The organism is Anabaena sp. FACHB-1391 (genome assembly GCF_014696755.1).
GTDB classification, from domain to species: Bacteria; Cyanobacteriota; Cyanobacteriia; order Cyanobacteriales; family Nostocaceae; genus Dolichospermum; species Dolichospermum planctonicum.
The window spans coordinates 1-57,671 of record NZ_JACJQS010000030.1 but is presented as its reverse complement, the minus strand read 5'-3'; the positions used below and the strand labels follow the sequence as shown (position 1 = coordinate 57,671).

At 37.8% G+C, this 57,671-nt stretch carries 55 protein-coding genes, 1 tRNA gene and 1 other RNA gene (1 of these 57 running past the window's edge); 35 read left to right on the top strand and 22 right to left on the bottom strand.

Features of this window, described 5'->3' with window-relative positions; genetic code table 11:
* The 3 genes from ispE to hpnI all read right to left on the bottom strand — a co-directional run.
* A protein-coding gene (ispE, locus tag H6F62_RS14695; RefSeq protein ID WP_190372349.1) for a 4-(cytidine 5'-diphospho)-2-C-methyl-D-erythritol kinase crosses the window boundary here: on the bottom strand, window positions 1-36 show its 5' portion. Its footprint begins 909 nt before the window's first position; only the first 36 of its 945 coding nucleotides appear in the window; its start codon is at window positions 34-36; the stop codon falls past the left edge of the window.
* A gap of 127 nt (window positions 37-163) precedes the next feature.
* Window positions 164-979 (bottom strand): 16S rRNA (adenine(1518)-N(6)/adenine(1519)-N(6))-dimethyltransferase RsmA, encoded by an 816-nt coding sequence (rsmA, locus tag H6F62_RS14690; protein ID WP_137908310.1) that lies wholly within the window; start codon window positions 977-979, stop codon window positions 164-166.
* Window positions 980-1,138: 159 nt separating this feature from the next.
* Window positions 1,139-2,260, bottom strand: coding sequence for a bacteriohopanetetrol glucosamine biosynthesis glycosyltransferase HpnI (hpnI, locus tag H6F62_RS14685; protein WP_190372348.1), 1,122 nt, complete (start codon window positions 2,258-2,260; stop codon window positions 1,139-1,141).
* A gap of 37 nt (window positions 2,261-2,297) precedes the next feature.
* Between hpnI and H6F62_RS14680 the strand changes: the two genes are divergently transcribed.
* The gene (locus tag H6F62_RS14680) at window positions 2,298-3,926 is read left to right on the top strand and encodes a cyclic peptide export ABC transporter (RefSeq protein WP_137908312.1); all 1,629 of its coding nucleotides are present in this window, start codon (window positions 2,298-2,300) and stop codon (window positions 3,924-3,926) included.
* Window positions 3,927-4,006: 80 nt separating this feature from the next.
* Window positions 4,007-4,390 carry a DUF2237 domain-containing protein gene (locus tag H6F62_RS14675; RefSeq protein ID WP_137908313.1) on the top strand — a complete coding sequence of 128 codons (384 nt, stop codon included), beginning with the start codon at window positions 4,007-4,009 and terminating at the stop codon, window positions 4,388-4,390.
* Window positions 4,391-4,540: 150 nt separating this feature from the next.
* Here the strand turns inward: H6F62_RS14675 and H6F62_RS14670 are convergent, their stop codons facing one another.
* From H6F62_RS14670 to H6F62_RS14655, 4 genes are all read right to left on the bottom strand, one after another.
* Window positions 4,541-5,575, bottom strand: a complete 1,035-nt coding sequence (locus H6F62_RS14670; RefSeq protein ID WP_190372347.1) for a J domain-containing protein — start codon at window positions 5,573-5,575, stop codon at window positions 4,541-4,543.
* A gap of 104 nt (window positions 5,576-5,679) precedes the next feature.
* Window positions 5,680-6,516 (bottom strand): hopanoid biosynthesis-associated protein HpnK, encoded by an 837-nt coding sequence (gene hpnK, locus H6F62_RS14665; protein WP_137908333.1) that lies wholly within the window; start codon window positions 6,514-6,516, stop codon window positions 5,680-5,682.
* 144 nt (window positions 6,517-6,660) lie between these two features.
* A complete protein-coding gene (hpnJ, locus tag H6F62_RS14660; protein WP_190372346.1) occupies window positions 6,661-8,094 on the bottom strand; it encodes a hopanoid biosynthesis associated radical SAM protein HpnJ in 1,434 nt (477 codons plus the stop codon).
* A 44-nt stretch (window positions 8,095-8,138) separates the two neighbouring features.
* A complete protein-coding gene (locus H6F62_RS14655) occupies window positions 8,139-8,969 on the bottom strand; it encodes a phytoene/squalene synthase family protein (protein WP_190372345.1) in 831 nt (276 codons plus the stop codon).
* Window positions 8,970-9,679: 710 nt separating this feature from the next.
* Here H6F62_RS14655 and H6F62_RS14650 point away from each other — a divergent pair.
* The 5 genes from H6F62_RS14650 (at window position 9,680) to H6F62_RS14630 (ending at window position 14,663) form a co-directional block, all read left to right on the top strand.
* Window positions 9,680-10,363 carry an NYN domain-containing protein gene (locus H6F62_RS14650; protein ID WP_137908317.1) on the top strand — a complete coding sequence of 228 codons (684 nt, stop codon included), beginning with the start codon at window positions 9,680-9,682 and terminating at the stop codon, window positions 10,361-10,363.
* 298 nt (window positions 10,364-10,661) lie between these two features.
* Complete coding sequence (locus H6F62_RS14645) at window positions 10,662-10,985, top strand: hypothetical protein (RefSeq protein WP_137908318.1); 324 nt, start codon at window positions 10,662-10,664, stop codon at window positions 10,983-10,985.
* Window positions 10,986-11,174: 189 nt separating this feature from the next.
* Window positions 11,175-11,690, top strand: a complete 516-nt coding sequence (locus H6F62_RS14640) for a fatty acid hydroxylase (RefSeq protein ID WP_137908319.1) — start codon at window positions 11,175-11,177, stop codon at window positions 11,688-11,690.
* A 101-nt stretch (window positions 11,691-11,791) separates the two neighbouring features.
* Entirely contained in the window at window positions 11,792-13,879 is a 2,088-nt protein-coding gene (locus H6F62_RS14635; protein WP_190372344.1) for an S-layer homology domain-containing protein, read from the top strand.
* Between the two features lie 127 nt (window positions 13,880-14,006).
* Window positions 14,007-14,663: a hypothetical protein gene (locus tag H6F62_RS14630; RefSeq protein WP_137908321.1), complete on the top strand. Its 657-nt coding sequence runs from the start codon at window positions 14,007-14,009 to the stop codon at window positions 14,661-14,663.
* Window positions 14,664-14,746: 83 nt separating this feature from the next.
* On the opposite strand, the gene H6F62_RS14625 is transcribed toward H6F62_RS14630, so the two are convergent.
* Entirely contained in the window at window positions 14,747-16,309 is a 1,563-nt protein-coding gene (locus H6F62_RS14625; RefSeq protein WP_190372343.1) for a DUF1565 domain-containing protein, read from the bottom strand.
* A 392-nt stretch (window positions 16,310-16,701) separates the two neighbouring features.
* Between H6F62_RS14625 and H6F62_RS14620 the strand changes: the two genes are divergently transcribed.
* On the top strand, window positions 16,702-17,751 hold the full coding sequence (locus H6F62_RS14620; RefSeq protein WP_190372352.1) for a thiamine phosphate synthase: 1,050 nt from the start codon (window positions 16,702-16,704) through the stop codon (window positions 17,749-17,751).
* 10 nt (window positions 17,752-17,761) lie between these two features.
* Window positions 17,762-17,974, top strand: a complete 213-nt coding sequence (thiS, locus tag H6F62_RS14615) for a sulfur carrier protein ThiS (RefSeq protein WP_137908324.1) — start codon at window positions 17,762-17,764, stop codon at window positions 17,972-17,974.
* On the opposite strand, the gene H6F62_RS14610 is transcribed toward thiS, so the two are convergent.
* Complete coding sequence (locus tag H6F62_RS14610; RefSeq protein WP_137908325.1) at window positions 17,971-19,206, bottom strand: glycosyltransferase family 4 protein; 1,236 nt, start codon at window positions 19,204-19,206, stop codon at window positions 17,971-17,973. The two genes, thiS and H6F62_RS14610, sit on opposite strands and share 4 nt — an antisense overlap.
* A 1,263-nt stretch (window positions 19,207-20,469) precedes the next feature.
* Here H6F62_RS14610 and H6F62_RS14605 point away from each other — a divergent pair.
* Genes H6F62_RS14605 through H6F62_RS14595 form a run of 3 tightly spaced genes read left to right on the top strand, consistent with a single transcriptional unit; the run spans window position 20,470 to window position 22,072 of the window.
* Window positions 20,470-21,432, top strand: a complete 963-nt coding sequence (locus H6F62_RS14605; RefSeq protein ID WP_190372342.1) for a DUF1517 domain-containing protein — start codon at window positions 20,470-20,472, stop codon at window positions 21,430-21,432.
* A gap of 39 nt (window positions 21,433-21,471) precedes the next feature.
* A complete protein-coding gene (locus tag H6F62_RS14600) occupies window positions 21,472-21,717 on the top strand; it encodes a hypothetical protein (protein WP_199306442.1) in 246 nt (81 codons plus the stop codon).
* Window positions 21,707-22,072 (top strand): hypothetical protein, encoded by a 366-nt coding sequence (locus tag H6F62_RS14595; RefSeq protein ID WP_190372341.1) that lies wholly within the window; start codon window positions 21,707-21,709, stop codon window positions 22,070-22,072. Before H6F62_RS14600 ends, H6F62_RS14595 begins: the two co-directional genes overlap by 11 nt.
* A gap of 33 nt (window positions 22,073-22,105) precedes the next feature.
* Here the strand turns inward: H6F62_RS14595 and panB are convergent, their stop codons facing one another.
* Window positions 22,106-22,879 carry a 3-methyl-2-oxobutanoate hydroxymethyltransferase gene (gene panB / locus H6F62_RS14590; RefSeq protein WP_137908327.1) on the bottom strand — a complete coding sequence of 258 codons (774 nt, stop codon included), beginning with the start codon at window positions 22,877-22,879 and terminating at the stop codon, window positions 22,106-22,108.
* Between the two features lie 937 nt (window positions 22,880-23,816).
* On the opposite strand from panB, the gene H6F62_RS14585 reads away from it, so the two are divergent.
* The 5 genes from H6F62_RS14585 (at window position 23,817) to H6F62_RS14565 (ending at window position 26,891) form a co-directional block, all read left to right on the top strand.
* A complete protein-coding gene (locus tag H6F62_RS14585) occupies window positions 23,817-25,247 on the top strand; it encodes a form I ribulose bisphosphate carboxylase large subunit (RefSeq protein ID WP_028090545.1) in 1,431 nt (476 codons plus the stop codon).
* Between the two features lie 70 nt (window positions 25,248-25,317).
* Entirely contained in the window at window positions 25,318-25,725 is a 408-nt protein-coding gene (locus H6F62_RS14580; protein ID WP_137908328.1) for a chaperonin family protein RbcX, read from the top strand.
* 45 nt (window positions 25,726-25,770) lie between these two features.
* Window positions 25,771-26,100 (top strand): ribulose bisphosphate carboxylase small subunit, encoded by a 330-nt coding sequence (locus tag H6F62_RS14575; protein ID WP_028082366.1) that lies wholly within the window; start codon window positions 25,771-25,773, stop codon window positions 26,098-26,100.
* 147 nt (window positions 26,101-26,247) lie between these two features.
* On the top strand, window positions 26,248-26,493 hold the full coding sequence (locus tag H6F62_RS14570; protein ID WP_190372340.1) for a type II toxin-antitoxin system Phd/YefM family antitoxin: 246 nt from the start codon (window positions 26,248-26,250) through the stop codon (window positions 26,491-26,493).
* On the top strand, window positions 26,490-26,891 hold the full coding sequence (locus tag H6F62_RS14565) for a PIN domain-containing protein (protein ID WP_190372339.1): 402 nt from the start codon (window positions 26,490-26,492) through the stop codon (window positions 26,889-26,891). The genes H6F62_RS14570 and H6F62_RS14565 overlap by 4 nt, the downstream gene beginning before the upstream one ends.
* 130 nt (window positions 26,892-27,021) lie before the next feature.
* On the opposite strand, the gene H6F62_RS21025 is transcribed toward H6F62_RS14565, so the two are convergent.
* Both H6F62_RS21025 and H6F62_RS14555 read right to left on the bottom strand, forming a co-directional pair.
* Window positions 27,022-30,702 (bottom strand): bluetail domain-containing putative surface protein, encoded by a 3,681-nt coding sequence (locus H6F62_RS21025; protein ID WP_190372338.1) that lies wholly within the window; start codon window positions 30,700-30,702, stop codon window positions 27,022-27,024.
* A gap of 578 nt (window positions 30,703-31,280) precedes the next feature.
* Window positions 31,281-31,796 (bottom strand): GNAT family N-acetyltransferase, encoded by a 516-nt coding sequence (locus H6F62_RS14555; RefSeq protein WP_137909117.1) that lies wholly within the window; start codon window positions 31,794-31,796, stop codon window positions 31,281-31,283.
* Window positions 31,797-31,936: 140 nt separating this feature from the next.
* Here H6F62_RS14555 and H6F62_RS14550 point away from each other — a divergent pair, with 140 nt between their 5' ends.
* Window positions 31,937-33,163 carry a ribulose bisphosphate carboxylase small subunit gene (locus H6F62_RS14550; protein ID WP_190372337.1) on the top strand — a complete coding sequence of 409 codons (1,227 nt, stop codon included), beginning with the start codon at window positions 31,937-31,939 and terminating at the stop codon, window positions 33,161-33,163.
* A gap of 75 nt (window positions 33,164-33,238) precedes the next feature.
* On the opposite strand, the gene H6F62_RS14545 is transcribed toward H6F62_RS14550, so the two are convergent.
* Window positions 33,239-34,009, bottom strand: coding sequence for a peptidoglycan-binding protein (locus H6F62_RS14545; protein WP_137909119.1), 771 nt, complete (start codon window positions 34,007-34,009; stop codon window positions 33,239-33,241).
* 252 nt (window positions 34,010-34,261) lie between these two features.
* Here H6F62_RS14545 and H6F62_RS14540 point away from each other — a divergent pair, with 252 nt between their 5' ends.
* The 5 genes from H6F62_RS14540 to queF all read left to right on the top strand — a co-directional run bounded on the left by H6F62_RS14540 (window position 34,262) and on the right by queF (window position 36,165).
* On the top strand, window positions 34,262-34,528 hold the full coding sequence (locus tag H6F62_RS14540; protein ID WP_137909120.1) for a YciI family protein: 267 nt from the start codon (window positions 34,262-34,264) through the stop codon (window positions 34,526-34,528).
* Window positions 34,529-34,576: 48 nt separating this feature from the next.
* Window positions 34,577-34,673: signal recognition particle sRNA small type (gene ffs, locus H6F62_RS14535), an RNA gene on the top strand.
* 25 nt (window positions 34,674-34,698) lie between these two features.
* Window positions 34,699-35,112: a phasin family protein gene (locus H6F62_RS14530; RefSeq protein WP_190372336.1), complete on the top strand. Its 414-nt coding sequence runs from the start codon at window positions 34,699-34,701 to the stop codon at window positions 35,110-35,112.
* Between the two features lie 163 nt (window positions 35,113-35,275).
* Window positions 35,276-35,707 (top strand): hypothetical protein, encoded by a 432-nt coding sequence (locus tag H6F62_RS14525; protein ID WP_137909122.1) that lies wholly within the window; start codon window positions 35,276-35,278, stop codon window positions 35,705-35,707.
* 41 nt (window positions 35,708-35,748) lie between these two features.
* Window positions 35,749-36,165 (top strand): preQ(1) synthase, encoded by a 417-nt coding sequence (queF, locus tag H6F62_RS14520; protein WP_190372335.1) that lies wholly within the window; start codon window positions 35,749-35,751, stop codon window positions 36,163-36,165.
* A 228-nt stretch (window positions 36,166-36,393) separates the two neighbouring features.
* Here the strand turns inward: queF and H6F62_RS14515 are convergent, their stop codons facing one another.
* Window positions 36,394-37,473: a glycosyltransferase family 4 protein gene (locus H6F62_RS14515; RefSeq protein ID WP_190372334.1), complete on the bottom strand. Its 1,080-nt coding sequence runs from the start codon at window positions 37,471-37,473 to the stop codon at window positions 36,394-36,396.
* 493 nt (window positions 37,474-37,966) lie between these two features.
* On the opposite strand from H6F62_RS14515, the gene H6F62_RS14510 reads away from it, so the two are divergent.
* Window positions 37,967-38,695, top strand: coding sequence for an ABC transporter permease (locus tag H6F62_RS14510; RefSeq protein ID WP_137909125.1), 729 nt, complete (start codon window positions 37,967-37,969; stop codon window positions 38,693-38,695).
* A 252-nt stretch (window positions 38,696-38,947) separates the two neighbouring features.
* Here H6F62_RS14510 and H6F62_RS14505 read toward each other — a convergent pair whose 3' ends face one another.
* The 3 genes from H6F62_RS14505 to H6F62_RS14495 form a co-directional block, all read right to left on the bottom strand.
* Window positions 38,948-39,583: a Uma2 family endonuclease gene (locus tag H6F62_RS14505; protein ID WP_137909126.1), complete on the bottom strand. Its 636-nt coding sequence runs from the start codon at window positions 39,581-39,583 to the stop codon at window positions 38,948-38,950.
* Between the two features lie 80 nt (window positions 39,584-39,663).
* Window positions 39,664-40,899, bottom strand: coding sequence for an LL-diaminopimelate aminotransferase (locus H6F62_RS14500; RefSeq protein ID WP_190372333.1), 1,236 nt, complete (start codon window positions 40,897-40,899; stop codon window positions 39,664-39,666).
* 395 nt (window positions 40,900-41,294) lie between these two features.
* Window positions 41,295-41,792 carry a LysM peptidoglycan-binding domain-containing protein gene (locus tag H6F62_RS14495; protein WP_137909128.1) on the bottom strand — a complete coding sequence of 166 codons (498 nt, stop codon included), beginning with the start codon at window positions 41,790-41,792 and terminating at the stop codon, window positions 41,295-41,297.
* Between the two features lie 750 nt (window positions 41,793-42,542).
* Here H6F62_RS14495 and psbB point away from each other — a divergent pair.
* On the top strand, window positions 42,543-44,066 hold the full coding sequence (gene psbB / locus H6F62_RS14490; protein ID WP_137909129.1) for a photosystem II chlorophyll-binding protein CP47: 1,524 nt from the start codon (window positions 42,543-42,545) through the stop codon (window positions 44,064-44,066).
* Window positions 44,067-44,164: 98 nt separating this feature from the next.
* A complete protein-coding gene (locus tag H6F62_RS14485; protein WP_071604841.1) occupies window positions 44,165-44,269 on the top strand; it encodes a photosystem II reaction center protein T in 105 nt (34 codons plus the stop codon).
* Window positions 44,270-44,396: 127 nt separating this feature from the next.
* Here the strand turns inward: H6F62_RS14485 and H6F62_RS14480 are convergent, their stop codons facing one another.
* Together H6F62_RS14480 and H6F62_RS14475 are read right to left on the bottom strand one after the other, a co-directional pair.
* On the bottom strand, window positions 44,397-45,188 hold the full coding sequence (locus H6F62_RS14480; RefSeq protein WP_306420248.1) for a hypothetical protein: 792 nt from the start codon (window positions 45,186-45,188) through the stop codon (window positions 44,397-44,399).
* 361 nt (window positions 45,189-45,549) lie between these two features.
* Window positions 45,550-46,686, bottom strand: a complete 1,137-nt coding sequence (locus H6F62_RS14475; RefSeq protein WP_190372332.1) for a GTPase — start codon at window positions 46,684-46,686, stop codon at window positions 45,550-45,552.
* Between the two features lie 406 nt (window positions 46,687-47,092).
* Here H6F62_RS14475 and H6F62_RS14470 point away from each other — a divergent pair, with 406 nt between their 5' ends.
* Together H6F62_RS14470 and H6F62_RS14465 are read left to right on the top strand one after the other, a co-directional pair.
* Window positions 47,093-48,118 (top strand): 30S ribosomal protein S1, encoded by a 1,026-nt coding sequence (locus tag H6F62_RS14470; protein ID WP_137909132.1) that lies wholly within the window; start codon window positions 47,093-47,095, stop codon window positions 48,116-48,118.
* 99 nt (window positions 48,119-48,217) lie between these two features.
* The gene (locus H6F62_RS14465) at window positions 48,218-48,952 is read left to right on the top strand and encodes an HAD family hydrolase (protein ID WP_190372331.1); all 735 of its coding nucleotides are present in this window, start codon (window positions 48,218-48,220) and stop codon (window positions 48,950-48,952) included.
* A gap of 85 nt (window positions 48,953-49,037) precedes the next feature.
* Here H6F62_RS14465 and H6F62_RS14460 read toward each other — a convergent pair whose 3' ends face one another.
* Window positions 49,038-49,235: a hypothetical protein gene (locus H6F62_RS14460; RefSeq protein WP_137909134.1), complete on the bottom strand. Its 198-nt coding sequence runs from the start codon at window positions 49,233-49,235 to the stop codon at window positions 49,038-49,040.
* Window positions 49,236-49,381: 146 nt separating this feature from the next.
* Between H6F62_RS14460 and H6F62_RS14455 the strand changes: the two genes are divergently transcribed.
* Genes H6F62_RS14455 through purU form a run of 6 tightly spaced genes read left to right on the top strand, consistent with a single transcriptional unit; the run spans window position 49,382 to window position 56,127 of the window.
* Entirely contained in the window at window positions 49,382-50,377 is a 996-nt protein-coding gene (locus H6F62_RS14455) for an ABC transporter ATP-binding protein (RefSeq protein WP_137909142.1), read from the top strand.
* Entirely contained in the window at window positions 50,378-51,190 is an 813-nt protein-coding gene (locus H6F62_RS14450; protein ID WP_137909135.1) for an ABC transporter permease, read from the top strand. It abuts the gene before it with no gap.
* A gap of 44 nt (window positions 51,191-51,234) precedes the next feature.
* Window positions 51,235-52,908 carry a Gldg family protein gene (locus H6F62_RS14445; RefSeq protein WP_190372330.1) on the top strand — a complete coding sequence of 558 codons (1,674 nt, stop codon included), beginning with the start codon at window positions 51,235-51,237 and terminating at the stop codon, window positions 52,906-52,908.
* A complete protein-coding gene (gene pabB / locus H6F62_RS14440; protein ID WP_137909137.1) occupies window positions 52,905-54,644 on the top strand; it encodes an aminodeoxychorismate synthase component I in 1,740 nt (579 codons plus the stop codon). The genes H6F62_RS14445 and pabB overlap by 4 nt, the downstream gene beginning before the upstream one ends.
* A gap of 29 nt (window positions 54,645-54,673) precedes the next feature.
* Complete coding sequence (locus H6F62_RS14435; RefSeq protein WP_137909138.1) at window positions 54,674-55,276, top strand: DUF4340 domain-containing protein; 603 nt, start codon at window positions 54,674-54,676, stop codon at window positions 55,274-55,276.
* On the top strand, window positions 55,273-56,127 hold the full coding sequence (gene purU, locus H6F62_RS14430; RefSeq protein ID WP_137909139.1) for a formyltetrahydrofolate deformylase: 855 nt from the start codon (window positions 55,273-55,275) through the stop codon (window positions 56,125-56,127). The genes H6F62_RS14435 and purU overlap by 4 nt, the downstream gene beginning before the upstream one ends.
* Window positions 56,128-56,281: 154 nt before the next feature.
* Here the strand turns inward: purU and H6F62_RS14425 are convergent, their stop codons facing one another.
* Window positions 56,282-56,533, bottom strand: coding sequence for a DUF1778 domain-containing protein (locus tag H6F62_RS14425; protein WP_137909140.1), 252 nt, complete (start codon window positions 56,531-56,533; stop codon window positions 56,282-56,284).
* 96 nt (window positions 56,534-56,629) lie between these two features.
* Complete coding sequence (gene moaC / locus H6F62_RS14420) at window positions 56,630-57,121, bottom strand: cyclic pyranopterin monophosphate synthase MoaC (RefSeq protein ID WP_137909141.1); 492 nt, start codon at window positions 57,119-57,121, stop codon at window positions 56,630-56,632.
* 53 nt (window positions 57,122-57,174) lie between these two features.
* On the opposite strand from moaC, the gene H6F62_RS14415 reads away from it, so the two are divergent.
* Window positions 57,175-57,248: transfer RNA gene (locus H6F62_RS14415), tRNA-Arg, on the top strand.
* The last annotated feature ends 423 nt before the right edge of the window (window positions 57,249-57,671 follow it).

The window sequence follows — 57,671 nt, the reverse complement described above, 5'->3', positions numbered from 1 at the left end:
GATTTTGGCCGGTGCAATTAAACTATAAGAACGCATAATGTTTATTGATGTCTATTTGAACATTCATCATATTTGTGAGGGCTGGTAATGGGTAATTGGTAATGGATAATTGGTAATTGGGAAAATTCCAGAGTTAAGACCAGTATTTTGATGATCTCTCCGGCTATTGATTCCCTATGGTATTTACCAGTGATACCCATTGTATAACGCTGAGGTCTTCAGCGCGAACTTGGGGATTTATTTCTAATTCTTCCAGAAATTGTGTCAAGCGATCGCGGTCAATGACTGATTGTAAATTATTTCTTAACATTTTCCGTTTTGATCCAAATCCCAATTTAACTAAATTTTCTAATTTTTGGGGGTCATGGGCTGGAATTGCTATTTTTTTAGGAGTCAAGCGCACTACAGCCGAATCTACCTTTGGTGGTGGTACAAATGCAGCAGCGGGAACTGTACAAATTAACTCACAATCTGCCAAATATTGCACCCGTACGGACAAGGCGCCAAAAGTTCGAGAACCCGGTTTAGCATATAATCTTTCTGCTACTTCTTTTTGCACTAATAAAACAATAGAATCAAAAGGTTTTGGGTTAGGATGAGAAATAGTTCCCAGTAACTTTTCAATAATTGGACCGGTGATATTATAGGGAATATTCGCAACAACTTTATTCTGGTTTTGGAAATTAGCAAATGCTGTTAATTGCGACGGTAAATCAAGAGTCAGAAAATCACCTTGCAAGAGTAAGAAATTTTCTTTTTCACCTATTTGTTTGACGAGTAATTTACACAAATCCCGATCAATTTCTACCGCGAGTAAAGATCTCACCAGTGGTAATAAACGACGGGTTAAAATTCCTGTACCGGGTCCAATTTCCAGAATTTTATCACTTTCTTGACAATTAGCGGCTTGGACAATTGCGTTAAGTGCTTTATCACTTTTTAACCAATGTTGAGCAAACTGTTTACGGGGTTGAATCATGTTGTTAAAAGGGAACAGGGAACAGGGAACAGGGAACAGGGAACAGGGAACACAGGAAGAAAGACAGAATTGATACCTACTGAGTCTTGTATGGCTACGCCACGCAAGCTATCAAAAATCAAATAGGAGTCCTATACTGTAATACTGTTAAAATATTCTCTAATAATCAATCATTTTTAATTTACCATCTTTAACTAATTTAAACTTTGTTCCTCGCCATTCAATAGTATTACCAAAAAAGCCACAACACCAAATTATAAACCTCACTATATCCGCAAAGGGAATTAACCAGAAAAACTTTTTAGTTACTGGGTCATTGAGAACTTTTACTCCTACCACCCAAGCCATAATTAATCGCATTACCAAAGTTATGGCTAAAACCAACCAAGAGAAAATAGCAGCACTACTTGTTACCAACAATAGTAAACTGGAAATTGTCCCAAAAGTAAATACTAATCCCCGATAACCCCAAGGACGAGAAACGCGAATACAACGGGCCCAGCGAATTTGACGATTAATAGAATCTAATAAACTACTATGTCCTAGTGCGTGTTCTACGATATAGTGAGATAATGCAATTTTATCACCTGCTTGGGTTGGTAAATAACCGAGTTGATAATCATCTGCTAAATAATCGGCCACTGCTGCAAAACCGCCAATTTTTGCTAATGTTGTTTTACGGATAACAATGGTTGATCCCAAAGCAAATTTTATCCCCTCTAATTGTTTGCTGACTAAAATACTGGGTTGAAAATCTGTAGCTGTACAAATAGCTTCTAAAATGGTAGCTATTCCCTGGGCTGTGGAACGATATAAACAGGTAACAACACCAATTTTTTCATCTTGTAATGGTTGAATGACTGTTTTTAAATATTCCGAACAGACACGAATATCACTATCAGCAATTAATAAAATATCATATTTAGCAATGGTGACAGCATTAGCTAAATTACTAATTTTCAAATTTGCGCCCAGAACATAATCATTTATGACTAAAGTAATATCTATTTCTGGAAATTGTTGTTTGAGTTTGTCAACTAATTCTATACTAGGATCTGTAGAACTGCGAACACAAAAAATAATTTGATATTGGGGGTAATCTTGTTGACAAAATGAGGCTAAGTTAGTGTAAGTCCCTTTATCAACACCACAAAGGGGTTTGAGAATGGTGACAGGGGGATGAAATTCCGGGTTTATGGGGGGAGATTTACGCAAAAAAGCGATCGCTGTATAAACCCCATAGATGTAAAATAAAATAGCAGATAAACAGAAGATCAACATAAGCAGGGGAAATTGTTTTCCTAATGACTAATAACCAATGAATCTAATTTACTTTCTTTTACGTTCTGCTTGGAAAATGGTAGCAATAGCCATTATTACAGGTTTTTTGAGTGGTGGTAGTAGTGCGGGATTAATTGCTTTAATTAGTAGTGCTGCGAGTCAAAGCAATACTTCACCCCTGACAACTATAGCCTGGGGTTTCGTTGCTTTAGTTCTCGTTGCTTTAATTACCGGCGTAATTTCCCAAATCATGTTAATTCGCTTATCTCAAAATGCTGTTTTGCAATTAAGAATGCGGTTAAGTCGGCAAATATTAGCATCGGAATTAAGTCATTTAGAACAACTAGGAAATCCGCGCTTATTAGCAACTTTAACAGAAGATGTTCAAGCGGTAGCCAATGCTGTCTATGTGATTCCCTTTTTATGTATTGATATGTCCATGGCTTTAGGATGTTTACTATATATAACTTGGCTATCTTGGTTAGTGTTTATCATGGTTTTGGTTTTAATGCTATTAGCTATTACTAGTTGTAAATGGTTATTAGATAGAGGAGAAAAATTATTAGCTTTAGCGCGGGAAGATCAAGACATTTTATTTAAAAATTTTAGCACGATTACGGCAGGAATCAAAGAACTCAAACTGCATTATCAACGGCGGCAATTTTTCTTAACTCATCGTCTAGAATCCACAGCTAGTAGATTTAGAAATCATAATGTACAAGGTTTAACTTTATTTGCCACAACTACCAGTTGGGGAAAATTAATATTTTTCTTTGCCATTGGTTTTGTCCTTTTCATTTTACCATATTTATTCGCCATTGATGCCGAAACTCTATCTGGTTACATTCTCACATTTACTTATTTAATGTTACCTATGGATAATATTTCCAATAATTTACCATTAATTAGTAAGGCCAGCGTAGCGTTACAAAAAATTGAATCTTTAGGTTTATCTTTAGCTAGTCGGGCTGAAGTTGCCACTACACCTCCTAATTCTCTCACAAATTGGCACAGTTTACAACTCAAAAATGTTACTCATGCTTACTACACAGATCAAGAAGATAATAGCTTTATTCTTGGTCCAATTAATCTTACTCTTTATCCCCAGGAGTTAGTTTTTATTGTTGGTGGAAATGGTAGCGGTAAATCATCTTTAGCTAAACTAATTACTGGGTTATATATTCCTGACAATGGGGAAATTATCTTAGATCAAAATCCGATTACCGAAGCCAACCGCGAATGGTATCGCCAACATTTTTCTGTAGTATTTTCGGATTTTTACTTATTTGAAGAACTGCTAGGATTAGCAAATCATAACTTAGATATTCAAGCCCAAAAATATTTACAGAAATTGCAACTGGATCATAAAGTCAAAATCGAAAATGGGCAACTTTCCACCACAGCCCTTTCCCAAGGACAACGAAAACGCCTCGCATTATTAACAGCATATTTAGAAAATCGCCCAATTTATCTATTTGATGAATGGGCTGCTGATCAAGATCCATTATTCAAAGATATATTCTATACTCAATTATTACCAGAATTAAAAGCACAGGGAAAAACCATCTTAGTAATTAGTCACGATGATCATTATTTTCATTTAGCTGATAGAATTATTAAATTAAACTATGGCAAAATTGAATTTGATAAACTCCCACAAACTTAGGAATCATAACCAAGAATACCTTAATGGTACAAGTGACCGTGAAATCAATCTAAAATCTAAAATCTAAAATCTAAAATCAAATGACAGAACCTAAAAACGTACTGGGAACAAAATTAGAAATTTGCTGTACTTCTCCCATGACTGGCTTTTACCGCGACGGATTTTGTACTACCGGTGGTCAAGATGTGGGAATGCACGTCGTTTGCGCTCAAGTGACAGAGGAATTTTTACAATATACTAAATCCCAGGGTAATGATTTGAGTACACCTGCACCTTATTTTAGCTTTCCTGGCTTAAAACCCGGTGATTGTTGGTGTTTATGCGCTGCCAGATGGCAAGAAGCCCTAGAAGCTGGTGTTGCACCGACCGTAGTTTTAGAAGCTACTCATGCTAGGGCGTTAGAAGTTTGTAATTTAGCAGATTTGCAAAAACATCGAGTAATTCGTAATGAGAAAAATGGTTAATTAATAATTATTAGCAAATACAGCAGTTCCCGATATTATGAAGTACAGATATTAATAATAAAACTTTTGTGGTGGGGGCATCTTGCCCGCACAAGGTGTACCTCACTCAAGCTGAACTTGCTGTATTTTAGCAAATCTGAAAATTATTTGCTAACTAAAATTCATCATCTCCCCAAATTCTTCCATCATTTTTTCCAGTAGGTCTTCCATCATATCCTCCCGATTAGAACGGAGACTTTCTGGACCTGCGAGAAATTCTTTAATGGTTATTTTCTGCTCTTTAAAGTCTTGAACAAAATCACGAATCCCCGCAACCAACTTAATTTGAGCTTGCATGGTTTCTAGCATTAATGCAATACAATCAACACCTTGTTTGGTTGCTTTTTTGTAATCAGCAACCATTGTTCCTTCTGGGGTATTTTTTGCTAACCGGAGTTCTTGCTTCAATTTATCGTACTGATTTTTGAGAATTTCATTTTGTTGTGCTATGGTTTTGCATTTACGATTTAAATCATTTTCGCTATTATTATCAATTATTTCTCCTACTTCATACTTTCTTTCAATTTCTAAAAGTCTCGCTAAATCCCCCTCTTGGTAAGCTTTATTAATTTCTTTCATAATTTCTGTGTGAGTCATTTGGGTTTCATTGTCTTTAACCTTATCAGGGTGAAATATCTCCGCTAACCGCAAAAATATCTGTCGTACCTTTCTAGATTCATCTGTTTTACCCACAGGGGATTCTGAATTTATTTCTGCTTCCCAATATTGACGACTTTGATGATTTTCTTGAAAGTTATCATTTTCAGATAATTCCTCTAATTCTTGATCTTCTTCAGTGGCTTTATAACTAATAATTCCTCCCATTTGTAGGTTTCTGTACAGTGATTCTATATTTTTATGGGTTTGTTTTCCCAGTTTTCTTGTAGTGAAAATTTCCGCAAATAAAGCATGAATTTCCTCATCTAATTCTGCCATTTTTTTCATATTAGGACTGGCTTTATGAAATACCTCTTTTGTTAAAGAACGCATTTTTTCAATAAAGTTATTTAATTCTGCACGCTTTCTTTTAATCTGCTTTAATAGAGATTGGTGTTCTTTTTCTAAACCCTCTAACTGAAGATGTAAGTCAGATAGTGCTAGGGGAGTTACTGTGGTTGAGGATGCTGTTTTTGTTTTGCGTGGCATGGCAGATACAATTAAGCTTAGGGTTGATAAACGAACACAAATAATATTATATTTATTATATTTTATATATTTATGTTTATACAAGGTTTATACAAGATTTTTAATTAAATTAACTGGTGATAATTACTCAACTCAAACCCCTTCACAGTCAGCAATTCCCGCACTTTATGACTTAACAAAGCTTTTAATTCTATTTCACCACAGTTATTTGTATCAGTATTCACCAAAGCAGGATGAGCATAAATCTCTACTAACTCGGCTTCAATTTGCGGTATCAAACTCAGTAAATATTCTTCACTTATGTTACCAGTTTGTAACAATCCATAAACCCTATCAGCAAAGTTAATATGATGGGCTTTTAATAAACCTTCTCCATAGTGTCGTAATTGTCCAAAGACAATAGACCAAATTATTTTAGTGAGTAAATTACGTCTATCAATTTTGAGATTTTTGGTCAATTCTTCTGAAGGTAAACGAATGAATTTAATCTTAAATTCTGCTGCAAATTCTGTTAAAATATTCAAAATTACAGGATGTACATGAAGGTGTAAATGTCCATCAACATGAGCCAGATTTAAACCAGAATCACGGAATTTTTCTAATTGAGCAGATATTTCTAACCGCAATTCTGCACGGGTAGCTTGATTAAATTGATAATTTAATCCGGCTTGGGTGGGGTTATGGGAAAAATTACCCTGAGAGTCTACTAAATGGGGAATTTGTGCTGGTGGTAAAACAGATTTACCGCAAACTAAAACCAGATGTAAACCAACCGCTAAATGAGGATGATTTTTTGCTAAAGCGATCGCCTCTTGTGCAGCATCACCAGTTACCATTAAACTAGTGCTAGTTAAAATACCTTCTTCGTGAGCTTGAATAATCGCTGCATTCACATCATGAGAAAATCCGAAATCATCAGCATTAATAATTAAATAAGACATTGGTATATACATAATTAGGATTAAAAATGTCAGAATCAGGATAACCAGGATTAAAGGATTAACAGGATTATTAAATCAAATCCTGAACATCCTTAAATCTTGTAAATCCTGATATGGCTACCTCACGCTACGCTATCAGACGATTTACCTAGCTAAAGCTTGAGTCCGACGTTCACTTAAATAAGCAAAGAACTCCTTACCTTCCCGCAAACGACGCACTAACATTTGTCTATCTCCCAGCATTTCCCGCACTATGGGAATAATCGCTTTGGGACGGAAGTAAAACTTACGATACATTCTTTCTACTGCGTCTTCAATTTCCCCACTAGAAAGGCTTGGATATTGCAAAGTTGAAGTTTGAATACCGGAAGTTGCTACTAAAGATTCATTCGCAAACCAACCATTTTCTCGCGCTTGGTCATACAATTCTGTACCTGGATAAGGTGCAGCAATAGAAACTTGAATTGTATGGGGACTCAATTCACAAGCAAAGCGAATTGTTTCTTCTACAGTTTCCTTTGTTTCTATTGGTAAGCCAATAATAAATGTCCCATGGACAGTAATACCCAATTTGTGGCAATTTTTCATAAATTCTCGCGCCACTTCCAACTTAATACCCTTCTTAATATTATTCAGAACTTGTTGATTACCAGATTCAAAACCTACTAATAACAACCTTAAACCATTATCTCGCAAGGTTTTGAGGGTATCATAATCTAAATTAGCACGGGCATTGCAACTCCAAGTTAAATTCAGTCGCTTCAGATGTTGACTAATTGCGATCGCTCGATGTTTATCAATGGTAAAAGTATCATCATCAAACATATACTCCCGCACGTTGTCCCCAAACAAAACCTTGGCTTCCTCCATTTCTCGTCCTACCGCATCCGGGCTTTTATGACGGTATAAATGTCCGCCAATGGTTTGTGGCCACAAACAAAAAGTACATTTTGCTGGACAACCCCGCCCAGTATAAAAAGATATGTAAGGATGTTGCAAATAACCAATGAAATATTTACTAATATCCAAATCACGGGCGTAAACTGGTAATACACTGGGCATAGCATCCCAATCATGAATTAAAGCACGTTCCTCCGTGTGGTGAATATTACCCAACTTATCCCGATAACTCAAACCCTTGATTTCATCCCAAGGTTTCCCCTCTGCTAATTCTTTGCAGGTATAATCAAATTCATTGCGACAAACAAAATCAATGACCGGATTTTCCTGTAAAGTTTCCCCTGGTAAAACAGCAACGTGCGCTCCTACAAAGCCAATTTGCACACTCGGATTTTGTGCTTTTATCGTCTCCGCACACTTAACATCATTCGCTAAGGACGGTGTACTAGTGTGCATAATTACCAGTTCATAATCCTTGGCAATTTTCAGCACATCATCCACCGTTTGCCCATGGGGAGGTGCATCAACTAACCTACTACCAGGCACTAAAGCCGCAGGTTGTGCTAACCAAGTCGGATACCAAAAGGAGGTAATTTCTCGTTTTGCTTGATACCGCGCTCCTGCACCACCATCAAAACCATCAAAAGACGGTGGACTCAAAAATAAAGTAGTTTTCATGAATATCTCTCACACGCAAATTTTTTACTTTGGTCAATTTTTACCTAACTAGCCTTAGCATTTACACTCATCAAGTTTTCAATCAGTGAAACAACATCACTACGACTGAGCTTTTCCTTGCCATTTGCTAAAGCATCAAGAGTACCATGAGCTAAAGCCAGAGGAATTTGGCAAAATTGCAAGGCCGGTCCTTTTGGCAAGGATTTGGTATAAGCATCTGCTAAGATCAAATTGCGACGAGCATATTTTTGGAGATTGTCCTTATTCCAACCCGCTGGGAAAAAATTTACCCCACGAGTTAAATCCTCAGAATTGTTACGGAGAATATTTACCGCTTGTAAACCCCTGCCAAATCCTATGGCTTGAGTCCGGTTGCTTTGGGTTCCATCATACCAGTTCCATAAATCTGAGAGTAACAACCCTACCGCACCCGCTACTCCAAATGTATAACGGTCTAATTCCGCTTCAGTTTCTATTTTCCAATTTCTATCTGCCCAATAAGCCATTCTATCGGCCATTGCGGCCGTTGCATCCCAAATCCGTGGAGCAATACTTTCCGGTGCTAATATTGACCATTCTCTAATGCGTAAACTGACTTCTTCCAAAGAATTTTCTTGTCCCTTAAACACCACAGAAAAGGCATCAAGCGGAAAACCATCTACTCCAGATTGTAATGTCAGGCTAATATTTTGCAACAAGCGTTTTTTGGTCTTATGATCCAGAATTGGATCATCTTCGATTTGGTCAATGGCTCGCATACACAGGTATGCCGATGCCACTGCTTCTTGCAATCCTGATGGTAAAATACTAATTGGGATATAAAAAGTTCGACTAGTCTCTTTGAGGATTTGCAACGCATCTCCACGTAAATCCATTTTGTTCACTCCTTGATTTTCACACCACACACAATTTTTGATTTTTCTTTGATTTTTCAATGATACTGGATTTAGTTTTTACTAAACCTTAAAAACCATAAATATCCTAGTATTTAATCTAGGAACTAATAGTTTATCGTGTCTTACTTAACACAAATCTGAAGTTTATCAAAGTTTAGTCTAGTATATAAGGTTTTGGTGACAAGAATTTTTGCTACAGGAGTAGATATCAACAAACCTAATTTCTGAGTATCACAGTAAACTCTTACTACTTAACACTAACTAATGTTAATTCACTGCTAATACCCTGGGAAAAAATTATCGGAAATATTGGGTAAGTTTACTACCATAAATTTATGTCTTTTTAAAGACTAAGTTTAATAACAATCCTACATAAATCCCATCTGATCTTAATTTTTTGTAATAACGGCCTGCATATCTACTTTCCTCTTGCAGCCTCGCTGATTCCCTGGTACATAATATATAAAATATTTAATAAATAGTAAATTAATAGTAAATTTTTCCCAAAAGCGTGCATTTTGTGTAAAATAAATGCAGGTAAATCGCAAAATATATATTTACTTGCAAAAAATTGCCTAAAATATACCTGATAACTGTTAATTTAACTAGGGCAGTGTCAATAAATTAGTCAAGATTGTACTACTTTCGATTTACTCCTAACATCCCTATAATAACATCTAGAGGTATCAATGCAGTTTAATCATCTTAGCAAAAAAAACAACGAATATAAAGAACTTAAAGAAAAACCTCAAAGGTATTGTCCAACTACTAAAGGCACTATTAAAGGGAAAGAATCTAATCCAGTCAATACAGTCAACAATACTGCATTAAATGATGATGAAAATCGTGGTCGCGTTGCAATTTTCATTGATGGATTAAATCTATTTCAGACCGCGTTGCAATTGGGAATTGAAATTGACTATGTAAAATTGCTTTGTAGTTTAACTAAAACCTCTCGTCTATTACGGGCATTCTTTTATACAGGATTGGATATTGGCAACGAAAGGCAACAGGGATTTCTATTATGGATGCGTCGAAATGGCTATCGTGTAGTTACTAAAGATATGAGTGTAGTTGTAGATAATTACAAAAAACCAAATCTGAATGTGGAAATTGCCGTTGATATGATTACTTTAGCACCTTATTATGATACGGCTATCTTGGTCAGTGGAGATGGAGATCTATCCTATGCTGTCAATGCAGTTAGCGGTATGGGAGCTAGGGTAGAGGTAATTGGTTTACAAACAACAACTAGTGACTATCTTATTGATGTAGCTGATGAATTTACTGATTTTGACAGTATTAAACAACATCTTAAAAAGGATTCTTGTATCAGCTGTAGTTATCGAAGTTCTTCTAATTACCAGTTTTAAATTCCCAATAATTTGTGAATTATCGTTTCTAAATAATTAGACATTTATTATACTAACTTTGAATTTTTAACTTGGAGGGTATCTAATTTTTCATTTTATTTGCCACTTTTTTAATATCTATGCTATACCAGTCTAGAAACGGCTAATTAACATTAATAAGCATAATCACCATACTCTAAAATGCAGCTTTAAATCAAGTATGATTGCTGATTAATGTGTTTTTAGCACTCAGTCAAAATGTATCTTAAATAGATATATTTATGAGAACTTAACTTATATTATTAAAGGAGTAAGTGCTGTGAATCAAATCCAGTTAACTTTATTTATTAGCTATTTGCTAATGACTGCATATTTTTTTACTAATTGGTTAACTTTTTCCCTCCGTTCCCCTACATCTTCTCCAGAGGATAAATTTTTATCATTTATGATGTTCATCATTACTACAATCTTCTGGCCTGTAGCTATTGTTATCTCTTGCTTAGAAGTAGTTAAAAAAGGCAAATTAGAATTTACTGTTCTATTTCCCGTACTTTTAGCAATATTCGCTGTTGGTATTTCCTACTATTTAAGTTCAGTACATGAAGATTGGCTGTGTTATCATGATTTATTTTGTCATATTTAAATTCTCAGCGGCAACAATCTAGGAATTTGAATTTTAAGACCTATTCCCTCAATAGATAATTTAACCTAAATTTATACTGATGTTAACTCAATCTTTGTTCTCTGGTTATGCCGTTAGTGATAAAATCACAAATATAAAATAAAAAAATATAGTATATCTATCAGCTTATAGATGTATACAGGATATCAAATGATTGAGGCTATTGCTGTCTCTTGGCTACTACTGATTTTGGGGGATTTCCTTTCCACCTTTTTCTATCATGTACCTGAACACGTTTTTGGTAGCCTCCACCTGACAACTCACCACTCCTCGAAAAAGAATTTCCGCCACTATGCCATTTTAACATTTAATCCCCACGTGGTTTTAGATGGGATTTTGGGAGCTTTACCTTATTTACTGATAGCATTCTGGTTATGGGGTTTATCTCCCATTGGCGTAATTTGTGGTTTATTGTTTGGTCAGTTCCATGTGTGGTGGAGACACGTAACTTCCTTAGGGAGGCAAACACCTCAAGCTGTAATTGTTTTGTGTAGGTTATTGTTTATTACTACACCAGAACAACATTGGTTACATCACCAAAAAACTAACTTGGGCTTTGGCGATATTTTCACGTTTTTTGACCAACCTGCGAGAATTTGGATGGGTTGGTTACGTCTATTAAGAATTAATTGGCGTTCTCACACAGAAACTCACATTTCTGGATAAACTAGATTTTGACTAAAATTATCAACTTGAAATTTTCAGTGTGTCAAAAGTATGGTTAATTTATGGATGTCACCATTTAAACCATACGAGTTTGACAACCAATGGTTAATTCTAGTCTTATTGCTACAATTTATGTGAATCCTGCTACAGGAAAGGATAGTAATACTGGTTCTCGTCTCAATCCCTTGAAAAGTATTACCTGCGCCCTAAAACAGGCAAAAACATCAACAATTATTCAGTTGGCCAATGGAACTTATGGAACAGCAAATGGAGAGGTATTTCCCCTCATCATTCCACAGGGGGTATTGGTAGTAGGTAATGAAGCCAATAAAGGCCAGGAAATTATCATTTCTGGCAGTGGGGAATATCAAAGCTCTAGTTTCGGGTTACAGAATATCACTTTACTATTACGAGGTGATGCCAGTCTCTTAGGTGTAACCGTGATTAATACCATAGCCAAAGGTACTGGTGTTTGGATTGAATCATCAGTTCCTACGGTAGCCAATAGTACATTTAAGAACTGTGCTAGAGAAGGAATCTTTACTACTGGCAATGCTAAACCGGGTATTATGGATAATTTATTTATTAATAATCAATTCAGTGGGTTAGTCATGGCTAGGAATAGCAAAGGGGAAGTGCTGCGGAATTTATTTCAAAACAACGCTTTAGGTATAGCCATTAGTGACTTTGCAGCCCCTTTAGTGGCAAATAATAAACTTTCAGCAAATGGGACAGCGATCGCCCTTGCTCGTGATGCTAGACCCGTATTACGACGAAATCTGATTGTCGGTAATACCCAAGGAGGTTTGTTAGTCAATGGTAATGCCGTTCCCGATTTAGGAAATCCCCAAGATCCTGCCGACAACATTTTTCGGGAACAGGGGAAATTCGATTTACAAAATGTTACAAATCAAAAAATCATCTCCGTTGGTAATCAGTTAAATCCTGCCCGGGTGATTGGATTAATAGACTTCATAACTGCTACTGTTGATACCCCCAGTCAAATAGGAGTTAGTAGCAGATTTGCCGATTTAGAAGGACATTGGTCCGTTGCTTTTGTGGAAGCCCTGGTTAGCAAAGGTTTTATTAGCGGTTTTCCCGACGGGACTTTTCAACCAGCCACACCGATTAACCGCGCTCAATATGCGGCTGTGATTACTAAGACATTCCAACTTCCTGAGAGTAAGCAACTAGATAGATTCAAAGATGTTAAATCGAACTTTTGGGCGGCCAAAGCCATAGCCAGTGCTGCTGAGAACGGCTTTTTGACAGGGTTTCCCGATGGGACATTTCGACCAGAAAATAATTTAACAAAAATTCAAGCTTTAGTCTCCATTGTCAACGGTTTAAAATTGAGTGGTGGTAATCCTAACATCTTAATGGTATACCGCGATCGCGCCCAAATTCCCAGTTATGCCACCAAGATCGCTACCGTAGCTACCCAAAAATTATTAGTGGTGAATTATCCCCAACCAGATCAATTAGAACCGCTGCGGGAAATTACCCGCGCCGAAGTAGCCGCCCTAATTTACCAGGCATTACTAGCCATAGGCAAAGAAAATCCCCTCCCTTGTTCCTATATTGTCAAACCAGAGACAGAGATTCCCTCCTTCTGTGATATTGTCGGACATTGGGCAGAACCATTTATTCGGGCATTAGTTAGTATGAACTTAAGTCAAGGTTTTGCTGATGGGACTTACCAACCAGATCAAGCCATGACCCGCGCCCAATACACGGCTTTAATTGCCACGGCCTTTAACCCCCCTGCTAAACGCCCTAGCCCCGAATTTACGGACATACCCAAGGATTTTTGGGCGGCTAACGCCATTGAAATAGCCGCTAGAGGCGGTTTTGTGGGCGGATTTAGCGATCGCACCTTTCGTCCCCACCAAAAGGTTCAAAGGTTACAAATCATCGTCTCCTTGGTCAACGGACTGGGACTCTCAGCAACTAATCAACAGACCTTAACCTACAAAGACCAGAATAAAATTCCTGAATATGCCCAAACAGCAGTTACTATCGCTACCCAACAAAAAATTATTGTTAATTATCCAGATCCCAATTTGCTTGCACCTACTAGGGAAGCCACTCGTGCTGAAGTGGCGGCCATGGTCTATCAAGCATTAGTAGCTACTCGACGGACAAAAATTATTAACTCACCTTATATTGTTTTGCAGATCAGCAATTGACAAGTAGAATAAAAAACATTGCCTATCAATTTTGCCGCTGGTGAAAAACCACTCATGTAGCTAAAAGTACGCTAGGCTAGATGCGATGGGTGAAATGTTTATGCCTATTGCCTGCAATTTATAGCCCATGTTAACAACATCCCCCGTTACTCAAACTTTTGCGGCTCCTGCCGAATTAGCAGCTAAATTATTAACTCACTATAGCTTTGATCTAAATGGATATAATGCTAGTGAGTTAATTGACCGCTGGCAAGTAGAATATCCCATTCATTGGTTACACCTGGCGGTAATCGAGGCTTTGTATCAAGGTCGTTATAAAGCTATATCTGTACAGCAAATCTTGACCTTTTGGCGGCGAAAGGGAGAGACAACGTATCATTTTAACATGGAATTTGAGCGCATGATTTGTAGCAAATTTCCTGAACGCCTCACGTCCCTCTCCTTACCAGTTTTACCACCTGCTAAACAGGAGATCAGGACTGAACAATATCAACATCCTCAATTTCCTCAAATATTACCAGCTAACGTTAGTTATAATTACCAAATAAATCATGATTTACCACCAGCAGCAGAAAACTGGGATACTGAGGCAGAAAATACAGAAGTAAGTCAACCAGCAATTATTGCGGACATTTCACCTCAACCAGCACAACAGTTGCCCCCACAACAAACTGCCAATAATCCCCCTATTGGACAGTTTACCCCCCAAAAGAGCGATCGCACTGAATCCTTGACATCCAAACTCAAAGCCCTCACTGGTGAAAACTTGGAGTTGGCATTTTAGTCTGTTCTCTGTTCTCTGTTCTCTGTTCTCTGTTCTCTGTATTTCTGCTTTTACAAATCATCAATCAACCACTACCCATTACTTTACTTCTCAGAGTCAATAACTGCTTTTAAACCTTTGCTATTGAAGATGTTAACCACTTCAGAAGCACTTTCTTGACTACTAAATACTCCCACTTGCATTACCCTTCGTCCTTGCCAAACTTTATAAAAAGCACCAGTAGTCAAAGAAGTGACTAAATCCTCTTGCTGCTGATTTGCAACAAATACAAGCACCCGATAACTGACATTTTTCTCAGTAGCTGTATAACTTTGCGAGACTGAATTACGAATATTTCCCCCCCTTACGGCTTGAGGAGCAACAAATTCAATAGCACCTGAGTCAAGTCTCACAGAATTAAATTGGGGTGAATTAGAGTTATTTGGTGATTCTGGCAATTTATTGGAATTAGGGGCAGTTGTCACCCTTAAAGGTGTTATATTTCTCTGATGAGGAGAATTGGAAACAGTGGGCGCGGAAAAAGTGATTGGTGTCTCCCCTGAAGTTGCTGTTGGTAAAGGATTAGAAGGAGAATTTTCGTCCGTAGGTGCGCTTGTACCTTGAAGATCTACTTTACCGCTAATACGATTACTAACCAGATTGTTCCCAGCGGCAGAAATTATCAATTTAGCAGTTTTGGCATTGATATCATAACGACCATTATTCCGAAATACATTTTTCCCTGGATCATAATTACTACCTAAATCTGGTCTACCTTGGGCAATAACTACTAGACCATCTTCTTTGTTACCTTGAATAAAATTATTCCTGAATAGTGGTGTAGCATTTGCTTGGACAATAATACCCGATCTATTGTCCTGAATTTGGTTAGCTACTACTACCGGAGCAGCATTTTGGGCAATGTTAATCCCAAAACCAGTTTGTTGAAAGACATTTTCCCTGATTTCCGGGCGAGCATTCCCAGAAATAGTTATACCATTAGCACCATTGGCAACAAAATAATTTTTGCTAATACTAGCTGTACCATCACCTGTGACAGCAATTCCATCTTGAATATTATTAGTAAAGGTATTTTCCCGAACTATAATATTACTCGATTCAATCCATAACCCATAACCACGACTATTGGAGTTAGTAACAGTGACACCACTTAAACTAGCTTGGTTAGCACCGACAATGGACACATTTTGACCGCCAAAACTGCGACTGAGGTATTCACCACCTCCAATAATTGTCACAGTTTTGCCTTTATTGCTAATATCCCCTTGAATGGCTACACCAGGTTTTAACATTAAAGGAAATATTTCGCCAGTTTTGGTACTATATGTACCAGGAGTGAGGATAATTAAAGTGTTAGCCTTTGATTTTTCTAAGGCTTGACTAATTGTTTGCCAAGGTGCGCTTTCACTACCATTACCTGTCTTGTCATTTCCTATACTTGGGTTGACAAAAAACTGGTTAACCTGAGATATTGTTTTCTCGTCTGGCAGCTTTTGTTCTAATCCTGTGGGTATTTGAGCAAAGGCGCTATGGAAACTGGTAGTTAAGAGTGTTAGACTTGTAAATCCTAAACTAACTGTTAAACTGAAAATTGAGAAACTCACGGAATTATTAGGGGTGTTAACAGATTTTTCTGGAATTATCATTTCTATAAGACTCCTGTAAAACACATACTAAGCATAGTATATCAACTGCTACTGCTATACAATCAATTTTTATACTATTAATTCATAGTAGTATATCCACGATGTTACTTGTACCTTGACCGAAAAAAATCGGATACAAGCCCCGTCCTTCTAGGACGACTTTATGGTAGACTAAGTATAGTCGCCACAGGGCATTGGGAGACTATAAACGGACACTCCAGACCGGATAAGACTACTTTTCGGTAGCACCAGTCAGTGAAGTGTCAAGGAATCCTCGCTCATGAAAGGACGAGGGGTATGTCAAAATAATTAGTTAGCAAATATTTAATCATCAAACATAATGAATCAGGCCGGCTATTACGATGAATAGCAATAAAAATGAGGTTGCTGTAATGGTTTCAGCCCACAGCCACACGCAGCAAACTGTTTATCGCATTTTAGATGCTAATTTAGATCGCGCTCGTGAGGGTTTGCGAATTATTGAAGAATGGTGTCGCTTTGGTTTAAATAATTCCCAGTTTTCAAGTATATGTAAACACTTACGTCAAGAATTGGGGACTTGGCATACGGCGGAAATACGAGCAGCAAGAGATACACCTGGAGATCCGGGAACTGATTTAAGCCACCCCCAAGAGGAAGAAAGGGCTGATATTACATCTCTATTACAGGCTAATTTTTGCCGTGTGCAAGAAGCACTCAGAGTCCTGGAGGAATATGGTAAGCTTTATAACCCTCAAAAGGATATGCAAATGGGAACGGTCTGTAAGCAAATGCGTTATCAGGTTTATACCCTGGAAAGTAATTTGATGGGTTATCAGCGTCATCGTTTATTATGGCAATCGCATTTATATCTGGTAACATCTCCTATAGACAACTTATTGGCAATTGTGGAAGCGTCTCTTCAAGGTGGACTAACTCTGTTACAATATCGAGAAAAGACCGCTGATGATTCGGTGCGTTTAGAACGGGCTATACAGTTACGGGAGCTATGTCACCATTACGGAGCTTTATTCATTATTAATGATCGGGTGGATTTAGCATTGGCTGTAGATGCTGATGGTGTACATTTGGGACAACAGGATATACCCATTGCTGTGGCTCGTCAATTACTGGGAAATCAGCGCATTATCGGCCGCTCTACCACAAATCCGCAAGAAATGCAAATGGCAATTACTCAAGGTGCAGATTATATTGGTGTGGGACCTGTGTATGAAACACCAACTAAAGCAGGTAAAGCCGCAGCGGGTTTAGAATATGTTAAGTATGTTTCCCAAAATTGTCAAATTCCCTGGTTTGCAATTGGGGGTATAGATGGGAGTAATCTGAATGATGTCATGAATGCGGGAGCGCAGCGGGTAGCGATAGTGCGATCGCTCATGCAATCGGATCAACCTACTTTAGTAACACAGTATTTTCTCTCTCAACTCCATCGAGTCAAATAAAAACGGTTTTATGTCTGATCAAATTAGTCTCCAAGTCAATGGAGAAACTCGCAATTGTTTATCCCCAACTCCTTTACCAGAATTACTTCAACAACTAGGTTTTAATCCTCGTTTAGTTGCGGTAGAATACAATGGTGAAATATTACATCGTCAATTTTGGTCAGAAACTGAAGTTAAAAATGGTGATTGTTTGGAAATAGTCACCATAGTTGGTGGTGGTTAATTCAACAAACAAGAGGAAGAAGATTCAGGAGTATATAACCAGCGATGATAGTTTTTCCGTTTTGCTAATTCCTTACCTTGACGGCCAAGTTTTTCTCGTAATTGTGAATCTCGACACAAACGATTAAAAGTTTGCAGAACTTCATAGCCAGAATTAGGATTTACTAATAAACCATTTTCTTCATGATGAACTGCATCTAAAACACTTCCCAAACGAGGAGCAATTACAGGTTTACCAAAATAACCTGCTTCTAAATAAACTAAACCAAAGTTATCTATAGTGTTATCATCATGATCATCTGAATTTAACATAGCGAAAATATCACAAGCTGCATAATAACCGGCTAAATCTCGTTCTGGTACATAGCCAGCAAAATGAACCTGTTTAGTGATTCTTAGTCTTTGGGCTTGCGATTTTAGCTGGTTTTCACAAGATCCTGCACCGCAAATAATACAATGAACATCGAAACCAATAGTTAGCAATACAGGAATATTATCTATCACCCGATCAAAGTTTTGATATTTAACCAAATTACCAACAGAAAGAATAACAATTGCTGTTTCTGAGATATTGTAAGTTTGACGAATGCGGTTACGTAAATCATCAATATGACTAAAACTAGTAGGAGTACCAAATCTTTCTGGCCTGACTACTGGATTAATCACATGAGTTGGAGTATCTAGACGAAAAGTATTTCTTAAAGAATTGCGAATATGAGAACTATTACAAACAATTCCATCAGCCCGTTTGAGAGTTAATTTTAATAGCCATCTCCATAAAGGATTAGTAGCTATACGAAGTAAATCATGACCATGTAAATAGATAAAAAAGCGAATTGGTAAAATATAACTGAGTACCAACAAAGCTGGGAAATCATAACCATGACACCATTCAATGTAGCGGTAATGATAGCGAAAATATAATTTAATAGCTAGTAAAAAAGCAGCAGTAATATTCAAGCCAGATTGGAGAATATTTCCTAACCAGTTATCGCACCAAGCAGGAAAATAAAACCAACGATAAACCGGAAATTGCTGGGATTTATCAAATTTTTTATCCCCAGCACAACCACCAGCTAAGACAATTACCCGGTCTGGATCTTGTAAACAACGATTATAGACATATTCACCAATTACAGCTTCTTGTGGCCGGAATATTCGGGAAATAACTAGGATATCTGGATAAGCTGTTTTATCTCTAACTTGTAACCCTAGTTGCGATATATTTTCCATAATTAAGCCTCATAAATTAACTAGAATTAAGGCGTTATCTTGAATTAAATTCACCAAGATTCATTACTTACTGCTCAATAGCCATCTGAATAAATTGCTAAAACTATCTAACTGGTAATTTCCACAGATTAGTGATTACAGAAATTGAGATTGAGATAATCATTTTTGAGAAATTTAACAACAGAAAGGAGGTAGAAATAGGGATTTTTTAATGCTGGATATGAGCAAAAAATTTGCGATATTAAAATTAGGTATTGACATTTTTGCTGATAAGTAAAACTCTCACTTTCTAATTAATACACAAGATCAAGATGAATTTATATTATGAAACACCTTCCTGACAAAACTATAAATTTATCACCTATTTTGTTGCCAATTATTATTGAATTTGCTCAATGTTATCAATGCTGGACAAGTTATCTGCATCATCAAAGATAGCTATGATTTATCATTGACACTTCCAATAGATTACTCAGAAACTACTTGGAAAATTGTTCAATCTAACTATTTCCCCTATAATACCCTAAATATTGGCTATTTTCGTGCCAGATCGCCAGAAAATAGCCAGCAATTTTGTAATCTGCATGATAGCATTTACTGCCAAATAATGATTTAATAATGCCCATTATTTTTACCTTTGTTGCTTACATGATTTTCATCAAAATTCAGGGTATCAATCATTGCATTTACCCGCCATTAATTTGAAAATATTTAGGCGTTAATCATAGCTAGATTTGCTACATTACAACCTATATATGAACAAATTTTTCAACTTGCCCCTATACTTAATAGGTAGTAAATGTAAAATTTTAATTGTTACTATGCTTACATCATTCATTAAAAGTCAAACCCCCTGGACTATAGGTGCTACATATTCCGTCTCTATCCGGAAAAAATTAGTTAGTAGCAAAATTATGAATAGAAAAAAATCCAATCATTTAAAACACTTTTGCAGAGCGGTAGCAAGATTCACACTTAATCAATAAGTGCTAAAATACTAAATTAGAATTATTAGTGATACTAATGAATTTTTTAGCACTAAGATTATTGAATATGGCATTGCTGGGAAATAGAAATAATTAATTAATTCCAAAGTTTTTTGGGAGAGAGGAGATTTCACGGTACGGTTATCAACGTCAGAAATCCCGCCTAATTTCCTGGCTAACCAACATCAGAAGCGTTAGATTGAAGGTAGTGCTATAGATTGCGCTGCTTTTCCCAGAAGAGCCAGTGTAAAAATACAGTTGTCGTCATCCATGAGTTATGAATAAAAAATTACAAGGATTTCTCAAGCCCCTATTTAAAACCGTCTTTATTCTTAGCCTAGTGCTAACTTTAGCCTTTAGTCATACCAGTGATGCCCTAGCAGCCCGTTCTGGTGGTAGAATTGGTGGTGGTTCTTTTAGAATGCCTTCTAGCCGTACTTATGCACCCCGTCCCAATATGCCGAGTAGTGGCGGTTACTACGCCCCTTATGGCGGTGGTTTTGGCTTTCCCTTTCTTTTACCCTTGTGGGGTTTTGGAGGCGGTTTTGGTGGGTTGTTTGGAATTTTAATCTTGTTCGCTATGGCGAATTTTTTAGTCCAAACCTTCCGCCGTGTTACCAGTGGGGAAACGGAAGAAGTAAGTTATAATAGTAACGCTTCCGTGTCTGTGACTCGTTTACAAGTTGGGTTATTAGCTCAAGCCAGAGATTTACAAACTGAACTGAATCACATTGCGGAAACTGCTGATACCAATACTCCAGAAGGAAGAAGCGAAATTTTACAAGAGGCTAGTTTAGCTTTACTGCGTCATCCTGAATACTGGGTATATGCGGGTAGTGGAACTCAACAAGCAAAGTTAAATGCCGCCGAATCCCAATTTAATCGTTTATCTTTGGCTGAACGGAGTAAGTTTAGCGAAGAAACTCTCTCTAATGTGAATAATCAACTAAAATCTGTTTTGAGCAAACAAGCTTTATCAGGGGAAGATAACCCCACCCGCTTAATTAGCGAAGGTCCAGGGGAATATATTATTGTCACCTTGTTAGCAGCGACTTTAGGTAAATGTCAAATTCCCGCTATTAATACTGCTGATGATTTGCGTCAAGCTTTGCGTCAAATTGGTAGTCTTCCCAGTGAACAACTGTTAGCAATTGAAGTTTTGTGGACTCCCCAAGCACCAGGGGATACACTGACATCAGATGATTTGTTTGCGGAATATCCTGATTTGAAATTGGTTTAATTGGGGATTAGGGCTGAAAACAGTTAGAAGTGACTGGTAATGGAAAATTGCGACATTAGTTTTAAGATTATTGATGTCATAATTGAGGAAACTACCATTTTTAATCCTACTGCTGTACAAGCCCTAACCTGTCTCAGGGTTTCCCAGATGGTCTCTAACAGCTTTCTAGACATCCACTTAATTCGGTTTAATGAAATTAAGGGATATGTATACATTCTGGCAGGTGATGAAATGGAAATTTTAATCTTTCCTGAAGGAAATTGGAGGTTTATTGATGAAACCTAATTTTGATCAAATGCCAACAGATGATTTGAGAGCTTATGTACGGAGAAACCATGATGACTGGGAGGCTTTAGATATTCTGGTTAGTCGTCGTACTCCTGATTCAGAAGCTACATGGTATGCGCCAATGGTAACAGCAGAAGGTGTACCAATAGAAGAAAATATCCGGTTAGGGGAACAAGCTATTCAGGAACGAATTGCCTTAGAGCGCGAAAAGCAGTTAATTAGGACTGACATAGAAAGGGAGACGGAATATAAACGTTTGATTGAATATATGATTATTGCAGCAGAAAAATATATGAAACTTCCTTTGATAGAAGAAAAAAACAAAATCAATCAAGAATCTCAGAATCAATAGCCTTTCATAAAGCTATTCTTCCTAGAATATTAACTATTTAGGAAACTCTCCTTCTCGCACTTCCACAGCGTAATCTTGTACAGCTTTGGTAATTGTTTCTCGTAAGTTAGTATAAACTTTGGCAAATGGTGGTTGTTTTTCCGAAAGTCCCAAAATGTCAGAAGTGACTAATACTTGACCATCACAGCTAGAACCTGCACCAATACCGATAGTGGGAATACGGATTTTTTGAGTGATTTCCATTGCTAGTTTGGTGGGAATATGTTCCAATACTATAGCAAAAACACCGGCCTTTTCGAGAGCGATCGCTTCATTAAAAATTCTCTCTCCTGCTTCCTGGGTTTTTCCTTGTTGTCGTAACCCTAATTGATGAATTGATTGGGGTGTTAAACCGACATGACCCATAACGGGAATCCCCGCTTGAACTAGTCTAGTAATGGTGGAAACCATTGCGGGATAGCCACCTTCTAACTTTACCGCTTGCGCTCCTGTTTCTTTCAAGACCCTACCAGCAGAGTGCATAGCTTGGGAAATACTTTCTTGATAAGTCAAAAATGGTAAATCAACCACGACCAAAGCGTTTTTAACACCACGACGGACGGACTTAGCGTGATGTATCATTTCATCCAAGGTAATTGGTAACGTAGTTTCATAACCCAAGATTACCGCAAGAGAATCACCAACCAGGATCAAGTCTACACCAGATATATCTAAAAGTTGAGCGATCGCATAATCCCAGGCAGTTAACGCAACAATCGTCCGTCCCTGTTGTTTCCACTGAGTTAATTGTTGAGTAGTAACTGACATAAATAATTGTTTAATTGTTAATTATCACCTAAATATTCCATTTCTCACATTTTACAAAAAATATACTGGAGATAAAGATTGTAGAGTCGAGAATCCCTAGATGAGCAACGTCACTACAAGAGTTTCAATTCGTGGCGAAGCCGTATTATACTAGTCATCAAATTTTAAAACATACTCTAAAATGTAGACATCTGCTAACTCTCTTCCTCTGTGTTCTCTGTGCCTCTGCGGTTCGATAAAAAAATATATCTACTTATGCGTAAAATAGCTAATACAGCCACAGGGGTTAAAGACCTTGCAGACACAGCAATACTCAGATATGCACATTTGTAAAGTAGATTTAACATTTTGTTAAATCTTTCTATAATAGGAAAATTAAATAAGTTAGTTAACAAAACTTCAGAAATAACTTATTGAATTTTGATCTATTGTGGGGTAAGCTACAAATTCAGTGATGTGCAGTTTTTTCTCCCTTGCTCATCCCATGACTAAATCGGTCTTCAGAGAAAATGCTTCATGACCAATCTTTACCCGCTTGAGGTGGATAGATCAGGAAAAAAGAGAATTGCAGCAAACCAGGTTAATATCTGGAATGTAATTTTCCGGTAAAGTTCCGCAGAAGACCAATAAAGGCCAGTTAATCTTAATCAAATCGGTTGAGTGGGATATGCTTTCCTCAAGATGAAAAGATTTTGTATTGCTGGGACGAAAAACAACAGCGTCAAAAGAGTACGTCTGAACCATGGTAAAAAATGAGTTATGGTAATTGTGACTATAACTTAATTTATGCAGCCGCACTGCCACCATAGAAACTAATCGCCCCAAAATATAAGCAAAACTTATGATCTTATTAAGAATGAATAAAGAGTAAGAATGAGAAGAAGTTGCACATAACGTGATTTGATAGTAATAAAGAAAGACTTCTTGGAAGAAAAATATGTCTTACGCGCAAACTAAGACTCAGGCTAAGTCTGGGTATCAAGCTGGGGTTAAAGATTACAGACTAACTTATTACACACCGGATTACACACCCAAAGATACAGATTTACTAGCAGCATTTCGGATGACTCCCCAACCTGGAGTTCCCCCCGAAGAAGCTGGTGCGGCTGTAGCTGCTGAGTCTTCCACTGGTACTTGGACAACAGTTTGGACAGACTTGCTCACCGACCTAGATCGCTACAAAGGTCGTTGTTATGATATCGAACCAGTTCCCGGTGAAGATAACCAATACATCTGTTACGTTGCTTATCCTTTGGACTTGTTTGAAGAAGGTTCTATCACCAACGTATTGACATCTATTGTCGGTAACGTATTTGGTTTTAAAGCTTTGCGGGCTTTACGTTTGGAAGACATTCGTTTTCCAGTAGCTTACATCAAAACCTTCCAAGGACCTCCTCACGGTATTCAAGTTGAGCGCGACAAATTGAACAAATATGGTCGTCCTCTGTTGGGTTGTACAATTAAACCCAAATTAGGTCTTTCCGCTAAAAACTACGGACGTGCTGTATACGAATGTTTACGTGGTGGTTTGGACTTCACCAAAGACGACGAAAACATCAACTCAGCACCATTCCAAAGATGGCGCGATCGCTTCTTGTTCGTAGCTGAAGCTATCAACAAAGCCCAAGCAGAAACCGGCGAAATCAAAGGTCACTACCTGAACGTTACCGCTCCTACCTGCGAAGAAATGTTGAAACGGGCTGAGTACGCTAAAGAACTCAAACAGCCCATCATCATGCACGACTACCTAACCGCAGGTTTCACCGCTAACACCACATTGGCTCGTTGGTGTCGTGATAACGGTATTCTGTTGCACATTCACCGTGCTATGCACGCTGTAATTGACCGTCAGAAAAACCACGGTATCCACTTCCGCGTATTAGCTAAAGCCCTCCGCTTGTCTGGTGGTGATCACATCCACACCGGTACAGTTGTTGGTAAATTAGAAGGTGAACGCGGTATCACCATGGGCTTCGTTGACCTATTACGTGAAAACTACGTTGAGCAAGACAAGTCTCGCGGTATTTACTTTACCCAAGACTGGGCTTCTCTACCTGGTGTAATGGCCGTTGCTTCCGGTGGTATCCACGTATGGCATATGCCCGCGTTGGTGGAAATCTTCGGTGATGACTCCGTACTGCAATTCGGTGGTGGTACTCTTGGACACCCATGGGGTAACGCTCCCGGTGCTACAGCTAACCGCGTAGCTCTAGAAGCTTGTATCCAAGCTCGTAACGAAGGACGTAACATGGCTCGTGAAGGTAACGACATTATCCGCGAAGCTGCTAAGTGGTCTCCTGAGTTGGCTGTTGCTTGCGAACTGTGGAAAGAAATTAAGTTCGAGTTTGAAGCAATGGATACCGTCTGATCATTTAAGATTTGGGATTTTGGATTCATAAACAATCCAAAATCTAAAAATCTCAAGGGCTGGGTCAAGCATGGATTTAAAGCAAATTGCGAAAGAAACAGCCAAAACTCTCCAAAGTTACCTGACTTATCAGGCATTAAGGACTGTATTGGCGCAGTTAGGCGAAACAAATCCACCTTTAGCACATTGGTTGCAAAACTTTTCCGCCGGCAAAATCCAGGATGGAGAAGCTTATATTGAGGAACTGTTTCTAGAAAAGTCAGATTTGGCTTTGCGGATTATGACTGTCAGGGAACACATAGCGGCGGAAGTGACAGAGTTTTTACCAGAAATGGTGATCACTGGTATTCAGCAGGCCAATATGGAACAGCGTCGCCAGCATCTCGAACGTATTACGCAATTAAATTTATCAAGTCCCAGCCTCGAAACTGAAAGACAAACAATATCTGATTCTGATTTAGATAATTTATCTAATTAGTCAGTCAACCAAGTAATAAAAAATCTCCCCCACTTATCAAAAACTATGCAAACTTTACCTAAAGAGCGTCGTTACGAAACCCTTTCTTACCTTCCCCCTCTGTCTGACGCGCAAATTGCCAAGCAAGTTCAATATATTTTGAACCAAGGTTACATCCCCGCCATTGAATTTAACGAAACTTCTGAACCTACAGAACTTTACTGGACAATGTGGAAGTTACCTTTGTTCGGCGCTAAATCTACTCAAGAAGTATTGAGCGAAGTTCAAGGTTGCCGTTCTCAGTATAGCAACTGCTACATCCGTGTTGTTGGTTTTGACAACATTAAGCAGTGTCAAGTTCTTAGCTTCATCGTTCACAAACCCAGCAGATACTAAAATCTGATTTGGTTTAATTAAGCTTATTTATACCCTGGTGAGAGGTAGAGTTTTCTATCTCTCTTTTTTAGTTTTTAGTACAGAATATCCTTGCAGAATCGCCATAGCTAGACTAGACTTAGTTCACAAACCTAGTCCATTAAAATCATGGCAACTGTAAATATTCATCAGGCTAAGACAAACCTTTCTCGACTACTTTCCCGTGTGGAGCTTGGAGAGGAAATTATTATTTCCAACCGAGGCGTTCCAGTTGCTAAACTAGTTCCATTTCGGACATCGTTAGATCGTCGTTCTAGCTTAGGTCAAGATCGAGGAAAATTTATTGTTCCAGATGATTTTAATGCTCCTCTACCCGAAGAGATTTTAGTTGCATTTGAAGGCGGTGCAGAGTGAGGCTTTTATTAGATACTCAATGCTGGTTATGGTGGTTTTCTCAACCAGAAAAGTTGAATCAGAAGGTAATTGAGCAAATTGCGGATGAAACCAATGAAGTATGGTTCTCAGTTGCTAGTGTTTGGGAGATAGGAATTAAGGTTTCCATCGGTAAGTTGCCACTACCGGAACAAATAGAAGATTATATTTCCACTCGCATGAACCAACTAGGAGCTAGATCTTTAGAGATTACTACTTCTCATGCTTTGCGGGTAGCTGCACTACCTTTACATCATCGTGATCCTTTTGACAGAATGCTGATTGCACAAGCTCAAGTAGAAGAAATGACGCTTGTAAGTGCAGATTCAACATTTAATCAATATGAAGTCTCCTTAATCTGGGCATCTAGTGAAACCTGAATTTAATAACTGGATAACTTTTGATAGCGATCGCATTCCGTCCACCGGAGGCGATCGCTCATAATATCTTACGAAACTGCTGTATTTGGGTGAAAATAGCTCCCCAATTACAAAAGGAGAGCTTAGGCACTTAGATAAAGAAGCTACTAACAGCAATAGTACCCAAAGCTGGTAATATACCACTGGATCCTGTGATATTCACCAATAGGTCATTACTGGATTGGAAGCCAGCCACACCATCATTAATCACTAAATAAGTCCCCGCAATACCAGAAGTGGTGACACTGACTAAAGCTGCACTACTTACACCTAAAGCCTGATTACCAGTTAACGCTCCATCAGCATCAGTAAATACACTATTGACCACATTTGTTAAGGTAGTGTCTGTACTATTAGCAGCGCGAGTGAAAGCAGTGGGAGCATTCATAGCTACACCCAGGGAAGTCAACAGGTCAATTTTATCAGTGCCAATGGCAAAGTCGGTAATTCGGTCTGCTCCTGATACTGGGGATTGTCCAAATTGGAAAACCAAGGTATCGATTCCTATTCCACCTGTGAGGGTGTCTGCACCAGCACCACCGTTAAGAAGATCGTTACCAGTACCACCGTTAAGAAGATCGTTACCAGCATTTCCTGTGAGGGTATTATTGCCACTATTACCTGTTAATGAATTGTCACCTGCATTCCCAGTACCATTAATAACAGCTGTTCCTGTTAAGGTCAGATTTTCGATGTTGGGGAAAACCGTTAAATCAAAGGTAACAGAAGATTGAATGATATCTGTTCCTTCTCCTGAGTTCTCAGTAATGGTATCATTAGTGCTATCTACGACATAAATATCATCACCTAAACCACCAATTAAGGTATCAATGCCAGCGCCACCGTTAAGAGTATCGTTACCAGCATTTCCTGTGAGGATATTATTGCCTGTGTTGCCAGTGAGGCTGTTGTTGAGGTTATTGCCTGTACCATTGAGGTTAGCACTTCCCGTAAGCGTAAGATTTTCAAAGTTATCGGTCAGGGTGTAGGAAATAGATGCGTTAACTAAATCAGTTCCCTCACTGGGGTTTTCTACTACCACATCACCCGCATTATTCACAGTATAGGTGTCGTTGCCCGCTAAACCTATAAGACAATCAACATTTATAGTACCACTGAGAGTATCATTACCAGAAGTGCCGAACACTGGGAGAGTCGGTTGACTACCATCATCATTTAAAATGATGCCTGTGGCACTGCGAGTACCGATAGTAGATCGGGAGGGAGTAGACAAATAAACCGTAAAGGTTTCGTTGGATTCAATGGTGCTGTCTCCTCTGACCCGCACTCTTATTTCCTTGCTGGTTTCTCCTGGTAAAAAGGTGAGGCTTTCTCCTGGTGGCATTGCTCCACCAAAAAAATCGGTGGAGTTAACGGGGTTATTACCAGACGGGGTAATAAACCAATCTACTGTGCTTGTACCACTAGTGTTCCCTGACCGAGTGACAGTAAACACAAATGGCTTCTGATCTGAGTTGCCCTCCGTTTGTATGCTAGATGTACCAGTGATGTTTAGGACAGCATTACTGGCGATATAATTGAAATAGCTACCAGTGAGGTTAAATTGCAATGGGTTGATTAAACCCTGGGTATTTTCTAAAACAGCAATCAGTTCATCAGGTTCGCTATCAGGTTTATTGATGTAGAGGTTAATGTTATTACCTGAAACTGTGGTCGTATAATCACTACTGGAACCCAAAAGCTGAATGATATCTTCCAGGGGATTAAAGTCTTTGATGATCAGGTAGTCACTTGTACCAGCAGTGGTACGATTATAGTCATCATAACCAATCCATGTGACATCGCCCAGAATAAAAGTGTCCTCTCCTGTTCCCCCAGTGACTGTATCTACAGTCCCTAACCCTGGTTTGGCGACATTGGGATTTACTGGTATGATAGTATCACTTCCATCTCCACCCGCGATATTATCATTTCCTTCACCCCCAATTAGGGTGTCATCTCCACTGTAACCTCTGAGGTGGTCTGCATATTGTGTTCCTGTTACTTGAAACACTTCTACGTTATTGTAGTTTAGTAAGGGCTGAGACCCATAATACAATCTATGCCATAAACCTTCAAAACTATTGGTGTAGGTGTTAGTTACTCCATAACCACCGTTTCCTAAATGGGTGAAACTGGCACTGCTATAATCCACAATTAGTCTGTCAGTGCCATCCCCAGCGTTAATGCTGCCATTGCTGACCAGTAAATTACCAGTGGCAATAGTGGTGTCATCACCACTGCCTAAAGTCACAGAGGAAATATTCTCAAAATTGTTAATGCGGGTATTATTATCCCCACTTACCTGTTCTGTAGCTCTTAAATCCAGAACTAAATCTACATCTAAACTGCTCAGGTCTAGGCTTTGTAGCGTATCTGTTCCTTCTCCCCCGTCAATGCTGTCTCCAGCTTTAGCACTGACTACTGTGTCATTCCCTGTTCCTCCACGGATAACATGACGACCTGTGCCACCATCAATGGTATCATTGCCATCACCACCCTCAATTTCGTCATTTCCACCTTCCCCTTTTAGGGTGTCGTTGCCATCACCACCTCTGATGGTGTCATTTCCATCTCCACCCGCGATATTATCATTTCCTTCACCCCCAATTAGGGTGTCATCTCCACTGTAACCTCTGAGGTAGTCTGCATATTGTGTTCCTGTTACTTGAAACACTTCTACGTTATTGTAGTTTAGTAAGGGCTGAGACCCATAATACAATCTATGCCATAAACCTTCAAAACTATTGGTGTAGGTGTTAGTTACTCCATAACCACCGTTTCCTAAATGGGTGAAACTGGCACTGCTATAATCCACAATCAGGGTGTCAGTGCCATCGCCACCGTCATATATCTTGTTGCTGACTAGATTACTGCCAGTCGCTTCAAACTGATCATTCCCGTTGGTAATCGTTCCAGTGAATGCTGTGGTCGTACCAATGATATAATCTGTCCCTGTTGCCAGGGTTAAGATGATAGTCTCGTCATTTTCTTGAATGTTGTCCTCAAGAGGAGAAATTGTCAGGGTAACTGTATCCGCTCCAGCCGCAAAGGAAACTGTTCCGGTAGTGGCAGTATGGGATGTGGCACCAGTCTGACTATAGTCTGTGTTGAATATAGCTGAACCTGATACGGTGTAATTGACGGTTAACTCACTGGCGATGTTGCCTGTTCGGGTGAAGGTGTAGAGAATATTCCCTCCACTATTTTCTGCTACTTTTTTCGGAGAAGTAGCTAATGTGACTATTGGTTTTGTCGTTACTTCGGTAGTATCAATAGCTATTGACCATCCGCCCGCGATGTTGCCAATATCTACCCCTGTATCGTCCACTACATATATATTCCATGCACCATTGGGGATGGTGTTGTTAAATACGGAAAAATCTATTCCATAGTTACCACTGGGAGCAGGAGAATTATTAAATCTGTCACCTGTTTCATAGTCTGTGGCTCGATAACTACCACTGCTGATCTGACCTTGATCCGGCAGAAAATCTCTGGCATTGGGGTCAAAGGTTAAGGTGACATTGTTTAAGTCCCAAGACCAACCTGCGTCTGACATTAACAAGACCTTGGCACCTGTAGGACCTATCAGTAGAACATCAAGGTCATCGGGATAAGTATGACTAATATTGCTTAGGGTTACTTTCAAACTCGTAATTGTGCCATTTAACCCGGAGACGTTGATACTTGAGGGGTAGGTTGTTGCTGCTCCACCATTAGGAATGGTAATTTCATTGGGATTAGTGAAAACTAGATTTTGCTGACTCATTTTAATTACTCCTGGTTTAGTTAGCACGCAGAAATCTTGCCTATATAAAAAAACGACTGTTATGTAATATTCTGAGTGTGGTAGCTTCTTCCTAGCATGAGTAAGGGAAGCGTAACACATCACTTCAAAATGTGATTTTGATCAAACAAACAGCCTACAGGCGATCGCTCTTAACTCACTAGCATCCGCAGAAAACAGAGGCTATAGCGGTAGTAGTCACCAGTTACGACATTTCATCGTAATTATTTCAAACAAAATTTTACTGATTCCAGTCAGTGCAAATCACTATATCAAATCCTGTTTAAATAATGATTATTTTCTGTTTAACTTTTAATAAAAATTAATAAAAAATATGAAAACTGCTGTGACTAAATAATTCAAACACTGGGCATAAAAGGATATAGTGCTATAATGATTATATTTATACTTATAAGTAGTACAATGTTTGACAAATATGTCTCAGCTTATTACTACACAATTAAAGCTATTACATAGAAATTAGGTGCGTTACGAAGACAGCTAACACACCCTACTCAATAAACTGAATATTTACGTTTTATCATTGTCTTTCTTATTTCTTAAATATCGTAAGCCATGATATAATCATCCAACACAAAGCCATTCCCAAAATTTATTACTTGACTATCAATAATTCTAAAACCAAATCGAGAATAAGCTTTAATCCCTTTTTCATTCCTTTGATTGACATTAAGAATTATTTTTTTCAATTTCATTGCTTGCGCTTTTTGGTAAATATGAAATAACATCTTTTGACCATATCCAAAACCATGTAATGACGGTAATAAATAACATTTATGTAATTTTAAATAACTGATATTATCCATCATTTCTGCACCATAAGATAAATAACCGACTAATTGGGAATTATGTAATACCTGATCATAAAATATCCCTTGATTATAAATTTCATTTTCAATTACTCCTATTCCATAGATTTTATCTAGCATATACTCGATTTGTTCATTGCTGATAATTGTAGGATAATGAGTAAACCAAATTTCTCGACTGATTTTTCTGAGTGTTTCCAAATCTGTATCTAATAACTGAGTAATGGTAATTGATGGATCATTCATAGTGAGAATTAGAACCTAATGAAAATTAAGTAAAATAATTTCTAAGCTGACAAACTTAATTTATCATTTAATTGACTATCGTTACCAAAAAAATATATAATATATACTAATTTACATAAATCATCACCAGGGATAATTCTATGAATTACTACATTGCTCCTAGTTTTCTCGATAAACTTGCAGTACATATCACCAAAAACTTCTTAAACCTTCCTGGTATTCGAGTTCCCCTAATTTTAGGTATTCATGGTCGCAAAGGAGAGGGAAAATCCTTTCAATGCGAGTTAGTTTTTGAAAAAATGGGTATCGGGGTAACTTTAATATCTGGAGGGGAATTAGAAAGTCCAGACGCTGGAGATCCTGCGCGGTTAATTCGGTTACGATATCGAGAAACAGCAGAATTAATCAAAGTCCGGGGGAAAATGTGCGTACTGATGATTAATGATTTAGATGCGGGTGCTGGACGTTTTGATGAAGGAACTCAATATACAGTAAATACTCAATTAGTAAATGCTACATTGATGAATATTGCTGATAATCCCACAGATGTACAATTACCGGGAAGTTATGACTCCAATCCTTTATGTCGTGTCCCGATTATTGTCACAGGAAATGATTTTTCTACCCTCTACGCACCATTAATTCGTGATGGGAGAATGGATAAATTTTATTGGGAACCTAACCGAGATGATAGAATAGGAATTGTCGGCGGAATTTTTGCCGAAGATGGACTTTCACAAGGAGAAATCGCACAATTAGTTGATACTTTTCCCCATCAATCTATTGACTTTTTTAGTGCTTTACGTTCCCGGATTTATGATGAGCAAATTCGTAATTTTATCCATCAAATCGGTTTTGAAAATGTCTCTTTGCGAGTTGTCAATAGTTTGGAGGGACCACCAGCATTTAAAAAGCCAGATTTTACTCTCTCTCATTTAATTGAGTCTGGTAAATTCATGGTTAGTGAACAAAAACGGGTGGAAAATTCCCATTTAGTTGATGAATATAACCGCTTAAATCGAGGTAAAGGTTATCAAGTTGCTGCTCCTGTTGTCGAAGTTCCAGTTAGTAAACCTATCAATAATCAAGCCAATCATTTAAGTTTAGAAACTCAAGAACAAGTTCGACAAATTTTAGCTCAAGGTTATAAAATTGGTATTGAACACATTGATGAAAGACGTTTCCGTACAGGTTCTTGGCAAAGTTGCGGTTCTTTTTTTAATATTGATGCACATTCCGACGCTATTTCTAATTTAGAATCTTGCTTATCTGAATATAGCGGTGAATATGTGCGTTTAGTAGGAATTGATCCACAAGCAAAACGACGAGTGGTAGAAACAATTATTCAACGTCCTCATAGCAAGTAATTGGTATTTTTTTGAATGTAGAGACATTCCGTGGAACGTCTCTACAGGGCTTGAATTTAGTATAGCAATGTAGGCTTAAACTGGAGTTAAAAATAGGTCAGCTTCTGCCTGTCTTCTCCGTCTTAATCCTACTTCCACATTGCTACCAGGATTCCTGTATTTTAGAAAAGTTTCTTCAATTTCATCCCATTTTTTATCTCTCAAAACTCTAGTCATACTTTTGAAACTGGAACTACCATAGAAGTTAGCACCCAAGTTATAACCAAAGCTTAATAAAGCACCCTGTTGGTTAGTATTTAACTCATTCCAAACAGGAATTTTTTGCAGAGATGGTAGATAATTATTTTCTAATTGAATCATTAATAAATCATCTGCTTCTTGTTGAGTGATGCTTTCACCTAATTTCCAGTTACTACCATCTCTTTTTTTTGTAGAACCCCAACCAATGGTGATAGGTAAATTACCAGTTCGGGGATCTGGATAAGCCTTTAAATAACAACCTTCAAATTTTTTTATCAGCGGAATTGCTGGCAGTGGTAGTTTTCCGGTGACACCACCAAAACCGTTTGGTTGAGGAGTTAGGGATGGTACTGGATCTGTTGTTAATTGGTCAAGAGCATTATTTAAAGCATTCTGAGTATTTTTTCCGACTATTCCATCTGCGTTAAGCCCATTTTGACTCTGAAACTGTTTGACAGCCTTGACAGTATTGTTGCCAAAATCACCATCTATTGTCCCCGGATCTAAATTGAGTGCTTTTAAGATTTCCTGTAGTTGTTGAACTTTTGCGCCATTTGCACCTTGTTTGAGGATTTCACCGCTGTCGAGATTTAATTTGTTAGCCATAATGCTATCCTGGTAACTTTAGTTTGATCAGTTTCGTAATTGAAAGCAGAGATTAACTGAAAATGAGACCTTACTTAGTTAATAATACAGTATGACTATGTAATCTGACAACGGTTTTTACAAAAAAATACATAAATTATAAAAATTATAAAAGTATATAAATTGGCGATATAAATTGGCGGGAATATGATCATAAATCATGATACTTTGTGATCAACGAGAAATTACTAATTTAAAAGCCGATCCAAATATATGCCTTGGTTTGTCAAAATTGAAACTGGTAAGGTTGATAAGGCGACCTTTGACAAATATGTACCCGCCCACAAAGCCTACGTACAACAATTAATTGCGAAAGGACACAAAGCCAAAACAGGTTATTGGGCGCAAAAAGGTGGTGGTATGATGTTATTTGAGGCTGAGTCAATGGATGAAGCACAGGCAATAGTAACCGCTGACCCCTTGATACAGAACGATTGTGTCAATTATCAACTATTGCAATGGCAAATTGTTTTGGAATAATTTTGGAATAATATACAAATTCTGAATTTTCGTGTTATGATAAATGAAGACCTGGATCTATGCAACTTCAACGCCCAAACCTTGTCAGGACCGGAAGGTAGCAGCAATAAGGGATGCTTGTGGTAGGCGTAGTCTCCGGGTCGCCTTACTTGTAGGAGCTTTTAGCAGCAATGCCTGGTTTTGGAGATATTGTACAAAAAGCTTTTTATCTCGGTGTTGGGTTAGCCTCCTACGCCAGTGAAAAAGCTGGGGGGAAATTAGCCGAACTGCGATCGCAAGTCCAAAAATTAGCAGATGAAATGGTGGCTAAAGGCGAGATGAACACAGAAGAAGCTCGCCGCTTCGTCGAGGATATGATGAAGCAAGCCCAACAGCAGCCAGGATCTGGAGAAGCGTCTCAAAAAACCCCTACTTCTGAACCTCGTCGGATAGATATCCTAGAGGATGACGAAGAACCAACTGGGAAAGAGACGAAAAAAGAAAATAAAGATCATAATAAAGATCATGGCGATAATGTAAATCAGCTGCGGGATCAAGTGCGAGAACTACAGGAAGAGTTAAAACGGCTGCAACGAGAACCGTAAAAAACAATTTTTTACCTTGAGTTTGGTATCAGTCACAGTCAATTATAGAAAAATCACAGAATACCCAAAGTGGTTTTAAGTGTAATTACTTACCTTGTACTCTAGCAATTCCAGCCTGATGGCGTTAAGCTTCATGTTTTTAGCCAGTAAGGGCTTTAAGTTTATGGAACAGTGGCAAAAAGACTTAATAGACATGATCGAAAACGTGGCTGATGAAGTAGAGCAGTTCTTCCTGGGAATGAATGACATGGTGGATGCTTTTTTTGAGTTCGCGGAAGAAATTACTGAAGAAGTACAAAGCACTTATGTAGCAGACATTGATAACTTCGCTAGGCTGCACGAACAATTTTTACAAGAATTAGCAGAACCAATTCTGGAAATTTACTGGGAACTAGAAGACATCAACATCACGGAAGATGTAGATCCAGGTTTTCCTTATGCAGTAGAAGCTACAATAAAGAAAAATGCGGCTTGTATTGGTTGTAGCCACTATCACGGACAGGTTTATGGCGGTAATTTGTTAGTTTGTGCTATGCACCCCCATGGTTGGGATGATCAAAATTGTCCAGACTGGGAAAAGGAAATTGAGTGCTAAGTTAATAATTGTGAATCTCTACATTTCTTTTTACTAACACAATGAGTAACTTTGCACCTGAAACCCTACCCCCAGACATTCAAGAAATGAAATATGGTGAACGGGAAATTGCGGAAGGGAAACTAATTACCTTTCCTAACCCCCGCATCGGACGGCGCTATGATATTAATATTACCTTACCGGAATTTACTTGTAAATGTCCGTTTTCCGGTTATCCTGACTTTGCGACCATTTATATTAGTTATATTCCAGATCAACGGGTGGTAGAGTTGAAAGCACTCAAACTTTATATTAACAGTTACCGCGATCGCTATATCTCCCATGAAGAAACAGCCAATCAAATTTTAGATGATTTTGTCGCAGCTTGTGATCCTGTGGAAGTGACTGTAAAAACCGATTTTACCCCCCGTGGAAATGTACATACAGTGGTTGAAGTTAAACATCAAAAAGGTGTTTAAATGAAAAAGCAGAGGCGTTTCATGGAACGTCTCTACAAGGATGATGAAAAACAAATACAGCATATTACCATCAGGGTGAAGTACACTTTTAGCAGGCAAGACTTGTACTGAGCTTGGTCGTTCGCGTAGCGTGGCGTTAGCCATAGTATGCCCGCACCACAAGATTTTTATTTTTATCATTAATATCCGTACCTCATCATATCGGAAACTGCTGTATCTAATTGATTATTAACTAACTAGAGTATTACTATTACGTAAATAACCATTTTGTTGCGCTAATTTTTCTGCAATTAGTTTTTGATAAACCACTTCATAACCATCAGTCATTTTTTGAACACTAAAATTTTCTTCCACATATTGACGACAAGCGTAACGATTTAAATCAGCTACCCTGTCAAGAGAATTAATACATTCTTCCACATTATTACAAAGGAAACCGGTTTCCCCGTTCACAATAACTTCCCTCGTTGAACCCAGTCGCATTGCAATTACAGGTGTTCCTGATGCCATTGATTCTACCATAACTAAACCAAAAGGTTCTCGCCAAGTAATGGGAAACAAAGTCGCATAAGCACCACCCATGAGGGCATTTTTCTGGATATGATTAGCTTCACCTAAATATTCAATTTGCTTACCATCAATATGTGGTTTAATTTTTTGCGTAAAATATTCCATATCTACCACATCTACCTTACCTGCTATTTTTAACCTCCAACCAGTTTTTTGAGCAATTTCAATTGCTAAATGGGGTCCTTTTTCGGGAGACATTCTTCCCAAAAAAGCTAAATAAGGTGGTTCTGTTGGTTGAGGATAAAATTCATAACTACTAACATCAATACCATTATAAACAGTGTCTACATAGTTTAAGCCTAATCTGGGTTCTTGCTGAGAATTAGAAATGCTAACATAAGGCTGTTTTTTGCCATATTTAAAAATTTTTTCGTTATCTGGAGTAAAAATTCCATGTAAAGTGTGAACTGTAGGAGTTTTGACTAAATTGGCGTAAACTAGTGATCCTAGTCCTACATGAGAGTGAATGATATCAAAATTTTCTGCTTGTTCATAAACTAAACCTAACAGTAACATCTCATAAATACCAGGCTCTTTAATAGTAGGATCTAGCCTTAAAGCGCGGGGATGAACTGATACTAACTTGGCTAAACTTAAAGAATCTCCTGATGCAAATAAAGTCACTTCATGTCCCCGACGGACTAATTCATCAGTTAATAAACTTACTACCAATTCTATCCCACCATAAGCTGGTGGTGGTACTCTTTCCCACAGTGGAGAAACCTGAGCAATTTTCATGATCAATCTCCTAAAATATCAGATTTCTACTTCTAGTTAGTTGATGAATAAATGAAATAACTAACAGAGAAATAGCCAAAAATACAAAAACCATCCTTATTTATGATTACTATTAGATCTTATGTTTTATATTCGATATTTTTTGTCTATCTGAGGTAATGTAAATGTCTGATACTTCAGGAATAAATTAGACATAATACACATAGTACAATAGTTATTTTTGGGATTTGCTGCTGGAAATAGAAAGGAAAACGAGTATAATACCATACATTTTATTGATCACAAAAAATCTTTAACTGGCTAGGCTAATTTAATACCAGGAAAAAAGATGATCAATTGTCTTAATTTTCTATTTTTTTTCTCAGAGAACCATATTGTCATATAATATGAGAGGCAAATATTGGGTATATTAGGTGACATGAATATATACAAACAAATAAATAAATCGCGTGTTTCGTGGCCAGCAGTGTTTGCGCTGGTGGTATTTGTGTTTATGTACTTACCTATTCTGGTACTGGCTTTTTATAGCTTTAATCAGTCACCTTACAGCGCTAAATGGCAAGGATTTACCTTAGAATGGTACGGTAAATTATTTAGTGACGAACGGATTTTATCGGGTTTATATAATAGTTTATTGGTGGGTTGTTGCGCTGTGGGAGTTTCCGCAATTTTGGGAACATTAATGGCTGTGGGGTTAGCACGTTATGACTTTCCTGGCAAGAGATTATATCAGGGAATTGCTTATTTACCTTTATTAATTCCTGATATTGCGATCGCTGTTTCTACGTTAGTATGTTTATCAGCCTTTGCTATTCCTTTGAGTATCTGGACTATTATCGCTGCTCATATTGTATTTTGTCTATCTTATGTGGGTTTGGTGGTTTCTTCGCGCATGAATAATATCAACCCTCATTTAGAAGAAGCAGCTTTAGATTTAGGTGCGACACCAATACAAGCCTTTATTTTAGTTTTATTACCTCAATTAATGCCAGCAATTATTTCCGGTTGCTTATTAGCGTTTGTATTGAGTTTAGATGATTTTTTAATTGCTAGTTTTACTGCGGGAAGTGGGACTAATACCTTACCAATGGAAATTTTTAGCCGCATTAGAACGGGAGTTAAACCGGATATTAATGCTTTAAGTGTGATGTTAATTTCGATCACTGCTATTGTGGCTTTGATAGGGGAATTAATTAGAACTGCGGGGGAAAGGAGAGCATAGGGAATAATATTAGTTATTTAGATTAATTATTTAGATAATAAGGATTCTACACTTATCCTTATTTCTTCGTCTTGCTGACAAAAACATTTAATATTAATTTTATCTTGATCTGTTAAAATTGTCCGACAAGTTAATAGATGTGATTTACCAGGAGGTTGTACTAACATTATACTTCAATCAACCCTTATTAACAAAATAATCTCTAGATTTTGATGTTTGATTTACTGTTAAGTAAAAATTGATATTTATGGATTATATTTGTACTGCAAATTCCTCCAAAGCCTGAAAACTGCCTACTTCCCAACTCCTTTTGATCACATTAGGGATAATCTGACTAATAGCTATATCTTCAAAATAGGGACTTTGATCAGATTTGATATATTTACCATTTTTCAATAAATAAATAGCCAATTTACCACTATCATATATCCATAATTCTGGAACTCCAATCGCTTCATAAGCATCAAGAGTTGTTTTTGATGTCACATCAATTTCTATAGCTAAATCTGGTGGTAGATGATCAGGTTGTAACCTCCGTAAACCAATCAGTTGATAATTTTGAATATAAAAACAAGCATCTGGTTCAATTCCTGCTGTACCTTGTTTTTTGAAACTTGTTGAACCAAAAGGTTGATATTTAATCCCTTTAGCTTTCAACAATATTTTAACAATATCAGAAATTAGATCTTTGGAAATTTCATGCTCAGGTAAAGGGAGCATAATTTCTAAATTACCTTGATTATAGGCAATTCGTGAAGCTCTTTTTTCTCCCAGTTCTTGTAAAATCGCCTCAAATTCTTCCCAGCTAACATCTGGAATATTAACTGTACTACCAGGTGTTAATTGTATCTGACTTACGGCTTTGAAAACAGGAATAGCTACACTCATAGCATTTATTATTATTATTGATTGATTAAGTTTAACAAAATTAGGGTGGGAATTACCCACCACAAATAATTAAACTTGAATTACACCGTAAACTTAGCCGTAATTCGCTTCATGGCTTCTTCCACATTTTCCCGACTATTAAAGGCCGAAATACGGAAATAACCCTCACCCGCAGCACCAAACCCAGAACCAGGAGTTCCCACCACATTCACAGTTTCTAATAACTTATCAAAAAATTCCCAACTGGATAAACCATGGGGAGTTTTCACCCATACATAAGGTGCATTTACGCCCCCATAAACATTTAAACCAGCGTTTGTTAGTTCTTGACGGATGATTTTAGCATTGTCTAAATAGAAGTTTACTAAAGCTTTAATTTGTGCTTGTCCTGCTTCTGAATAAACCGCTTCTGCACCTCTTTGAATAATATAAGAAACGCCATTAAATTTAGTAGACTGACGACGATTCCAAAGTTTCCAAAGTTCGACATTAGAACCATCAGCAGCTTTAGCGGTGAGGGTTTTGGGAACAACAGTTAAAGCGCAACGAGTCCCAGTAAACCCGGCATTTTTAGAGAAAGAACGAAATTCAATTGCACAATCTCTAGCGCCTTCTATTTCAAAAATAGAATGAGGTAAACTAGGATCTTTAATAAATGCTTCGTAAGCAGCATCAAAAAAGATAATTGAACCGTTGGCTTTAGCATAATTTACCCATGCTTGCAAATGTTCTTTCGTAGCAGTTGCACCTGTGGGATTATTAGGAAAGCAAAGATAAATTAAATCAACTTTTTGGCTAGGAATTTCCGCTGTAAAATTATTTTCAGCAGTAACAGGTAAATAAACTAAACCACCATATTCGCCTTTTTCGTTCGCATCTCCCGTGTTACCTGCCATGACGTTAGTATCTACGTAAACGGGATATACGGGGTCAGTAACGGCGATAACGTTATTTTTGCCAAAAATATCTAAAATGTTGCCAGAATCGCACTTAGAACCGTCGGAAATAAAGATTTCATCAGCTTCTATAGCTGCTCCTCGCGCTTGAAAGTCGTGGGTGGCGATTTTCTCCCTTAGCCAATTATAACCTTGTTCTGGTCCATATCCTTTAAAACTTGAGCGATCGCCCATATCTTCCACAGCTTTAATCATGGCTGTGCGACAGGCTTCTGGCAAGGGTTCGGTGACATCACCAATCCCTAACCGAATGATTTTAGCATCTGGGTTAGCCTGTGCAAAAGCATTGACCCGTCGCGCAATTTCAGGAAACAGATAACCAGCTTTGAGTTTCAGGTAGTTGTCGTTAATTGTAGCCATGGTAAATTATGGGCAAAAAGATAAAGATAATGATACACTATCTTACTTGGAGGACAGGAATAAAAAGATCCCTAAATTCTTAAAGAGGTCAGGGATCTGAAACTTTAAGTTATATTCGAGAAAATATGAGCCTATTTAATGAAGCTCATAAATAACAAATTATCTAAGAGGTATTAGAAGCTAAAAAAATGATATCTAAAAATCAGATAGCCGAATTATTTAACAATTCCGGTATCTAGCCATGGGAGGTTTTCACAAATCAGACATGATTGCCATATTTTGACAATTTTGAGAAACAAAAAATAATTTATATAGCAAAAAATCGCTCCCAAATTGTTTATTTTGGGCGAAATTTTCAGCTTTCTGACTATCTTGTTTCAATCTGTAAATTATACTCATGGGGTTTTGCCTTTGCAGCTACTAGGAATTTTCAACACCTGATTTATATCTAATTTATTTTCCCGCTTTTGTAATTCGGGGTTAACTGCAACTATTAATTGCCAATCAGTAGGTTTACTACACAACTTTCCAGCAATACTACTGAGAGTATCTCCTGATTTTACATTATAAGTGGCTAGTATTGGCGGCTTCTTTGGAGTAGTAGTAATTATCTGTGGACTGGGGTTGGGACTACTAGTAACTTTAGGAGTACGATTGGGGATAGTCGCAGTATACAAAGCTGTTTGCAGGGAGAAAAAACTGCCCCCAGCACCGATAGTAATACCTATCATCAGCATTAAAATGGCGATTTCTCTTGTCCAAGATTTTGGGCGCTGGGGCAATTCCTCCAAAGAGCGAATTAGAGAAATATCAGTGTCGCAACTAGGACAGATATGACCATCAATTCCTTGATACCCGCAAACAGGACAGTCAATTTTGGTTTTGGTGTTCATCGTGTAAGTTCCGTGATCATGCTATTTCTGGGCAATTTTTGATTTGACCCATGCTGCACATCTGAATTATAATTCAGACCATCGGCACTGCCATAACTTTTCTGCCTTAATATCTAAATCTTGATCATGAAGCGGACAAACTATTATAAATCTATAATAAATAATTATATTTTCTGATGTTTTCTCTACTACTTATTAGATTCTGCTTTATTATGTATTTATTCGCTTTAGCCAGAGATGATCTGTTAGTTTCATAGTTGTGGTTGATCACTTGCGTCTATTGTTCCCCAATAGCCAGAATTTACCCGCGTAAACTGAGTCTGAAATAAAACTGGTAATTATTCAAGGAGCGATCGCCTGGTAAAACCCCAATTTAGTTTTATCCTGGAATAGTGGACTTAAAAAACTTCAGCTTTCCAGATAGATGAGGTTATAATCAGCATTTCTGGCGACTGATAGCGACATTCAAACCACAAACTCCGTAACCTCAAGGATGGAAACGCTTGCAAAGCGTGCCATCAATAGTTACACTTTTTAAAATATTCTCATTTTTGTTTAGCGATTGCTCAAACACTCCCATAGCAAGTTCTTGACAAAAGAATCAAGCTATGGTAAGTCGTCAGCATTGCCAAACTCAAAATCAGCAATAAAAAAACTCGGAGATTCTTCAAAAATGGTGATTTCCGCCTTTTTTGAACCTCAGTCACAAAATTGCTTTGTCAACATAACTATCCAGGAGGCTTGTAGTTAATGGGACTACCTTGGTATCGAGTACATACAGTCGTTCTGAACGATCCAGGTCGGCTGATTTCTGTACACTTAATGCACACAGCTTTAGTAGCTGGTTGGGCTGGTTCAATGGCATTGTACGAACTAGCCGTTTATAACCCTAGTGATCCAATTCTTAACCCCATGTGGCGACAAGGGATGTTCGTACTTCCCTTTATGGCACGTTTAGGCGTGACCGAATCTTGGGGTGGTTGGAGTGTAACCGGTGGTACAGCAGTAGACCCCGGTTTCTGGTCATTTGAAGGCGTTGCTGCGGCTCACATCGTTCTCTCGGGTTTATTATTCTTGGCTGCCGTGTGGCACTGGGTTTTCTGGGATTTAGAACTCTTTAGAGATCCTCGCACAGGTGAACCTGCCCTAGACTTGCCAAAAATGTTTGGTATTCACCTGTTTTTATCCGGTTTACTTTGTTTTGGTTTTGGCGCTTTCCACCAAACTGGACTCTTTGGTCCAGGAATGTGGGTATCTGATGCTTACGGAATCACTGGCAGTATTCAGCCAGTAGCACCAGAATGGGGTCCGGCTGGGTTTAACCCCTTTAACCCCGGTGGCATTGTTGCTCACCACATTGCAGCTGGTGTAGTCGGTATTATCGCTGGTTTATTCCACCTCACAGTTAGACCCCCCGAAAGGCTCTACAAAGCCCTACGGATGGGTAATATTGAAACCGTACTTTCCAGCAGTATCGCGGCAGTATTCTTCGCTGCTTTCGTCGTTGCTGGAACTATGTGGTACGGTAACGCTGCTACCCCCATAGAACTATTTGGACCTACCCGCTATCAGTGGGATCAAGGCTACTTCCGTCAAGAAATTCAGCGTCGTGTGCAAACCAGTGTGTCCGAAGGCGCTACTTTGTCTGAAGCTTGGGCGAAAATTCCTGAAAAATTAGCATTCTACGATTACGTTGGTAATAGCCCCGCGAAAGGTGGTCTATTCCGTACAGGACCAATGGTGAAAGGTGATGGTATTGCTGAATCTTGGCAAGGTCACGCTGTGTTCACAGATGCCGAAGGCCGGGAATTAACAGTTCGTCGTTTACCTAACTTCTTTGAAACTTTCCCCGTAATTTTGACCGATAAAGATGGTGTTGTCCGTGCTGACATCCCCTTCCGTCGGGCAGAATCTAAATATAGCTTTGAACAAACTGGCGTGACTGTCAGCTTCTACGGTGGTAATCTGAATGGTCAAACCTTCACAGACCCCGCTGATGTCAAGAAGTACGCCCGGAAAGCTCAAGGTGGCGAGATCTTTGAATTTGACAGAGAAACTTTGAACTCTGACGGTGTATTCCGTACTTCTCCCAGAGGTTGGTTTACTTTCGGTCATGCTGTATTCGCTTTATTATTCTTCTTTGGTCACCTGTGGCACGGTTCACGGACTATCTACCGTGATGTATTTGCCGGTGTAGAAATTGAAGAAGAACAAGTTGAATGGGGTCTGTTCCAGAAAGTGGGCGACAAGTCAACTCGTCGTAAGGAAGCTTAAAACTTGGATGAGGTATGAAGTGGAAAATATCTACTTCATGCTTTTTCCCTGGCTTGGTCAACTAAAATTACTGGCTCAACAGGCAGGATCTGAAAAATATGGAAAGTGTTGCTTACATCTTGATTTTAACCCTCGCCATCGGTGTTCTCTTTTTTGCGATCGCCTTCCGCGAACCCCCCCGTTTTGAGAAAAAAGATAAGTAGTTAGTTATTCCCGATTTATAAGGGAATATATGCTAATAATATCCGTTGTTACTGATCATAGTAGCAACGGATTTTGGGTTTAACTGTTCAAGATGCTGTTGAGCGAATGCAATTACCAATTATTTTGTCAGTTACCTATCATGTACACATAAGAACCCAGATTTTCATCATCTGTACCCAAAATTACACCACCTGTTACACCAGGTATAAGTTCTAAACCTTCAATTTTGTGATGATGATCTCGATAGATAGGAAAAAGTTTATCATTTTGTCGCCAAAATATTTTATTACCAAACGAGCCTAAGTAACCAGCAACATATACGGCAGACTCAAAGGGTCCGTCATTACCTGCATCACTGGCTGCGGAAATATAGACAATCCCCGCATTATCTACTTTGATATCAGAAATATGGCGCACATTACCACCAGGAAAAGGTACTTGAAAATCAGCCGTACCTGCAAGATTGATTTGATATTTTGTTAAATCCAGTATTCCCCAATAAATTTTGGCTGGTTCTTCACTTTCTCCTCGATGCGCCCAAATTGGTATTAATTTACCATCAATATTTTGTAACCCGAAAGATTCAAAGTTACTATTTTTAGTAATATCAGGTAGATCAAATTCTCTGAGAATGAATAAATGCTGTTTTTGGGCATCTAATTTCAGATGATATGCCTTTCCAGCGCTCGTTACAGTAATAAATTCTAGGTTATTTGTTCCAGGAATAGAAGCTAAAGCCTCTAAATCAAGAGGTAGATTAATTTCACTTGGCCACTTTAAGGGAAAATACTTTAATTGCTTGTTATTATTAATGCTAATTATTGCTAAACGTCCTTGATTGGGTTGTTTATTATCATGGACAATCATCAAATCTAGCATCTGGCTTGGTTTTTGAATTGGTTGATGTATCAAAGTCATGCCGCTGATTCCAAATGGTATACCACCACGCACTGGTATCCACTGTTGATCTGATACTGCCTGGTACGTAAAGAAGATTATAGCTATGATGATACTTACAAAGATACTAATTATGGTTAGCTTTAGCAGTTTAGGCATTTTGGATTTAATTTGCAAAAGTAGGATAAAATCAGGATTTATGAACTGAAGATTAGTTAAAATTTTACCCAAATAATTCTAGGATTATCATACAATACCTTCAGCAAAGTCCTATCATTCTATTGATGTGGAATGTGGGTTCAAACATCAAATATATATATACCCTAATAAAATACGTAGGGACTTTCTATAAAACATCTCTACGTATATTTGGATATATCTGTTATATATCAGTATTTCCTAAGTTTTGAAAAAAACTGTTGAAATCTTTTAGTATAAATTTAGGTGGACTGCCCTCTCCAATAAGAGCCTTACAGCATTCAATCATATAAGCACTAACTGCTTGCCCAACTGCTTGAGTTAAAGTAAAAGCTACTGTAGCCTGAATAATATTTCCTCCTCCTGGGAACAATTTTAGCAAGCTTGTCACAGCAGCAGTACCAGCAGCTTGAGCTACAAATGCAGCTACTGCTGTATTAGCTACTTCTTTAGGCAAACCATACACAGTAGCTAAAGACACAATCATTCCTGTCTGAATTGTTGTGATTATCACAGAATCTTTAACCGGAATAGGGTCAGCAGATGCAATTGACGCGGCTGTTGCACAACCATGAATAATAGATTGAGCTTTCTTTATTTTGTTATCCAAGTCAAGCATTTGTGCGCTCTCGAAAGCATCTTTGTACGCACTTGGCATTAGTGTAAGAGTTCTATTGAGTAGTTTAAGGAGAGACTGCTTGCTTTTTTCCCTTTTTTCTTTTTCCTTATTTTCGTCATTTTCACTATCTTCACTATCTTCATCTTTCTGATAGACAAAAACTGGGAGTATATTTTCCCTTTCTATACCATTATGCTGTAGCTTTTGAATCATGGGTGTAAGCTGCTTTGACTGAGTAATATCAGTTTTGGTAATCACAACAATAACATTTTTAAATATGGATTGAATCAGTTCAAGGTCTGTAGAAGTTACCCTTGCTCCTGATCCTTGGATAGTATACCAAACTACATGAATCTGATTTTCAGGATTATTTTTCTTTTGGATATCAGTAATCAATTTTCTTGTTCTATCAACAAAATCTTTCTCATTATCTGCCACTTCCAGCCCCCTAGAATCCCAAATGTCGATGAATTCGTTCAGGTATTTAATAAATTCTCTTGTCATTGGACTATCGTGGCCAATTTGATTATCAGGTACTGTTTGTGTACCAAAAATACTTTGTATTAAACTTGTCTTTCCCGAACCAGTATAGCCACATATAAGTATGGTAGGCTTTAATTCTTTTGTTGTGCTATCCGAATTATTTATTATTATCATGATTAATACTTTAATTTTTCTGATGGTTTTAGGTTTATTCAGCAATTCCTAAGTAATTTCAGAATTATAGTACACAAAACAGCATTTATTGTCAACACCTTATTAATTTGAATTCGTTGGCAATCATTATATTACTGCCTATATTTATTACCAACTGAACTATGTGTTTGTATTTAAACTATTTCTGCTACTTATTACACTCGTGCCTGTACTACACAATGAAGTGCGGAATGTGGGAATTAAAACTCAGATATCACCTGCTCCCTTTTCCCTTTTCCCTCTTCCCTAAATATGATATAATCCTATATCTGGAAGTTGATATGTGTTAAGATTAGCTATTCTAAGCTAGGATAAGACAGAAATGTAAGTGCAGACGGTTCTCCGACTGCTTACTTATGCACCGAATTTATGACAAAACCTTTACGGAGACTAGAACCAGGAACACATTAGCATGGTCAATCAGAATTTAACCGCTACAGAAATTGGATTTACTCTCGAAGATTTCGCTGCTCTACTTGATAAATACGACTATCACTTCAGCCCTGGTGATGTCGTACCGGGTACAGTTTTCAGTATAGAGCCGCGCGGCGCTCTGATTGACATAGGTGCGAAAACCGCAGCATATATACCCATACAAGAAATGTCTATTAACCGGGTAGATGCCCCGGAAGAAGTCTTACAATCAAACGAAACGCGGGAATTTTTCATCCTTACCGATGAAAATGAAGATGGTCAGCTCACCCTTTCAATTCGTCGGATTGAGTATATGCGTGCTTGGGAACGGGTACGGCAGTTACAAGCAGAAGATGCTACTGTCCGTTCTGGCGTTTTCGCAACCAACCGTGGTGGTGCATTAGTGCGAATTGAAGGACTGCGCGGCTTTATCCCCGGTTCTCATATTAGCACTCGCAAACCCAAGGAAGATTTGGTAGGTGAAGAACTACCTTTGAAATTCCTAGAAGTAGATGAAGAGCGTAACCGCTTAGTTCTCTCCCATCGTCGGGCGCTAGTTGAGCGCAAGATGAACCGTTTAGAAGTTGGCGAAGTAGTCATTGGTACGGTTCGCGGTATCAAACCTTATGGTGCTTTTATTGATATTGGTGGTGTAAGCGGACTACTACATATTTCGGAGATTTCCCAGGAGCATATTGACACTCCCCATAGCGTATTCAATGTCAATGATGAAGTTAAAGTTATGATCATTGACTTGGATGCAGAAAGGGGACGGATTTCGCTGTCTACTAAACAGTTGGAACCCGAACCTGGTGACATGATCAAAAACCGTGATTTGGTTTATGACAAGGCTGAAGAAATGGCAGCTAAGTATCGGGAACAACTGCTTGCTAAACAGCAAGGTATTACCACACCGACAGAAGTAGCACCGCTGGAAGCCGGATCTGAAGAAACCATAGCTGAAGAAGTTGCAGTTGTGGAAGCTGTGGCCGAGGAAGAAATTCCCCCAGCGACTGAAGAATAATAGATTTATAGTTATAAGTAATTATAACTGAGATCGTTGTATGATCAAGAGGGGACACCCCCCTTTTTTTTACCTTGAATATGACTAGGGTGAGATATTTTGGTAACTATTAAATGTCAAAACACGGCGTTTTACCGTATCGAAGCAATTTTATTTGATAAAAACGGCACTTTAGAAGATTCTGAGGCATATTTAAGAACACTAGGACAAAAAGCAGCGAGGATGATAGACGCGCAAATTCCTGGTATTGGCGAACCATTGTTAATGGCTTTTGGTATTAACGGTGATTTCTTAGATCCAGCGGGTTTAATATCAGTAGCCAGTCGTCGAGAAACAGAAATTGCAGCAGCGGCCTATATTGCGGAAACCGGGAGGGGATGGTTTGAGTCTTTAAAAATTGCCCGTCAAGCAATAAATGAGGCTGACCGATATGTTAGTAAAACTCCTTCACCTTTATTTGTGGGGAGTTTGGAGGTATTAAAGTCTTTGTCAGTAGCGGGGTTAAAATTGGGGATTCTGTCAGCAGCAACCACTGAAGAGGTACAGACATTTGTAAGAACTCATCAGTTAAGTAATTATTTACAGCTAGAAAAGGGTGTTGATGATGGTCCTAGTAAACCAGATCCAATACTGTTTTTAGAAGCTTGTCAAGCTTTGGGAGTAGAGCCAGGAGCGACTTTAATGATAGGTGATTCTGTGGGTGATATGCAAATGGCGCGTGATGCTAAAGCTGCTGGCTGTATTGGTATTACTTGGATTGGTAAAGCAGATCATGTTCAAGGTGCAGATGTGGTAATTAATCAACTTGATCAAATTCAGGTAATTATGGATTAAGAGGATCTGTGAAAAGTTTTCGGCGAATATATAATACTCCGCCGCAAGACTTTTATGGCTACACGATGCAACCTATCAGCAAACCCTATTTAATCTCTGGTTTGTCAGGATTTATCAGGTTTTGGTTAAGTTTATCACCAAAAATCTTATCATAGTTGGAAGCGACGGCTAAAAATGCACCCGCTAAAATATATATGGGCAAAGGTATAGAAAAAGCTCGCAACCACTTAAAAAACTCCGCCGCAGCAAACAGTACAAAAAAGCATAGCAGCCAAACTCTCATGATTTTATCCATTCCATACTAGGTTATCTTGTTACTAATTTTAGATGAGGCATAAATCAATTAAAAATTAAAAATAACAGAAAACTCATCAATCTAAAATCTCAAATTTAGCTAAGATTGTTTAGGTATTATTATGATTTATGCAAATGATTGAAGTTGAGCATCTTACTAAAACTTATGGTTCAACAACAGCAATTACTGATGTTACTTTTAGCGTTGAACCAGGGGAAATTTTAGGGTTTTTAGGTCCAAACGGTGCCGGTAAAACCACAACCATGCGAATTTTAGCCGGTTATTTACCTGCCAGCAGTGGGACAGCGAAAATTGACGGTTATGATGTCCATGATAATTCTTTGCTTGTGCGTCAGCGCATTGGCTACTTACCAGAGACACCACCCTTATATCCAGAAATGACGGTAGAAGGATTTTTACACTTTGTAGCGAGAATTAAAGGAGTTTCTTCAGGCGATCGCTCGAAAAAAGTAACAGCAGCTATAAAGAGATGTAACCTAGAGGAGAAGCGCCAAGTCATTATTCGTAAACTCTCGAAAGGTTATCGGCAAAGGGTTGGTATTGCCCAAGCGATCGTTCATGATCCTCCAGCTATTATTCTTGATGAACCTACAGTGGGACTTGATCCCCGACAAATTACGGAAGTACGCAACTTAATTAAAAGTTTAGCAGGAACACACACTATTATTCTCTCTACACATATTCTCCCGGAAGTGAGTATGACCTGTAGCCGAGTTGCCATTATTAATCGCGGACAAATAGTGACAACTAATACCCCAGAAAATCTAATGACACAATTAACAGGTGGGGCAGGATATGAATTAGAAATTACAGGAGAAGCACCTTTAGCCAAACAAATGTTACAAAATATATCTGGCGTGAGTTTAGTAGAATCAATGCCTAACCATCAACATTTGCTAGAAGATCATACTTATTTACGGGTAATATTACAGCAGGGAGAAGAACCAGGAAAAGAAATTGCTACTGCTTTAATTCGGGCTGGCTTTGGTTTATATGAAATGCGTCGTATTAGTGCAACACTAGAAGATGTTTTCTTAGAATTAACCACAACAGAAAAGAATTTACCCACAAATATAAACTCAGAAATCGAAGAAGGAGAAGCTGCATAAATGGGTATAGTCATCGCCAATATTATTGCCATTTACCGTCGAGAACTACAGAGTTATTTTGTTTCCCCATTAGCTTATGGCATAGCCAGTGCATTTTGGTTTTTAGCAGGTTTATTTTTCGTCATGATTTTATTGGGACCAGAAGGAATTTTAGTTACAGTTTCTGGTTATGATTTACAAGGGCAGCAGCCTGGATTTCCAGCACCAATAATAGATGTTCCTTATGAATTTGTGCGGGCATTTTTAGATAGAATGGGATGGTTAATGTTATTTATCTTGCCGATTTTGTCAATGGGACTCTACGCCGAAGAACGCAAACGAGGAACTTTAGAACTATTAGCCACATCACCAGTTACCAACTGGGCTGTAGCCGTAGGCAAATTATTAGGAGTATTAACATTTTTATTGACAATGATTTTACCTTTAATGGGATTTGAAGCGATCGCTTTATCCAATTCCACTCCTCCCATATCACCCACAATTCCCTTGCTGGGTCACTTAGGATTACTCTTACTAGCAGCAGCAATTTTATCATTAGGAATGTTTATTTCCTCATTAACAGATAGTACAATTTTATCGGCAGTCCTCACCTTTGCCATAGTTATTTTGCTGTTATTTGTTGATTTAATTGCCAAAACCATTCCCAGTCCAATTGGTGAAGCAGTTAGTCATCTATCCCTCCTCAAACATTACAATACCCTGATTCAAGGAATTTTCGATACCAGCGGCTTGATTTTATTTGCCAGTTACATTATCTTAGGTATTTTTCTCACAGCCCAATCAATTGATGCACTTCGCTTTCAACGTCACTAGTTATTTTCTCTTGATTATTCTCTCCTATAAATAATGAATAAAAAATGAATAAAAACAAACTTTGGAAACTTATATTTTGGCTAGGACCATTCTTGATCACCGCTGGTTTAACCATTCGTTTAACATCAGTAAATTCAGGAATAATCCCCCTATCATTAATAATAACAGGTGCAGTTATTTGTGCCTTGTGGGTAGTAGTACAAACCCAACAAAGTAAATGGTGGCAAAAGCGTTCTACCCAATCTACTACTAATGCCTTAATCGCAACTTTGTCCGTATTAGTTATATTAGGATTAATTAACTTTTTAGGTATTCGTTACCACCTGCGTCTAGACTTAACAGATACTCAACTATTTACTTTATCACCTCAATCCAGGGAATTAGTCAGTAATTTACCCGAAACAATGAAAGTTTGGTTATTTACTAAAGAAAAAAATTCCCAAGATCAGGAATTATTAGATAACTATCATCGTCAAAGTAACAAGTTTAAATTTGAGTATGTTGATCCTGAATTAAAACCAGGACTAGTAGACAGATTTGGTGTTAAAGATTATGGCGAAGTTTATCTAGAATTTCAAACAAAACGGCAATTAGTACAAATAATTAGTGAGGATGAACGACTATCAGAAATAAAATTAACTAATCGTTTACAACAAATGATCAATCCTAAAACGGCTAAAGTTTACTTTCTTCAAGGACATAGTGAACACCCACTTTCCGGTAGTAAAGGGGCAATTTCTAAAGCAATACAGGGCTTAACTGATAAAAACTTTACTACATCAACTTTGAATTTAGCAGAACGTCCTCAAGTTCCTAATGATGCTGATGTTGTAATTGTAGCTGGACCCCAAAAAGAATTATTGACGGGAGAAGTTACAACGTTACAAAATTATCTTAATCGTGGTGGTAACTTATTATTGATGATTGATCCCAACACCAACCCGAAAATAGATACTCTTCTGAAAGAGTGGGGTGTGCGTTTAGATAATCGCTTGGTCATTGATAATTCTGGAGAAAGTTTGCAACTAGGACCGGCTACTATTTTGGTGACAGAATATGGACAGCATCCTATTACTAAAGATTTTGCCAATAATATTTCTGTATATCCATTAACTCGTCCTCTGGAAATTGATCCTGTCTCTGGTGTTGAGTCTATGGTTTTATTAAAAACTAAACCCTATCCTAATAGTTGGGCAGAAAGTGATCAAAAAAGTGAAAAACTAGAGTTTAATGAAGATAAAGACTTAAAAGGACCTTTAACTTTAGGAGTAGCATTAACTAGAAAATTATCAAATTCCCCAATTCCAACTGCCAAAACTTCCCCAACTCCAATTCCAACTGCCAAAACTTCCCCAACTCCAACTGCAACTGCCAAAACTTCCCCAACTCCAATTCCAACTGCAATTCCAACTGCAATTCCAACTGCCAAAACTTCCCGAAATACTGCTAAAGAATCACGGTTAGTAGTATTCGGAAACTCAAATTTTGCCACTGATAGTTTATTTGAACAACAGTTAAATGGAGATGTCTTTTTAAATACGGTTAGTTGGTTAAGTCAACAGGATGAAAAACTTCTGTCAATTCGTCCTAAACAACCAAAAAATCGCCGGATTATTATATCAAATCGGGAAGCTAACTTGTTAACAATATCTGCTGTGTTTTTATTACCTTTACTGGGGTTGCTAACAGGTTTTATTATTTGGTGGAAACGTAGATGAAAAATAAATTAGTAATTCATGATGCTAAACTAAAGCATTGGCTTTGCTTTCAAGATCCTGATGAAATCATCCAAACTAATAGTATTGATCAAGTTGTTACCAAATTGCAACTCGTGAATGATTTGATTGCTAAACATCAAATATATGGGGCGGGTTTTATTAGTTACGAAGCTTCAACAGCTTTTGATTCGATACTAAAAACCCATTCTCCTTGTTCATTTCCGTTACTCTGGTTTGGATTATATAAAAAACCAGAAATTATTGATTTACCAAAACCTACCTTAGCTGGTGAATATAAACTTAATTGGACACCTTCAGTACGTGAAGAAGAATATCATCAAGCCATTAGTAAAATTAAAAAATATATTTCCTTGGGGGAAACTTATCAAGTCAATTATACATTACGTTTAAATGCACCTTTTAGTGGTGATACTTGGGAATTATTTCTGAAATTAGTGCAAGCACAAAAAGCAGATTATGGGGCTTATGTTGATATTGATAACTTTGCTATTTGTTCCGCTTCCCCTGAACTTTTTTTTCATCTTGATGATCATCACTTAACCTCGCGTCCCATGAAAGGAACAGCAGCTAGAGGTTTAACATTAGTAGCAGATCATGATATTGCTAATCAACTACATTTTTCCGAAAAAAACCGCGCGGAAAATGTGATGATTGTGGATATGATTCGCAATGATATCGGACGAGTAGCTAATATTAATACAGTCAAAGTTCCCAGTTTATTTAATGTCGAGAAATATCCCACAGTTTGGCAAATGACATCTACTGTTACAGCCAAAACTACAGCTTCCATGAGTGAAATTATGGGCGCGTTATTTCCCTGCGCTTCTATTACCGGCGCACCTAAAGCCCGGACGATGGAGATTATTCAGGAATTGGAAAATACACCGCGCCGTATTTATACTGGCTGTATTGGTTTTATTAGTCCCCAACGTCAAGCCCAATTTAATGTTGCTATTCGCACTGTATTAATTGATAAAGAAAATAAGCAAGCAGAGTATGGAGTTGGAGGAGGAATTGTCTGGGATTCTGTGAGTAGTGACGAATATCAAGAATGTCAGATTAAAGCCCAAGTTCTCACATTAAATCAACCAGATTTCTCACTTTTAGAAACAATTTTATGGCAACCTCAAAATGGTTATTTTGTATTGAATTATCATTTACAACGGTTACAAGATTCAGCAAATTACTTTGGTTTTAATGTGAATATAAATAATGTCAAAACTCAACTTGATCAATTAACAAAATCATTTTACAATCAAGATTATAAACTACGGTTATTATTAGATTCCCAGGGTGAAATTATATATCAAACAATACCTTTATTGCCTGTAAATAATCATGAACTTGTCAAACTAGGTATGTGTTGCACACCGATTCAATCCAATAATATATTTTTGTATCATAAAACAACAAATCGCCAAGTTTATGAAATAGCAAAAGCCCCTTTTCCTGATTGTGATGATGTTTTATTGTGGAATGAAAGAGGTGAAATAACAGAAACCTGTATTGGTAATATTGTGGTAGACTTGAATGGAGAATTGCTGACACCCCCAGTAAAGTGCGGTTTATTAGCAGGGACTTTTCGCGCTAATCTACTTGAAAAATGTAAAATTAGAGAGGAAATTATCACGGTAGAAATGTTAAAATATAGCCAGCGTATCTATATAATTAACTCAGTGCAAAAATGGCGAAAAGCGGTTTTAATTTCTCATTAACTAAATGATTTTATTAATTGGTTATCAATATGAAATTGCCAAAAACGACTTGGATTTTAATACTTTTAGCTCTGGGTTTAGGGAGTTTTGTATATTTCTATGAAATTAAAGGAAAAACTCAACCAACAGAAATAAAAGCCCAAAAACAGAAAATTTTCTCCTTTACTGCTAACGATGTCCAATCTTTAACAATTAAAGCCAAAAGTACAACATTAAAACTAGAAAAAAGGAATACAACTAAAAAACCTGAATGGGAAATCAAATCTCCCATATCAGCACCGGCAAATGATGCAATTGTTTCTTACTTGATGGATTTGTTAGTTGATGGTAAAATTGAAAGAACAGTATCAGTTTTACCCACTGAATTACCAGAATTTGGTTTAGATAAACCTGTAGCGACTATTGATATTCAACTGAAAAATAAACAAAACTATCAATTGATTTTAGGTAAAGCTGAGTTTAATAATCGGTTCTTATATGCTCAAGCTGATGCTAATCAAAATCTCAAATTATTGTTAGTTTCCAAGGATTTTTTTAATGCAGTCAATCGAGACATATCAGAATGGAAACAAATACAAGAAAAGACTAATGTAAAACCATTACCTATCCTACCTAAACCAAACCTGCCATGACAAAACAAACAGCAACCTTATTAATTTCTTGCCCAGATCAAAGAGGATTAGTAGCTAAATTTGCCAATTTCATTTATGCTAATGGTGGCAATATTACTCATGCAGATCAACATACAGACTTTGAAGCCGGATTATTTCTGAATCGCATAGAATGGCAATTAAAAGGATTCAATTTACCTAAAGATTTAATTGCTCCTGCTTTTAATGCTATCGCTCAACCTTTAAATGCAAAATGGGAATTACACTTTTCTGATACTCTTCCCCGCATTGCCATTTGGGTAAGTCGTCAAGATCATTGTTTACTTGATTTAATTTGGAGACATCGCGCAAAAGAATTTCATGCAGAGATTCCTTTAATTATGAGTAATCATCCCGATTTACAAGCGGTAGTTAAACAATTTGGCATTGATTACCATTATATACCTATAACTAAAGAAAATAAACAAGAACAGGAAATTAAACAACTAGAATTACTGCATGAATACAAAATTGATTTAGTGGTTTTAGCCAAATATATGCAAATAGTTAGTGCAGATTTTATTGCAAAATTCCCGCAAATTATTAATATTCATCATTCATTTTTACCCGCCTTTGTTGGTGCTAATCCCTATCATCGAGCCTTTGAAAGGGGTGTAAAAATTATTGGTGCAACAGCCCATTATGCTACACCTGAATTGGATGCAGGACCAATTATAGAACAGGATGTGGTGCGGGTAAGTCATCGAGATGAAGTGAATGATTTAATCAGAAAAGGGAAAGATTTAGAAAGAATTGTCTTAGCAAGAGCGGTAAGATTACATTTACAAAATCGCGTTTTAGTTTATGGCAATAGAACGGTAGTTTTTGAGTAAATTTATTTAATCGGAATTGATCATCTTAGCTATCGTTTCCATCATCAAAAAAAGCCGATGAGAATAATCAGGAAAGCAAATGAATTGATAATGCTCATAAAAAGTATGCTTTTTTTTTAGCGGCTCTATTAAATAATGATTAAAAGCATCAAAATTATCTGTTAATTGCACTTACTACACCCATATTCTTTTTATAGCGTTGAGCCGCAAGCCGTAACTTGTTACTGGGTTCTGGTGGATTAAACAGTGCTTCTACAAAAACCTCTTGGTCTTTTCTGCTTAAAACCATGATTTCATGTTCCTGAATAATCTGGTCTTTATTCTGTGGACTGATACGGGCTTCTAATCTTTCTGATTTGGAACGCAAGGATTTTTCTGGGCTGTTTCTAGCCATTGAGTGAGTCATGATACTTCTTACACAATAAATGTGATGTGTAAATCTTTAGTGTACGGCAAATGTCCTAACAAATAATAGTGTACTGATTTATTCAACAAATGCCCACTATCCCCAATCTCCAGACTTTCCACCTGTTTTACTAACTAAATGAATCGCTTCAATTTGAATCGTTTTTTCTAACGCTTTAGCCATATCGTACAAAGTTAAAGCAGCAATAGACACCGCTGTTAAAGCCTCCATTTCCACACCAGTTTCCGCCTGAGTTTTCACAGTAGCATCAATTTGATAACCAGGTAGTTGGGCATCAGGGATAATCTCAACGGTAATTTTCTGTAAAGGTAAGGGGTGACAGAGAGGAATTAAATTAGCTGTTTGTTTAGCGGCCATGATTCCCGCCAACCTAGCCGTTGCTAAAACATCACCTTTAGGGGTGTTTCCCGCTTGAATAGCAGCGAAAGTCTCAGGTAACATCCGCACCTTACCAGTGGCCACCGCTTGACGAATAGTGGCTGTTTTACCTGATATATCAACCATTTGAGCCTCTCCTTGAGCATCCAAATGGGTTAACGAAAAAGAATTTGAAAAATGATCTTGCATAATTGGGAAAGTGTGTGTTATTATAAATCTTGTAAGTCAAGGTTGTAAGTCAAGGGTGTGTAGCTCAGTGGACTAGAGCACGTGGCTACGGACCACGGTGTCGGGGGTTCGAATCCCTCCTCGCCCGTTCTATAATTTTAAATGCACAAGCCCCTTTTTTGGAGTTTGTGCATTTTTAATGGTCTTGGGATTTAATCTCAAAATAACGTAGTATATTGGGGTTAATCGTATTTAAACGCGAGATGAAATACCTAACTCCAGAACAAGTTTATAAACAATTCAGCTATCACTCCAAGACAATCGCTTGTGGGGGCTGACAAGGAAAAAATAGCCGAAAAACAAAATATTTATGAGCCAAATAGTAGCCAATGTGATTTAATAGAAGGTAGTGAGTCTAGACTATGAAACTCAAAGTTAAAAATCAGTTAACCGTTACCAGAATCGCCATTTTAGGGACTAAAAAACTAAATACTTGGAAATCTAACGAACTTGATTTAATTGCTTTGCGTTTAGGACAACTACGCTCTGACTTGTGGAATGAGTTCGGCTC

Excerpts from the sequence above, each read along its gene's own strand:
- H6F62_RS14640 (WP_137908319.1), top strand. The coding sequence starts at position 11,175 with ATGATTGAGGCTATTGCTGTCTCTTGGCTACTACTGATTTTGGGGGAT.
- H6F62_RS14530 (WP_190372336.1), top strand. The coding sequence starts at position 34,699 with ATGCCTGGTTTTGGAGATATTGTACAAAAAGCTTTTTATCTCGGTGTT.
- H6F62_RS14630 (WP_137908321.1), top strand. The coding sequence starts at position 14,007 with ATGTTAACAACATCCCCCGTTACTCAAACTTTTGCGGCTCCTGCCGAA.
- H6F62_RS14470 (WP_137909132.1), top strand. The coding sequence starts at position 47,093 with ATGGTCAATCAGAATTTAACCGCTACAGAAATTGGATTTACTCTCGAA.
- moaC (WP_137909141.1), bottom strand. The coding sequence starts at position 57,121 with ATGCAAGATCATTTTTCAAATTCTTTTTCGTTAACCCATTTGGATGCT.
- H6F62_RS14515 (WP_190372334.1), bottom strand. The coding sequence starts at position 37,473 with ATGAAAATTGCTCAGGTTTCTCCACTGTGGGAAAGAGTACCACCACCA.
- H6F62_RS14485 (WP_071604841.1), top strand. The coding sequence starts at position 44,165 with ATGGAAAGTGTTGCTTACATCTTGATTTTAACCCTCGCCATCGGTGTT.
- H6F62_RS14680 (WP_137908312.1), top strand. The coding sequence starts at position 2,298 with ATGAATCTAATTTACTTTCTTTTACGTTCTGCTTGGAAAATGGTAGCA.
- H6F62_RS14650 (WP_137908317.1), top strand. The coding sequence starts at position 9,680 with ATGCAGTTTAATCATCTTAGCAAAAAAAACAACGAATATAAAGAACTT.
- H6F62_RS14540 (WP_137909120.1), top strand. The coding sequence starts at position 34,262 with ATGCCTTGGTTTGTCAAAATTGAAACTGGTAAGGTTGATAAGGCGACC.
- pabB (WP_137909137.1), top strand. The coding sequence starts at position 52,905 with ATGAAAAATAAATTAGTAATTCATGATGCTAAACTAAAGCATTGGCTT.
- H6F62_RS14525 (WP_137909122.1), top strand. The coding sequence starts at position 35,276 with ATGGAACAGTGGCAAAAAGACTTAATAGACATGATCGAAAACGTGGCT.
- H6F62_RS21025 (WP_190372338.1), bottom strand. The coding sequence starts at position 30,702 with ATGAGTCAGCAAAATCTAGTTTTCACTAATCCCAATGAAATTACCATT.
- H6F62_RS14610 (WP_137908325.1), bottom strand. The coding sequence starts at position 19,206 with ATGGAAAATATATCGCAACTAGGGTTACAAGTTAGAGATAAAACAGCT.
- H6F62_RS14455 (WP_137909142.1), top strand. The coding sequence starts at position 49,382 with ATGATTGAAGTTGAGCATCTTACTAAAACTTATGGTTCAACAACAGCA.
- hpnK (WP_137908333.1), bottom strand. The coding sequence starts at position 6,516 with ATGTCTTATTTAATTATTAATGCTGATGATTTCGGATTTTCTCATGAT.
- H6F62_RS14425 (WP_137909140.1), bottom strand. The coding sequence starts at position 56,533 with ATGACTCACTCAATGGCTAGAAACAGCCCAGAAAAATCCTTGCGTTCC.
- panB (WP_137908327.1), bottom strand. The coding sequence starts at position 22,879 with ATGTCAGTTACTACTCAACAATTAACTCAGTGGAAACAACAGGGACGG.
- H6F62_RS14595 (WP_190372341.1), top strand. The coding sequence starts at position 21,707 with ATGAAACCTAATTTTGATCAAATGCCAACAGATGATTTGAGAGCTTAT.
- H6F62_RS14555 (WP_137909117.1), bottom strand. The coding sequence starts at position 31,796 with ATGAATGATCCATCAATTACCATTACTCAGTTATTAGATACAGATTTG.
- H6F62_RS14505 (WP_137909126.1), bottom strand. The coding sequence starts at position 39,583 with ATGAGTGTAGCTATTCCTGTTTTCAAAGCCGTAAGTCAGATACAATTA.
- thiS (WP_137908324.1), top strand. The coding sequence starts at position 17,762 with ATGTCTGATCAAATTAGTCTCCAAGTCAATGGAGAAACTCGCAATTGT.
- H6F62_RS14625 (WP_190372343.1), bottom strand. The coding sequence starts at position 16,309 with ATGATAATTCCAGAAAAATCTGTTAACACCCCTAATAATTCCGTGAGT.
- hpnJ (WP_190372346.1), bottom strand. The coding sequence starts at position 8,094 with ATGAAAACTACTTTATTTTTGAGTCCACCGTCTTTTGATGGTTTTGAT.
- H6F62_RS14600 (WP_199306442.1), top strand. The coding sequence starts at position 21,472 with ATGGAAAATTGCGACATTAGTTTTAAGATTATTGATGTCATAATTGAG.
- H6F62_RS14655 (WP_190372345.1), bottom strand. The coding sequence starts at position 8,969 with ATGGATTTACGTGGAGATGCGTTGCAAATCCTCAAAGAGACTAGTCGA.
- H6F62_RS14575 (WP_028082366.1), top strand. The coding sequence starts at position 25,771 with ATGCAAACTTTACCTAAAGAGCGTCGTTACGAAACCCTTTCTTACCTT.
- H6F62_RS14585 (WP_028090545.1), top strand. The coding sequence starts at position 23,817 with ATGTCTTACGCGCAAACTAAGACTCAGGCTAAGTCTGGGTATCAAGCT.
- H6F62_RS14605 (WP_190372342.1), top strand. The coding sequence starts at position 20,470 with ATGAATAAAAAATTACAAGGATTTCTCAAGCCCCTATTTAAAACCGTC.
- H6F62_RS14635 (WP_190372344.1), top strand. The coding sequence starts at position 11,792 with ATGGTTAATTCTAGTCTTATTGCTACAATTTATGTGAATCCTGCTACA.
- purU (WP_137909139.1), top strand. The coding sequence starts at position 55,273 with ATGACAAAACAAACAGCAACCTTATTAATTTCTTGCCCAGATCAAAGA.
- H6F62_RS14545 (WP_137909119.1), bottom strand. The coding sequence starts at position 34,009 with ATGGCTAACAAATTAAATCTCGACAGCGGTGAAATCCTCAAACAAGGT.
- H6F62_RS14445 (WP_190372330.1), top strand. The coding sequence starts at position 51,235 with ATGAATAAAAACAAACTTTGGAAACTTATATTTTGGCTAGGACCATTC.
- H6F62_RS14480 (WP_306420248.1), bottom strand. The coding sequence starts at position 45,188 with ATGACTTTGATACATCAACCAATTCAAAAACCAAGCCAGATGCTAGAT.
- hpnI (WP_190372348.1), bottom strand. The coding sequence starts at position 2,260 with ATGTTGATCTTCTGTTTATCTGCTATTTTATTTTACATCTATGGGGTT.
- H6F62_RS14580 (WP_137908328.1), top strand. The coding sequence starts at position 25,318 with ATGGATTTAAAGCAAATTGCGAAAGAAACAGCCAAAACTCTCCAAAGT.
- rsmA (WP_137908310.1), bottom strand. The coding sequence starts at position 979 with ATGATTCAACCCCGTAAACAGTTTGCTCAACATTGGTTAAAAAGTGAT.
- H6F62_RS14510 (WP_137909125.1), top strand. The coding sequence starts at position 37,967 with ATGTACTTACCTATTCTGGTACTGGCTTTTTATAGCTTTAATCAGTCA.
- H6F62_RS14675 (WP_137908313.1), top strand. The coding sequence starts at position 4,007 with ATGACAGAACCTAAAAACGTACTGGGAACAAAATTAGAAATTTGCTGT.
- H6F62_RS14620 (WP_190372352.1), top strand. The coding sequence starts at position 16,702 with ATGGTTTCAGCCCACAGCCACACGCAGCAAACTGTTTATCGCATTTTA.
- H6F62_RS14500 (WP_190372333.1), bottom strand. The coding sequence starts at position 40,899 with ATGGCTACAATTAACGACAACTACCTGAAACTCAAAGCTGGTTATCTG.
- H6F62_RS14570 (WP_190372340.1), top strand. The coding sequence starts at position 26,248 with ATGGCAACTGTAAATATTCATCAGGCTAAGACAAACCTTTCTCGACTA.
- H6F62_RS14450 (WP_137909135.1), top strand. The coding sequence starts at position 50,378 with ATGGGTATAGTCATCGCCAATATTATTGCCATTTACCGTCGAGAACTA.
- H6F62_RS14460 (WP_137909134.1), bottom strand. The coding sequence starts at position 49,235 with ATGAGAGTTTGGCTGCTATGCTTTTTTGTACTGTTTGCTGCGGCGGAG.
- H6F62_RS14550 (WP_190372337.1), top strand. The coding sequence starts at position 31,937 with ATGAATTACTACATTGCTCCTAGTTTTCTCGATAAACTTGCAGTACAT.
- psbB (WP_137909129.1), top strand. The coding sequence starts at position 42,543 with ATGGGACTACCTTGGTATCGAGTACATACAGTCGTTCTGAACGATCCA.
- queF (WP_190372335.1), top strand. The coding sequence starts at position 35,749 with ATGAGTAACTTTGCACCTGAAACCCTACCCCCAGACATTCAAGAAATG.
- H6F62_RS14435 (WP_137909138.1), top strand. The coding sequence starts at position 54,674 with ATGAAATTGCCAAAAACGACTTGGATTTTAATACTTTTAGCTCTGGGT.
- H6F62_RS14495 (WP_137909128.1), bottom strand. The coding sequence starts at position 41,792 with ATGAACACCAAAACCAAAATTGACTGTCCTGTTTGCGGGTATCAAGGA.
- H6F62_RS14670 (WP_190372347.1), bottom strand. The coding sequence starts at position 5,575 with ATGCCACGCAAAACAAAAACAGCATCCTCAACCACAGTAACTCCCCTA.